At 67.5% G+C, this 56,259-nt stretch carries 51 protein-coding genes, 1 other RNA gene and 1 pseudogene (2 of these 53 running past the window's edge); 28 read left to right on the forward strand and 25 right to left on the reverse strand.

The window, feature by feature from the left end; translation table 11 throughout:
- The 11 genes from truA to IPM73_04645 form a co-directional block, all read left to right on the forward strand.
- A protein-coding gene (truA, locus tag IPM73_04595) for a tRNA pseudouridine(38-40) synthase TruA (protein MBK8917342.1) crosses the window boundary here: on the forward strand, nucleotides 1-326 show its final stretch. Its footprint begins 463 nt before the window's first position; 326 of the gene's 789 nt are visible here — the last part of the coding sequence; its start codon lies beyond the left edge, outside the window; the stop codon is at nucleotides 324-326.
- Nucleotides 323-958: a phosphoribosylanthranilate isomerase gene (locus IPM73_04600; GenBank protein ID MBK8917343.1), complete on the forward strand. Its 636-nt coding sequence runs from the start codon at nucleotides 323-325 to the stop codon at nucleotides 956-958. The genes truA and IPM73_04600 overlap by 4 nt, the downstream gene beginning before the upstream one ends.
- 129 nt (nucleotides 959-1,087) lie before the next feature.
- On the forward strand, nucleotides 1,088-2,293 hold the full coding sequence (gene trpB, locus IPM73_04605) for a tryptophan synthase subunit beta (protein MBK8917344.1): 1,206 nt from the start codon (nucleotides 1,088-1,090) through the stop codon (nucleotides 2,291-2,293).
- On the forward strand, nucleotides 2,293-3,099 hold the full coding sequence (locus IPM73_04610; protein MBK8917345.1) for a tryptophan synthase subunit alpha: 807 nt from the start codon (nucleotides 2,293-2,295) through the stop codon (nucleotides 3,097-3,099). Before trpB ends, IPM73_04610 begins: the two co-directional genes overlap by 1 nt.
- On the forward strand, nucleotides 3,096-3,965 hold the full coding sequence (locus tag IPM73_04615) for an acetyl-CoA carboxylase carboxyltransferase subunit beta (GenBank protein ID MBK8917346.1): 870 nt from the start codon (nucleotides 3,096-3,098) through the stop codon (nucleotides 3,963-3,965). Before IPM73_04610 ends, IPM73_04615 begins: the two co-directional genes overlap by 4 nt.
- A gap of 126 nt (nucleotides 3,966-4,091) precedes the next feature.
- On the forward strand, nucleotides 4,092-5,405 hold the full coding sequence (folC, locus tag IPM73_04620) for a bifunctional tetrahydrofolate synthase/dihydrofolate synthase (protein ID MBK8917347.1): 1,314 nt from the start codon (nucleotides 4,092-4,094) through the stop codon (nucleotides 5,403-5,405).
- Nucleotides 5,406-5,569: 164 nt separating this feature from the next.
- Nucleotides 5,570-6,283 (forward strand): SPOR domain-containing protein, encoded by a 714-nt coding sequence (locus IPM73_04625; GenBank protein ID MBK8917348.1) that lies wholly within the window; start codon nucleotides 5,570-5,572, stop codon nucleotides 6,281-6,283.
- A complete protein-coding gene (locus IPM73_04630; GenBank protein MBK8917349.1) occupies nucleotides 6,280-6,771 on the forward strand; it encodes a CvpA family protein in 492 nt (163 codons plus the stop codon). The genes IPM73_04625 and IPM73_04630 overlap by 4 nt, the downstream gene beginning before the upstream one ends.
- Nucleotides 6,772-6,781: 10 nt before the next feature.
- Nucleotides 6,782-8,323 carry an amidophosphoribosyltransferase gene (gene purF, locus IPM73_04635; GenBank protein MBK8917350.1) on the forward strand — a complete coding sequence of 514 codons (1,542 nt, stop codon included), beginning with the start codon at nucleotides 6,782-6,784 and terminating at the stop codon, nucleotides 8,321-8,323.
- Complete coding sequence (locus tag IPM73_04640; GenBank protein MBK8917351.1) at nucleotides 8,323-9,504, forward strand: O-succinylhomoserine sulfhydrylase; 1,182 nt, start codon at nucleotides 8,323-8,325, stop codon at nucleotides 9,502-9,504. Before purF ends, IPM73_04640 begins: the two co-directional genes overlap by 1 nt.
- Nucleotides 9,505-9,592: 88 nt before the next feature.
- A complete protein-coding gene (locus IPM73_04645) occupies nucleotides 9,593-10,870 on the forward strand; it encodes a DEAD/DEAH box helicase (GenBank protein ID MBK8917352.1) in 1,278 nt (425 codons plus the stop codon).
- Between the two features lie 71 nt (nucleotides 10,871-10,941).
- On the opposite strand, the gene IPM73_04650 is transcribed toward IPM73_04645, so the two are convergent.
- Nucleotides 10,942-11,151, reverse strand: coding sequence for a hypothetical protein (locus IPM73_04650; protein ID MBK8917353.1), 210 nt, complete (start codon nucleotides 11,149-11,151; stop codon nucleotides 10,942-10,944).
- 258 nt (nucleotides 11,152-11,409) lie between these two features.
- Between IPM73_04650 and IPM73_04655 the strand changes: the two genes are divergently transcribed.
- The 7 genes and pseudogenes from IPM73_04655 to ssb all read left to right on the forward strand — a co-directional run bounded on the left by IPM73_04655 (nucleotide 11,410) and on the right by ssb (nucleotide 18,611).
- Nucleotides 11,410-13,803, forward strand: a complete 2,394-nt coding sequence (locus tag IPM73_04655) for a hypothetical protein (protein MBK8917354.1) — start codon at nucleotides 11,410-11,412, stop codon at nucleotides 13,801-13,803.
- A 144-nt stretch (nucleotides 13,804-13,947) separates the two neighbouring features.
- On the forward strand, nucleotides 13,948-15,369 hold the full coding sequence (locus IPM73_04660; protein MBK8917355.1) for a hypothetical protein: 1,422 nt from the start codon (nucleotides 13,948-13,950) through the stop codon (nucleotides 15,367-15,369).
- Nucleotides 15,370-15,622: 253 nt separating this feature from the next.
- The gene (locus IPM73_04665; GenBank protein ID MBK8917356.1) at nucleotides 15,623-15,901 is read left to right on the forward strand and encodes a DUF2281 domain-containing protein; all 279 of its coding nucleotides are present in this window, start codon (nucleotides 15,623-15,625) and stop codon (nucleotides 15,899-15,901) included.
- A 23-nt stretch (nucleotides 15,902-15,924) separates the two neighbouring features.
- A pseudogene (locus IPM73_04670) lies at nucleotides 15,925-16,179 on the forward strand (type II toxin-antitoxin system RelE/ParE family toxin).
- A gap of 175 nt (nucleotides 16,180-16,354) precedes the next feature.
- Nucleotides 16,355-16,834, forward strand: a complete 480-nt coding sequence (locus IPM73_04675) for a hypothetical protein (GenBank protein MBK8917357.1) — start codon at nucleotides 16,355-16,357, stop codon at nucleotides 16,832-16,834.
- A 125-nt stretch (nucleotides 16,835-16,959) separates the two neighbouring features.
- A complete protein-coding gene (locus IPM73_04680; protein ID MBK8917358.1) occupies nucleotides 16,960-18,141 on the forward strand; it encodes an MFS transporter in 1,182 nt (393 codons plus the stop codon).
- A 14-nt stretch (nucleotides 18,142-18,155) separates the two neighbouring features.
- Complete coding sequence (gene ssb / locus IPM73_04685) at nucleotides 18,156-18,611, forward strand: single-stranded DNA-binding protein (GenBank protein MBK8917359.1); 456 nt, start codon at nucleotides 18,156-18,158, stop codon at nucleotides 18,609-18,611.
- 58 nt (nucleotides 18,612-18,669) lie between these two features.
- Here the strand turns inward: ssb and IPM73_04690 are convergent, their stop codons facing one another.
- Nucleotides 18,670-23,469, reverse strand: a complete 4,800-nt coding sequence (locus tag IPM73_04690) for a PAS domain S-box protein (protein ID MBK8917360.1) — start codon at nucleotides 23,467-23,469, stop codon at nucleotides 18,670-18,672.
- Between the two features lie 105 nt (nucleotides 23,470-23,574).
- Nucleotides 23,575-25,452: an FIST C-terminal domain-containing protein gene (locus IPM73_04695; GenBank protein ID MBK8917361.1), complete on the reverse strand. Its 1,878-nt coding sequence runs from the start codon at nucleotides 25,450-25,452 to the stop codon at nucleotides 23,575-23,577.
- Between the two features lie 396 nt (nucleotides 25,453-25,848).
- Here IPM73_04695 and IPM73_04700 point away from each other — a divergent pair, with 396 nt between their 5' ends.
- Both IPM73_04700 and IPM73_04705 read left to right on the forward strand, forming a co-directional pair.
- Nucleotides 25,849-26,697: an HDOD domain-containing protein gene (locus IPM73_04700; GenBank protein MBK8917362.1), complete on the forward strand. Its 849-nt coding sequence runs from the start codon at nucleotides 25,849-25,851 to the stop codon at nucleotides 26,695-26,697.
- Nucleotides 26,698-26,750: 53 nt separating this feature from the next.
- Complete coding sequence (locus IPM73_04705) at nucleotides 26,751-28,643, forward strand: potassium transporter Kup (GenBank protein MBK8917363.1); 1,893 nt, start codon at nucleotides 26,751-26,753, stop codon at nucleotides 28,641-28,643.
- 68 nt (nucleotides 28,644-28,711) lie between these two features.
- Here the strand turns inward: IPM73_04705 and IPM73_04710 are convergent, their stop codons facing one another.
- The 5 genes from IPM73_04710 to IPM73_04730 form a co-directional block, all read right to left on the reverse strand.
- Nucleotides 28,712-29,203, reverse strand: a complete 492-nt coding sequence (locus IPM73_04710) for an adenylyltransferase/cytidyltransferase family protein (GenBank protein MBK8917364.1) — start codon at nucleotides 29,201-29,203, stop codon at nucleotides 28,712-28,714.
- A 4-nt stretch (nucleotides 29,204-29,207) separates the two neighbouring features.
- Nucleotides 29,208-29,876: a BON domain-containing protein gene (locus tag IPM73_04715; protein ID MBK8917365.1), complete on the reverse strand. Its 669-nt coding sequence runs from the start codon at nucleotides 29,874-29,876 to the stop codon at nucleotides 29,208-29,210.
- Nucleotides 29,873-30,466 carry a phosphoheptose isomerase gene (locus IPM73_04720; protein ID MBK8917366.1) on the reverse strand — a complete coding sequence of 198 codons (594 nt, stop codon included), beginning with the start codon at nucleotides 30,464-30,466 and terminating at the stop codon, nucleotides 29,873-29,875. The genes IPM73_04715 and IPM73_04720 overlap by 4 nt, the downstream gene beginning before the upstream one ends.
- Nucleotides 30,467-30,560: 94 nt before the next feature.
- Nucleotides 30,561-30,968 carry an HIRAN domain-containing protein gene (locus tag IPM73_04725; protein ID MBK8917367.1) on the reverse strand — a complete coding sequence of 136 codons (408 nt, stop codon included), beginning with the start codon at nucleotides 30,966-30,968 and terminating at the stop codon, nucleotides 30,561-30,563.
- Nucleotides 30,969-30,994: 26 nt separating this feature from the next.
- Nucleotides 30,995-31,366, reverse strand: coding sequence for a YraN family protein (locus IPM73_04730; protein ID MBK8917368.1), 372 nt, complete (start codon nucleotides 31,364-31,366; stop codon nucleotides 30,995-30,997).
- Between the two features lie 8 nt (nucleotides 31,367-31,374).
- Between IPM73_04730 and rsmI the strand changes: the two genes are divergently transcribed.
- The gene (gene rsmI, locus IPM73_04735; GenBank protein MBK8917369.1) at nucleotides 31,375-32,223 is read left to right on the forward strand and encodes a 16S rRNA (cytidine(1402)-2'-O)-methyltransferase; all 849 of its coding nucleotides are present in this window, start codon (nucleotides 31,375-31,377) and stop codon (nucleotides 32,221-32,223) included.
- Here the strand turns inward: rsmI and IPM73_04740 are convergent.
- A complete protein-coding gene (locus tag IPM73_04740) occupies nucleotides 32,201-34,678 on the reverse strand; it encodes a PAS domain-containing protein (GenBank protein MBK8917370.1) in 2,478 nt (825 codons plus the stop codon). The two genes, rsmI and IPM73_04740, sit on opposite strands and share 23 nt — an antisense overlap.
- A complete protein-coding gene (locus IPM73_04745; GenBank protein MBK8917371.1) occupies nucleotides 34,675-35,790 on the reverse strand; it encodes an FIST C-terminal domain-containing protein in 1,116 nt (371 codons plus the stop codon). The genes IPM73_04740 and IPM73_04745 overlap by 4 nt, the downstream gene beginning before the upstream one ends.
- 202 nt (nucleotides 35,791-35,992) lie before the next feature.
- Between IPM73_04745 and pyrC the strand changes: the two genes are divergently transcribed.
- The 3 genes from pyrC to IPM73_04760 are packed head-to-tail and all read left to right on the forward strand — an operon-like array spanning nucleotide 35,993 to nucleotide 38,255.
- Nucleotides 35,993-37,024, forward strand: coding sequence for a dihydroorotase (pyrC, locus tag IPM73_04750; protein MBK8917372.1), 1,032 nt, complete (start codon nucleotides 35,993-35,995; stop codon nucleotides 37,022-37,024).
- Nucleotides 37,024-37,461, forward strand: coding sequence for a hypothetical protein (locus IPM73_04755; GenBank protein ID MBK8917373.1), 438 nt, complete (start codon nucleotides 37,024-37,026; stop codon nucleotides 37,459-37,461). Before pyrC ends, IPM73_04755 begins: the two co-directional genes overlap by 1 nt.
- The gene (locus tag IPM73_04760) at nucleotides 37,458-38,255 is read left to right on the forward strand and encodes a DUF3025 domain-containing protein (protein MBK8917374.1); all 798 of its coding nucleotides are present in this window, start codon (nucleotides 37,458-37,460) and stop codon (nucleotides 38,253-38,255) included. The genes IPM73_04755 and IPM73_04760 overlap by 4 nt, the downstream gene beginning before the upstream one ends.
- Before the next feature lie 439 nt (nucleotides 38,256-38,694).
- Here IPM73_04760 and IPM73_04765 read toward each other — a convergent pair whose 3' ends face one another.
- Together IPM73_04765 and IPM73_04770 are read right to left on the reverse strand one after the other, a co-directional pair.
- Nucleotides 38,695-41,154 carry a GNAT family N-acetyltransferase gene (locus tag IPM73_04765; GenBank protein ID MBK8917375.1) on the reverse strand — a complete coding sequence of 820 codons (2,460 nt, stop codon included), beginning with the start codon at nucleotides 41,152-41,154 and terminating at the stop codon, nucleotides 38,695-38,697.
- 13 nt (nucleotides 41,155-41,167) lie between these two features.
- The gene (locus IPM73_04770; GenBank protein ID MBK8917376.1) at nucleotides 41,168-42,025 is read right to left on the reverse strand and encodes a PAS domain-containing protein; all 858 of its coding nucleotides are present in this window, start codon (nucleotides 42,023-42,025) and stop codon (nucleotides 41,168-41,170) included.
- Nucleotides 42,026-42,104: 79 nt separating this feature from the next.
- On the opposite strand from IPM73_04770, the gene rnpB reads away from it, so the two are divergent.
- An RNA gene (gene rnpB, locus IPM73_04775) (RNase P RNA component class A) lies at nucleotides 42,105-42,540 on the forward strand.
- Between the two features lie 20 nt (nucleotides 42,541-42,560).
- Nucleotides 42,561-43,685, forward strand: coding sequence for a class I SAM-dependent methyltransferase (locus IPM73_04780; protein ID MBK8917377.1), 1,125 nt, complete (start codon nucleotides 42,561-42,563; stop codon nucleotides 43,683-43,685).
- A 5-nt stretch (nucleotides 43,686-43,690) separates the two neighbouring features.
- Here IPM73_04780 and IPM73_04785 read toward each other — a convergent pair whose 3' ends face one another.
- Both IPM73_04785 and IPM73_04790 read right to left on the reverse strand, forming a co-directional pair.
- Complete coding sequence (locus tag IPM73_04785) at nucleotides 43,691-44,977, reverse strand: chemotaxis protein (protein ID MBK8917378.1); 1,287 nt, start codon at nucleotides 44,975-44,977, stop codon at nucleotides 43,691-43,693.
- Nucleotides 44,952-45,470, reverse strand: a complete 519-nt coding sequence (locus IPM73_04790; GenBank protein MBK8917379.1) for a PAS domain-containing protein — start codon at nucleotides 45,468-45,470, stop codon at nucleotides 44,952-44,954. The genes IPM73_04785 and IPM73_04790 overlap by 26 nt, the downstream gene beginning before the upstream one ends.
- 173 nt (nucleotides 45,471-45,643) lie before the next feature.
- On the opposite strand from IPM73_04790, the gene IPM73_04795 reads away from it, so the two are divergent.
- Together IPM73_04795 and IPM73_04800 are read left to right on the forward strand one after the other, a co-directional pair.
- A complete protein-coding gene (locus tag IPM73_04795) occupies nucleotides 45,644-45,982 on the forward strand; it encodes a helix-turn-helix transcriptional regulator (protein MBK8917380.1) in 339 nt (112 codons plus the stop codon).
- Nucleotides 45,963-47,228, forward strand: coding sequence for a HipA domain-containing protein (locus IPM73_04800; GenBank protein ID MBK8917381.1), 1,266 nt, complete (start codon nucleotides 45,963-45,965; stop codon nucleotides 47,226-47,228). The genes IPM73_04795 and IPM73_04800 overlap by 20 nt, the downstream gene beginning before the upstream one ends.
- 91 nt (nucleotides 47,229-47,319) lie before the next feature.
- Here the strand turns inward: IPM73_04800 and cysN are convergent, their stop codons facing one another.
- From cysN to IPM73_04855, 11 genes are all read right to left on the reverse strand, one after another.
- Nucleotides 47,320-48,591: a sulfate adenylyltransferase subunit CysN gene (gene cysN / locus IPM73_04805; GenBank protein MBK8917382.1), complete on the reverse strand. Its 1,272-nt coding sequence runs from the start codon at nucleotides 48,589-48,591 to the stop codon at nucleotides 47,320-47,322.
- Nucleotides 48,591-49,529: a sulfate adenylyltransferase subunit CysD gene (gene cysD / locus IPM73_04810; GenBank protein MBK8917383.1), complete on the reverse strand. Its 939-nt coding sequence runs from the start codon at nucleotides 49,527-49,529 to the stop codon at nucleotides 48,591-48,593. Before cysD ends, cysN begins: the two co-directional genes overlap by 1 nt.
- Before the next feature lie 108 nt (nucleotides 49,530-49,637).
- The gene (locus IPM73_04815) at nucleotides 49,638-49,886 is read right to left on the reverse strand and encodes a hypothetical protein (GenBank protein ID MBK8917384.1); all 249 of its coding nucleotides are present in this window, start codon (nucleotides 49,884-49,886) and stop codon (nucleotides 49,638-49,640) included.
- A 147-nt stretch (nucleotides 49,887-50,033) separates the two neighbouring features.
- Entirely contained in the window at nucleotides 50,034-50,333 is a 300-nt protein-coding gene (locus IPM73_04820; GenBank protein ID MBK8917385.1) for a putative addiction module antidote protein, read from the reverse strand.
- A 5-nt stretch (nucleotides 50,334-50,338) separates the two neighbouring features.
- The gene (locus IPM73_04825; protein ID MBK8917386.1) at nucleotides 50,339-50,635 is read right to left on the reverse strand and encodes a type II toxin-antitoxin system RelE/ParE family toxin; all 297 of its coding nucleotides are present in this window, start codon (nucleotides 50,633-50,635) and stop codon (nucleotides 50,339-50,341) included.
- A 590-nt stretch (nucleotides 50,636-51,225) separates the two neighbouring features.
- Nucleotides 51,226-52,239, reverse strand: a complete 1,014-nt coding sequence (locus IPM73_04830) for an FHA domain-containing protein (GenBank protein ID MBK8917387.1) — start codon at nucleotides 52,237-52,239, stop codon at nucleotides 51,226-51,228.
- Nucleotides 52,240-52,438: 199 nt separating this feature from the next.
- Nucleotides 52,439-54,280: a DNA helicase RecQ gene (gene recQ / locus IPM73_04835; protein ID MBK8917388.1), complete on the reverse strand. Its 1,842-nt coding sequence runs from the start codon at nucleotides 54,278-54,280 to the stop codon at nucleotides 52,439-52,441.
- Nucleotides 54,241-54,975, reverse strand: a complete 735-nt coding sequence (locus IPM73_04840; GenBank protein MBK8917389.1) for a UDP-2,3-diacylglucosamine diphosphatase — start codon at nucleotides 54,973-54,975, stop codon at nucleotides 54,241-54,243. The genes recQ and IPM73_04840 overlap by 40 nt, the downstream gene beginning before the upstream one ends.
- A 78-nt stretch (nucleotides 54,976-55,053) precedes the next feature.
- A complete protein-coding gene (locus IPM73_04845; GenBank protein ID MBK8917390.1) occupies nucleotides 55,054-55,545 on the reverse strand; it encodes a peptidyl-prolyl cis-trans isomerase in 492 nt (163 codons plus the stop codon).
- Between the two features lie 12 nt (nucleotides 55,546-55,557).
- Nucleotides 55,558-56,127: a peptidyl-prolyl cis-trans isomerase gene (locus tag IPM73_04850; GenBank protein ID MBK8917391.1), complete on the reverse strand. Its 570-nt coding sequence runs from the start codon at nucleotides 56,125-56,127 to the stop codon at nucleotides 55,558-55,560.
- Nucleotides 56,127-56,259, reverse strand: the 3' portion of a protein-coding gene (locus tag IPM73_04855) for a L,D-transpeptidase family protein (protein MBK8917392.1). Its footprint extends 1,247 nt past the window's final position; only the last 133 of its 1,380 coding nucleotides appear in the window; the start codon falls outside the window, past its right edge; the stop codon is at nucleotides 56,127-56,129. Before IPM73_04855 ends, IPM73_04850 begins: the two co-directional genes overlap by 1 nt.

Consider the following 56,259-nt stretch of genomic DNA (forward strand, 5'->3'; position numbering starts at 1 on the left):
TCCGGGCCGCCGAATGCCAGGCCAGGTCACCGGTCAAGACCCTGTGGCGGGCTGAGGTGAGACAGTCGGGGGAGTGGTTCGTCTTCGATTTCGCCGCCAGCGCCTTCCTTCACCACATGGTGCGCAATCTCGTCGGCAGCCTGGTCCATATCGGAAAAGGCGCCCAGGCACCGGCGTGGACGGCCGAGTTGCTGACCCAGCGGGACCGCAAGCTGGCAGCACCGACCTTTTCTCCCGACGGCCTCTATTTTCGTGGGCCTCTCTACGAAGCCCACTGGGGACTGCCCGAGTCCGACGACGATTTCCTGCCAGGAGTTTCTCCATGACCCGTTGCGAGCGCACCCGTATCAAGATTTGCGGCCTCACTCGCGAAGAAGACGTCGATGCCGCCGTCGCGGCGGGCGCCGACGCCATCGGCTTCGTCTTCTATCCGCCCAGCCCGCGCTACGTCACGCCGCAGCGGGCGGCGGAACTGGCACGGCGCCTGCCGCCCTTCGTCGCTGCTGTGGGGCTCTTCGTGAACGCCGAGCCTTCTGCGCTTGAAGCCACCCTGGACGCCGTGCCCCTGCACGTTCTGCAATTCCATGGCGACGAAAGCGAGGCCGATTGCCAGCGCTACCGGCGCCCCTACCTCAAGGCGGCGCGGGTAACTGCCGACCTGGATTTGGTACAATGCGCGGCCCGTTTCCCGACGGCCCAGGCTCTGCTGCTGGACGCCTTCGTCGAGGGCTATGGGGGTGGGGGCAAAACCTTCGACTGGTCGCTGATACCGGCGCAATTGCCACTGCCCGTGGTCCTTTCCGGCGGGCTGGAGGCTTCCAACGTGGGCGAGGCGGTAAGGCGGGTACGTCCGGCGGCGGTGGATGTCTCCTCCGGCGTCGAGGTGGCCAAAGGCATCAAGGACGCGGCCAGGATCAGAGCCTTCATCGCCGCGGTTCGGGCTGCGGAAACGAATTAGGACTCAAGTCATGCGTAAACAACCGGGTGGCCTCACCCGCATCTTCTGGCGGCGCCATTCGGCCAAGCACACCTGAAACGGCAAGACTCTGCAGGCCCGCAGTTTCTTGACCCTTTCCGGAGATTTCCCATGTTGGCTACCCCCTATACCCTGCCTGACGCCACCGGCCATTTCGGCCCCTACGGCGGCGTCTTTGTCGCCGAGACCCTGATCGCCGCCCTGGACGAGCTGCGCGCCGCCTACGAACGCGCCCGCAACGACCCGGCCTTCATGGCCGAGTTCAACTACGAGCTCAAGCACTACGTCGGCCGCCCGTCCCCCATCTACCACGCCAAGCGGTGGTCGGAGATCCTCGGCGGCGCCCAGATCTACCTCAAGCGGGAAGACCTCAACCACACTGGCGCCCACAAGGTGAATAACTGCATCGGTCAGGCACTTCTCGCCCGGCGCATGGGCAAGCCGCGGGTCATCGCCGAGACCGGCGCCGGCCAGCACGGGGTGGCCACCGCCACCGTCGCCGCCCGCTACGGCATGGAGTGCGTGGTCTATATGGGCAGCGAGGACGTCAAGCGCCAGGCCGCCAACGTCTATCGCATGAAGCTCCTCGGCGCCACCGTGGTGCCCGTGGAATCCGGTTCCAAGACCTTGAAGGACGCCCTGAACGAAGCCATGCGCGACTGGGTCACCAACGTGCACGACACCTTCTACATCATCGGCACCGTCGCCGGTCCGCACCCCTACCCGATGATGGTGCGGGACTTCCAGGCCGTCATCGGCGAGGAATGTCTGACCCAGATGCCGGAGATGGTCGGCCGCCAGCCCGATGCGGTCATCGCCTGCGTGGGCGGCGGCTCCAACGCCATGGGCATCTTCTACCCCTATATCCCGGTCGACGGCGTCAAGCTGATCGGCGTCGAGGCAGCGGGGGAGGGGGTCGAGACGGGGCGGCATGCCGCTTCCCTCACCGCCGGCGTCCCCGGCGTGCTGCACGGCAACCGCACCTACCTGCTGCAGGACGAGAACGGCCAGATCATCGACACCCACTCCATCTCCGCCGGCCTTGACTATCCCGGCGTCGGTCCCGAGCATGCTTACCTCAAGGATTCCGGCCGTGCGGAATACGTGCCGGTGAGCGATGCCGAAGCGCTGCAAGCTTTCCACGACCTCTGCCGCCTGGAAGGCATCATCCCCGCCCTGGAGTCGTCCCACGCCCTGGCCTACGCCGCCAAGCTGGCGCCGACCCTGGCCAAGGACAAGATTCTGCTGGTCAACCTCTCCGGCCGGGGTGACAAGGACATGCACACCGTGGCCGAAAAATCCGGAATCCAGTTCTGATGTCGCGCATCCAGCCCACTTTCCAGCGCCTCGCGGCGCAAGGCCGCAAGGCCCTCATTCCCTTCATCACCGCCGGTGATCCCGACGCCGCCCTGACGCTGCCCCTCATGCACGCCCTGGTGGAAGCCGGCGCCGACGTCATCGAACTGGGCGTTCCCTTCTCCGATCCCATGGCCGACGGCCCCACCATCCAGCGGGCTTCCGAGCGCGCCCTGGCCAGGGGCATGACCCTGAAGAAGGTGCTGGAACTGGTGGTGGCCTTCCGTGCCACCGACAGCGCCACGCCCGTCGTTCTCATGGGCTACGCCAACCCCATCGAGGCCCTGGGCCTGGAGAAATTTGCCGAGGCCGCTGCCGCGGCGGGCGTCGATGGCGTGCTGGTGGTGGATTACCCGCCCGAGGAAGCCACGGCCTTCGGTGCCGCCATGAAGTCCCGGGGCATGGATCCCATCTTCCTCCTGGCGCCCACCTCCACCGACGCCCGCATCGCCCAGGCGGGCGAGGTGGCCAGCGGCTACGTCTATTACGTGTCCCTGGCCGGGGTGACCGGCGCCGGGCACCTCAACATCGATGCCGTCGCCCAGCGCATCCCCCAGATTCGCGAAAAGACCGGCCTGCCGGTAGGCGTCGGCTTCGGCATCCGCGATGCCGCCTCGGCCGGACGCATCGCCGCCTTCGCCGACGCCGTCGTGGTCGGCAGCCGCATCATCGAGGAAATCGAACAATCCACCCCGGAAACCGCCTGTGCCCGCGTCAAGGCGCTGGTGGCGGATATCCGCCGCGGTGTCGACGGAGCCCAAACATGAGCTGGCTGAACAAACTTCTTCCCCCCAAGATCAAGCACGAACAAGGGACCCAGCGGCGCAGCAATCTGCCCGAAGGGCTGTGGAGCAAGTGCCCCTCCTGTGAGGCGGTGCTCTACGCCACCGATCTGGAAAGCAATCTGCACGTCTGCCCCAAGTGCGGCCACCACAATCGTCTCAGCGCCCGCCAGCGCCTGGACATGCTCCTCGACGGCGAGGAGCGCTACGAAATCGGCGCCGAAGTGTTGCCGGTGGATAGCCTCAAGTTCAAGGACAGCAAGCGTTATCCCGCCCGCCTCAAGGAGGCTGCCGAAGCCAGCGAGGAATCCGATTCCCTGGTCGTCCAGCAGGGCAGCATCAAGGGCATCCGTGCCGTCGTGGCGGCCTTCGAATTCGATTTCATGGGGGGGTCCATGGGGTCGGTGCTCGGAGAGCGCTTCGTCCAGGGCGTGCAGATCGCTGCGGAGGGCGGCATGCCCTTCCTTTGCGTGACGGCGTCCGGCGGCGCCCGCATGCAGGAAGGGCTTTTCTCCCTCATGCAGATGGCCAAGACCACGGCAGCCCTCACCCGGCTGTCGGAAAAAGGGCTGCCCTTCATCTCCGTCCTCACCGACCCCACCATGGGCGGCGTTTCCGCCTCCTTCGCCTTCGTCGGCGACGTGGTCCTGGCTGAACCCAACGCCCTCATCGGCTTCGCCGGTCCGCGGGTCATCGAGCAGACGGTGCGGGAGAAACTGCCGGCAGGCTTCCAGCGGGCCGAATTCCTGCTGGAAAAGGGCGCCGTCGATGCCGTGATCGACCGGCGCGAGCTGCGCGACCGCATCGCCCAGATACTCGCCCTGCTCCTGAAACAGCCCGCCTCGGCATGACGGGCACGGGACGGGGACACAGCGCATGTTGAGGCGTACGGGCATGCTCCTTTTTCCCGCCCGCACCCTGCCTTCCGCCCTGGGGGCAGCGGCAGCCCACCGGGACGCAAGGCGTCCTCCCCGCTGATGCTCCTCACAGACTGGCTGGCCCATATCGAGGGCCTGCATCCCCGGGGCCAGGCCGGAATCGAGCTTGGCCTCGACCGCATCCGCCGCGTGAAGGACGCGCTCGGTCAGACGCAGCGCTGCCCGGTGATCGTCGTGGGCGGCACCAATGGCAAGGGTTCCACCTGCGCCTACCTGGAAAACATCCTCCTGCGCGGCGGCTACCGGGTGGGCTGCTATACCTCGCCCCATCTGCTGGCCTACAACGAGCGGGTGCGTCTTGCTGGCCGGCCCGTTGCCGACGACACCCTGTGCGAGGCCTTCGCCAAGGTCGAGGCCGCCCGGCGTGACAGTGGCGTCGCCCTCACCTATTTCGAATTCGGTACCCTGGCGGCCTGGGAGGTCTTCGCCGCGGCCGAAGTCGATGCGGCGATCCTCGAAGTCGGCCTGGGCGGGCGTCTCGACGCAGTCAATGTCTATGACGCCGACGCCGCCATCGTCACCGCCATCGACCTCGACCACACCGACTGGCTGGGGTCCGACCGGGAGGCCATCGGCTTCGAGAAGGCGGGCATCTACCGTCCGGGGCGCCCCGCCTTCTGTGCCGATCCCCGGCCGCCCCGCTCCCTCCTCGACCATGGCGCCAGCATCGGCGCCGACCTGCGCCTCATCGGTCGCGACTTCGGCTTCGAGCGGGACCTGGCCCTGGCCCAGGGGGGGGAGAGCCGTCTGCAATGGCGCTGGTGGTGTCGCTCCGGCGACAGGCTGCTCAAGCGCGCCCTGGCCTATCCGGGCCTGCGCGGACCGACTCAGCTCTACAACGCCGGCGTGGCCCTGGCCGCCCTGGAGGCCCTGGCCGACCGCCTGCCGGTCACCATGCAGGCCATCCGGCCGGGGCTCATGGAGACCGAGTTGCCGGGACGCTTCCAGGTAGTGCCAGGCAAACCGGCCATCGTGCTGGACGTGGGCCACAATCCCCAGGCGGTACGTGTCCTGGCCGACAACCTGGGCAGCATGGGCTTCTTCGATCGCAACCATGCGGTGGTCGGCATGCTGGCCGACAAGGACATTGCCGGGGCCCTGGCGCCCCTGCGCGGCAAGGTGGACGCCTGGTATGCCGCCAGTCTTGACGGTCCCCGGGGCACTCCGGCCGAGCATCTGGCTGAAATCATCGCCCGGGAGGGGCTGGGCGGGAAGGTCTCCTGCCACGCCTCGCCGGCCGAGGCCTTCGAGGCGGCCCGGGGAAGGGCGGGGGAAAGTGATAGAATCCTGGCCTTTGGATCGTTCTATACGGTGGCCGGTGCCCTGCAAGCCATGCGGAACCGGAGCGAGTAGTCAGTCAGATAGGTTCAGCTATGTTCGGCCCGCCCCGCATCCCCGCTCGCTTTGTCGCTCATCCTCGCCATAGCTGCGGCTATGGCTGCGATTCGCTTCGCGCGACCGGGGCGCGGCTGCGCGCCTCGACATCGACGCAAACCTGTCTGACCGACGACTAGCCCATGCAAGAAGCAGACCCCCAACTCCCCCTGAAGAAGCGGGCCCGCCGTCGCCTGGTTGGTGCCATTGCCTTCGTTACCCTGCTGGCGGTGTTTCTTCCCATGCTGATGGACCACGAACCACGCCAGCCCAGCCAGGACGTGGAAATCCGCATTCCTGGCCAGGACGAGAAGCCCTTCGCGCCCAAGTTCGCCGGCCCCGCCGACAAGGCCGCCCCGCCGGCAGCCGCACCGGTGGCGCGGCCGGCGGAAGCCCCCAAGGGGGTGGAAGTCGCCAAGCCCGTCGCTGTGCCGCCGGTGGAAAAGCCGGTGCCGGTGGCTGAGAAGCCGGCCGCGAAGCCCACCGAGAAGCCGGCCGAGAAACCCGTGGAAAAGCCGGCCGAGAAAGCGGGCGACAAGCCTTCAGGCAAACCCGCCGTAGCGGAAGCGCAAAGGGCGGCGGCCATCCTGGACGGCAAGCCCGTGGCTGCGGCGCCCGTGGCGGGGGGCGAGCAGGTGATTCTCATCGGCGCCTTCGCCAACGAAGGCAACGTCAAACAGATCAAGGCCAAGCTGGGCGAACTGGGCATCCGCGTCTATACCGAACCCCTGGATTCCCCCCAGGGCAAGAAGACCCGGGTGCGGGCCGGTCCCTTCCCGAACCGCGAGGCGGCGGAGAAGGCCCTGGAGAAAATGAAGCGCATCGGTGTTTCGGGAGTGGTGGCGGCCAAGCCATGACGCTGTTCGACTGGGTGGTCGTCGCGGTGGTCGCGGCGTCCCTGTTGCTGGGTTTATGGCGGGGTGTCGTGGGTGAGTTGATCGCCCTGGTGGCCTGGGTGCTCGCCCTCTACGCCGCCCTGGAATTCGGTGCGCCGGTGGGCCAGAGTATGGGGACGGTAATCGGCGACCCGACGCTGCGCGTCCTGGCAGGCTACGCGGCGGTCTTCGTCGGTGTATTGGTGGTCATGGCGCTGCTGCGTCTGGCGGTGCAGGGACTGGTCAAGACCCTGGGGCTGGGACTTTCCGACCGCCTGCTGGGCATGGTTTTCGGCGTCCTGCGCGGTGTGCTCGTCGTTCTGCTGGGGGTGGCGGTGGCCGGCATGACCCCGGCGCCGCGGCAGTCGTGGTGGCGCCAGGCGACCCTGGCGCCAGCGCTGGAAACGGCAGTCCTGGCCCTGAAGTCCTGGTTGCCGGCCGATGTGGCAAAAAGAATTCGATTTACCTAGGTAGAAGACTATGTGCGGGATACTCGGAGTCATGGCAACAACGCCGGTCAATCAGCTCCTCTACGACGGGCTGATGGTGCTGCAGCATCGCGGGCAGGACGCGGCGGGCATCGCCACGGCGGAGGGCAACACCTTCCACCTGCACAAGGGGCCGGGGCTGGTGCGCGACGTCTTCCGGACCCGCAACATGCGGGCGCTGCCCGGCAATTGGGGCATCGGCCACGTGCGCTACCCCACGGCGGGTTCCGCCTACAACTTCGCCGAGGCCCAGCCCTTCTACGTCAATTCGCCCTTCGGCATCGTGCTGGGGCACAACGGCAACCTGACCAACGCCGACCAGTTGAAGGAAGAGATGTTCCGTCTCGACCGCCGCCACATCAACACCAATTCCGATTCCGAGGTGCTGTTGAACGTCCTGGCCCACGAGCTGCAGGCTGCCGCCCACGGCTACGAACTGGACGTGGAAAGCATCTTCCAGGCGGTGGCCGGCGTCCATCGCCGCTGCCGCGGCGCCTACGCCGTGGTGGTCCTCATCGCCGGTTACGGCCTGCTGGCCTTCCGCGACCCCTACGGCATCCGGCCCCTGGTCTATGGCAAGAACGAGACCGAGGCCGGCACCGAATACCTGATCTCCTCCGAGTCCGTGGCCCTCGATACCCTGGGCTTTGAGATCGTGCGCGACATCGAACCTGGCGAGGCGGTGTTCATCGACCTCGACCACAGGCTGCAGAGCCGCCAGTGCGCCCAGCAGCCCACCTACTCGCCCTGCATCTTCGAGTACGTCTACCTGGCGCGGCCCGACTCGGTCATCGACGGTGTTTCGGTGTACGAGTCCCGCCTCAAGATGGGCGAATTCCTGGCCGAGAAGGTCAGGCGGACCATTGCGGTGGACGAGATCGACGTGGTCATCCCCATTCCCGATTCCAGCCGGCCGGCGGCCATGCAGCTCGCCCAGGCCCTGGGCATCCCCTACCGCGAAGGCTTCGTCAAGAACCGCTACGTGGGGCGTACCTTCATCATGCCCGGCCAGGCCATGCGCCGTAAGTCGGTGCGCCAGAAGCTCAATACCTGCGGCCAGGAGTTCAAGGGCAAGAAAGTGCTGCTGGTCGATGACTCCATCGTGCGCGGCACCACCAGCCGGGAAATCGTTGACATGGCCCGGGCGGCCGGTGCCCTGAAGGTTTACTTCGCCTCGGCGGCGCCGCCGGTGCGCTTTCCCAATGTCTACGGCATCGACATGCCGACCCGGGCCGAGCTCATCGCCACCGGCCGTACCGACGCCGGCATCGCGGCCGAAATCGGCGCCGACGCCCTCGTTTATCAGGACATCGAAGCCCTCAAGCAGTCGGTGACCGCCCTCAACCGGGACCTCACCGTCTTCGACGCCTCCTGCTTCGACGGCTGCTACATCACCGGCGACGTGGACGAGTATTACCTCGACGCCGTGGAAGGCCTGCGCGGCGGCGGCAAGGGGGCAAAGAGCGACGACGATGGCGACGGCAAGGCCTCGCAGCAACTCGTCCTGCAACTGGCTTCCGGAGGGCAGGACTGATGGCCGACACCCCCCAATACCGCCCGGAAACCCTGGCCGTCCGCGCCGGCCAGGAGCGCAGCCAGTTCGGCGAGCACGCCGAGGCCCTCTACCTGACCTCCAGCTTCGTCTTCAAGAGCGCCGCCGAAGCCGCCCGCCGCTTTTCCGGCGAGGAACCGGGCAACGTTTACGCGCGCTTCTCCAACCCCACGGTGACCATGTTCGAGGAGCGCCTCGCGGCCCTCGAAGGTGCCGAAGACTGTGTCGCCTTTTCGAGCGGCATGGCCGCCATCATGGCCACGGTCATGGCCCACCTCAAGGCTGGGGATCACATCGTCGCCTCCAGCGGCCTGTTCGGGGCCACGGTGCAGCTCTTCAGCGCCATCCTGTCGCGGGCCGGCATCACCACCAGCTTCGTGCCCCAGACCGACCCCGCCGCCTGGGAGGCCGCCATCCGCCCGGAGACGCGGCTCTTCTTCCTGGAAACGCCGTCCAATCCGCTCACCGAGATCGCCGACATCCGCCTGCTGGCGGAGATCGCGCACCGCAAGAACATCCTGGTGGCGGTGGATAACTGCTTCTGCACGCCCATCCTGCAGCAGCCCCTGCAACTGGGTGCCGACCTGGTGATCCACTCTGCCACCAAGTACATCGACGGCCAGGGTCGCGTCCTGGGCGGCGCCGTGTGCGGTCCCAAGGCCCTGACCGAGGAAGTGTTCAAGTATCTGCGTACCGCCGGACCGACCCTGTCCGCCTTCAACGCCTGGGTGCTGCTGAAGGGCCTGGAGACCTTGAAATTGCGCGTCGAGGCCCACGCCGCCAACGCGGCGCGCCTGGCGGCCTGGCTGGAAGCCCATCCCAAGGTGGCCCGGGTGTTCTACCCCGGCCTCGCCTCCCACCCCCAGCACGAATTGGCCAGACGCCAGCAGCGCACGGGCGGGGGCATCGTCTCCTTCGAGGTCAAGGGCGGCCGGGAAGCCGCGTGGAAGGTGGTGGATCACTGCCACCTCCTTTCCATCACCGCCAATCTGGGCGACACCAAGACCACCATCACCCATCCCGCCTCCACCACCCACGGCCGCATCAGCCCTGAAGCCCGGGCCGCCGCGGGCATCGGCGAAGGCCTGCTGCGCATCGCCGTCGGCCTCGAAGCGGTCGAAGACCTGCAGGCCGACCTGGAGCGCGGTCTCTCACTTCTCTGAGCCTGGGCTTCTGGTTCCACCCAAAAGCCGCGCCGCTCACTTTTCAATCCCCTGACGGGGTGCCCTGCGCGGCACCCCTGGAGTTTCCATGCATTTCAATCAACTTGGCCTCTCGGCCGAACTGCTGCGTGCCGTTGCCGAGCAGGGCTACGACACCCCGACCCCCATCCAGGCCCAGGCCATCCCCGCCGTACTGGCGGGGCGCGACCTGATGGCCACCGCCCAGACCGGGACCGGCAAGACCGCCGGCTTCACGCTGCCCATCCTGCAACTGCTCTCCGGGGGCGGCAACGACCGCCTCACCCGGCTGGCCAAGACGCCCCGCGTCCTGGTCCTGGTTCCCACCCGGGAACTGGCCCTGCAGGTCGAGGAAAGCGTGCGTACCTACGGCAAGCACCTGCCGGTCACCTCGACGGTGGTCTTCGGCGGTGTCGGCATCAATCCCCAGATTTCCGCCCTGCGCCGCGGCGTCGATATCGTCGTCGCCACCCCGGGGCGCCTGCTCGACCATGTGCAGCAGCGCACTATCCATCTCTCCGGCATCGAAATCCTCGTCCTCGACGAAGCCGACCGCATGCTGGACATGGGCTTTATCCGCGACATCAAGAAGATCATCGCCCTCCTGCCCAAGCGGCGGCAGAACCTGCTCTTCTCCGCTACCTTCTCGCCGGAAATCCGCGAACTGGCCGCCGGCCTCCTGCACGACCCGCAATCGGTGGACGTCGCCCCGCGCAACACGGCGGCCGAAACCGTCCGCCAGCGGGTGATCGAAGTGGATCGGGAGCAGAAGCGCGATCTCCTCCTGCACCTGTTCGAAACCCGGGGCTGGCACCAGGTGCTGGTCTTCACCCGCACCAAATACGGTGCCGACGCTCTGGCCCGCAGGCTCGACAAGGCCGGCATCAGCGCCGCCGCCATCCACGGCGACAAGACCCAGGGCGCCCGTACCCGGGCCCTGGGCGACTTCAAGGCCGGCAAGCTGGCCGCCCTGGTGGCCACCGACATCGCCGCCCGCGGTATCGATATCGACGCGCTGCCCTACGTGGTCAATTACGAGCTGCCCAACGTGGCCGAGGACTACGTGCACCGCATCGGCCGTACCGGCCGCGCCGGCCAGGAGGGGGAGGCCATCTCCCTCGTCTGCCACGACGAGCGGGGCAACCTGAAGGACATCGAAAAACTCATCCGCCGGGATCTGCCCCGGGAGTACGTGGCCGGCTTCGAACCCTCGCCCCACGCCCAACCCCGCCCGGCTCCTGCCGGCGCAGCCCCCGCGCCCGCGGGCCGCAAGCCCGCTCCCCGCGGCGATTCCCGCCGCCCGGCCGGCCAGGCCCCCCGCCATCGGAGCGGCAGCCGGCATCGCTAAGCCTCGCCCGCCCTGCGAGCCGGGGGAGACGGAAAGACGCTCGGGCCGACCCTCGGCCGGGCGGTGCCGCCTCAAGCCCCCCTGAGTTTGACCAGAACCTCTGCATCGCTCAGGGGCGCGCCGACCCAGACGATCACCTTCGACGCGCCGGCCCCCCGAGCGAGTTCCTGGAACAGGCGTTCTTCGACCTGGCTCAGACCGCCCTCCAGCGTTGCGAGGGGATGGATCACGGCGGGGGCGTATAAGGCAAGACCGCGGGTCTCGGCAACGAGGGTCGTCACCCCAAAAACCCCCGAAGCAAGGGGTTTCCCTGATTGAATACGTCTATCGCGCCCACGCGGCATATGCCATAGTCCGAGAACATTGCGGGTGGCATGAGTTCTGGCTCGGGGGAGATGGGAATGAAGGGGAGTCTGCGGCAAGGGGCAAGACTGGGATTTATTGGGGCAGTGCTGGCGAGCGCGGCCCTGGCGTCGGCGCAGGCTCCTTTGCAGGTATGCAATGCGGAAAACAGCCAGAGCTGCGTAGCCCATCTCTTCGTGAGCGATGCGGATCGCGAAGCGCGCAATTGTTTTCCCGCCCGCTATCTTGAACTGTGGCGGCGCGATCTGCCTCTGGATCGCTTCCTCAAGCGGGATGCCGTCGGGCGCTACCAGCAGGTCGATGCCGAAGCCTGTGGCATCCCGCGTGGTTTCCTGGATCCCTTGCAGCGGCGTACGGCATGCCTTGATCCAAAAAGTGACAAATGCAGCGATGGGCATCCGCCCTGGTTGGGCGTCGCCCTGGAAGGGGGAGGAACGAAATCCGCACCCTTCGCTCTGGGCGTTCTGGCTGGCCTGCAGCAGGCCGGGCTGTTGGACAAGGCTGAAATCGTGGCCTCGGTCTCCGGGGGAGGCTATGCGGCCCACTACTACTTCAGCCGCCTCATGGACGCCTGGGAGGCCCGACCGGTCCCGGCCTTGCCGGGTGCCGCCCCGGATCCCGCGGCGGTGGCTGACAATACCAGGGTGAGCGTTCGCAGCGAGCTCCCGGACAGCGGCCCCCAGGCGTGGTTTCGCGATTGCATTCCCCATAGCTACCACTGCGGTTTCGCCAAGGATCTGGTCAGCAAAAACGATCCTCGCTTGTGCCGCCCCGTCCAAGACGGTGATCCGTCCAAAAATCTGGGCAAGGACTACCAGTACTGGGAGCAGATCGTCCACTACACCGACCTGACCGCGCCTTTCGGTAGCTGGCGCCGGGTCAGTACCAGCGACTGGGCAGGAAGCATCGGTCACCTCGTGGGACTTTTTGGCCTCCAGATGCTGACCCTGCCGGCGCACCATCTGGCCCACACCCTCTTCAGTTGGCCGGAGAATTTCGCCCCCTCCCGGGAGGCGTACCGGGCCGGTATCGAGCGGGCCTACGGCCATACCACCACAAGCTGGCAGGCGGCGATGGCCCTGGCGCCGGAGTGGGTGCCACCGCCCGATCCCGCCGCGGCCGCGCTGACCTCTGCCGACCCCGCCTGGGACGATCCGGCCGAACCCTTGCGGCGGCGTGGCAGCCATACCCTGGAGCGGCTGGGCTACGCCTATCGTGACGCCCAGAACAACTGCCAGCGGGATGATGCGGGCCGCAAGGCCTGCGGCTTTCCCCTATGGATTTCGGGCACCGCCAATACTGCCGGTCGATCGCTCGAATCCTGGCTGGTGACGCCCGAGCGGGATTCCCTGCGCTTTCTGTTCGAGACTACCCCATTTTCCCAGGGGTCCGGCACCTTCGGCTGGGCGGACAGCCCCTACGGACCCTGGCTCATGCGGGATGCTGCCGGAGCTTCCGCGGCCTTTCTCGACGACGAGCAGAGGCGGTTCGGTACGCCGCCTTGGCGGACGCTTGTGAGCACCGGTCTACATCTTTTCAACCTCAATTGGGGCACCGACATCCCCAACTTCGCAGTGTCCGACGAGCGACGCGCGCTGTACCGATTCATGCCCTGGCCCCTGTATACCCTGCCCGTGTTCCAGGGGCGCGAGGCGCCCTACATCCACCTGACGGATGGCGGCAATAGCGACAACCTCGCCCTCATGAGCCTATTGCGGCGCGGGGTGAAGCACATCGTCGTGGCGGCCTCCACCGATGACGAACAGGGCGAATTCCCCTCCCTGTGCGAAGCGAAGAACCAACTCGAACTGGATGGCAGTTATCGTCTGCTGATGCCGGAATTGCAGGACTTCGACCGTGTATGTGCCCAACAGGTCGGGGTCTCCCAGGAAAAGACCTGGGGTGAGGAACGGGTCAAGGCCTATTTCTGCGAGCGGGCGGCTGGCAGCCCGACGGGCGCCGATTGCGACGCGCGTTGGCGAGATCGCAGCGCAGGAGCGGGCCTCGGTTACAACCTCTGGGATTGGCCCACCCCGGTTCTTCAAGGGTGTGTGGTCCGGGACGAAGAGGGGCAGGGCGCTTCCTGCGAGGGGGCGGGGAGCCGGCTGCTTTCACGGCTCTATGTCGTCAAGCCGGCCATAAACCTGAAGGTGGCGCAGCAGCAGGTAGAGCTCACGTCCGAAGGGACGCCGAATTCAAGCTGCGGCGGAAAACTCTGCACACACGAGCAGAGCCGCGTCCGCTCCTGTCCGGCACGTGACCCGGGAGACTTCATCGGCCCTCCGTTGAGTGGTGAAGAGGCTGCCATGGCGCTGCCCTGTACTGCCATGGCTTTCTTGAATGCGAATTATCGAGGCAATGGTGTGTACGGCGAATTCCCCCAGCACAACTTCCTTTTCATGACCCTCAATTCCAGCCACACCATGTATTCGGCGTACTACGACCTGGCGCGCCACTACACCCGGCAAATTGGCTTGCAGGGCGATTCCCTCACCGTTCCCCGGGGGCTGTGCCCGGAAACAGAAGGCTGTCGCATTCCGCTCGACGAGGGAAGGCGGAATTGTCCCTAAGGGCACGCATCATCGGCCTACTGAAGGCTGCGCGCAGCACCGGCGGGGAGCAGCCGGAAGATTCTTGCCCCGACAGAGTGCCGTGCCGAAGAATTCGTGAATCGGGCGCGGCACCTTCCGTAAGCCTCACAAAAGGAGTCTTCAATGTCGTTTCCCAAGCCTTACGCTCTTGTCTTCGCCACGGGGGCCAGCCTGCTGCCCGGTTTTTCCGCCGCCGAACCGGCCACCGCCACCGCCGCCGTCCTGGGTGGCCTGGGTGGCTTCTTCATCCAGCGTGCGCAAGGGCCGTCGACCAATGTCGGTTTGGCGAGTCATGGGTATGTGCAGTACGAAAATGCCAATGTTGCGGGTTGCAGCAAGATTCTGACCCGCAATGAGCCACTTGCGACGGGTCCGAAAGGGACGACCCAGGGCCAAAATCAGCCGAATACGGCAGTCGTCCAAAAAGACGACCCCGTCGCCGTCGCCCTGAAGCACGTCGTTCTCGGCACCGATCTGCACGTTCCTTTCCAGATTCCGGATCTGCTCTCCAATCGCATCCAGGTGGCTGTGGTTGCCAACGCCTTCGAAATGTGTGGCGCTGCCACTTGCGACGGGGGCTTCGACTTCCGCCCCAATGCCGACCTGGACGGCCGGGTGGTGTACTTTTCCAACGACGTGAAAAGGGATCAGCGCTCCCTGTCCTTCGGGGCCATGCCCATGTTCGGCCCCTTCCAGTACCAAGGAAATCCGGTGGGCTTCTCCCTGCATGTGGTCAAGCTCGCCAACGACCAGTCGGCCAATCTCAGTCCCTTGCTGACCACCCTGGCCGACTACGGCAAGCAGTCCGGCGCCGCCCTGACCCCCGAAGTGGGCGCCCTGTTGAACAGTATCGGCACCAATTTGCTCAAGGGTTTCGACGTGCGCCTCCTGCGCTACGACACCCTGCTCTACTCGGCTGGGGTGAGCGATGACCGCTCCCTGGGGATTCCAAAGTTCCGCTACGGCGATTACATCGTCGTACGCAAGGAAGATCGGGATCAGGAATTCGATTTTTCCAAGTACTGTTACGAGCCGAAAACCGGAAAGCTCTTCAATGGGGGGTGCTCCGAGGGTAAAGACTCTCCGACCTGCGCCGCGGGAACCGAAGCCACCGACGTCACCTACGGCGTCATCCAGGTTCTCAAGGCTGCAGCGCCAGCGCAAGCGAAGTATCAATTGTTCAAGGGTCTGCAAGCGGATGTGGCGCGGCTGGCGGCGGAACAGGGGCCGAACCTCACAGCCAAGTCAGTGACGGAAGTTGTCAGAGCCGGCAACTTCAAGGCCGACCTTGCCTTGGTGAGGGCGGTCAAGAGCATCACACATGGCAGCGACGATGAAGCGAAGGAGCGCTTGCTTGCCATCCTCAAGAAGTTGAAGGATTCGGAAGCTCATGGCGCTCAGAACGATAAAAACCCAGACAACTACGACGCCCGCCAGATTGCGGAACTGAAAAACGCTCTTGAGGTGAGGTGTACTGGGTTGGGTTGGAACGAGGACGCCCAGACTATCTACGGAAAGCTAGCCACCAACTGCCCCCAGAGGTGATTCTTCGGTGGCCGCTGGCCTTGGCGGTGGCCCCAACTGGTCCCCTAGATTGAGTCGCCCATCGACTGGCTCCCAGCGCCGGCATTGCGGGCCGCAACCCTGGGCTTTGTGTGGCAGGGATCTGCCCCGGCGTTCCGCCCGCAGAACATCGCCCCCATCCTGTTTGGGTGGGGGCGATTCCTGCAAGCGAGGCGCCTGGTGCCCTCCCGTATTACCATGCGCAGAATCCACCGAAGCACAGAAGGAGCGAACCATGTCCTTGGCTGAGACCATCTATCAACGCAGCCTGAACCTGCCCGATGCCGCGGCGCAGGAGGCCTTGGATTTCATTGAATTCCTCAATCAGCGCTATGGCCTTGCCAACGCATCTCAGGGGGCCGATGGCGATGCCGCGGACTACGAGACGTGGTTTGCGGCCCAGGTACAACTGGCGGTGAACGACCCGCGCGAGGGTATTCCTGCCGAGGCGGCCCGCGAGCACTTTGCCGCCCGTCGGGATGCCCTGCATCAGCGCACCCTGGGCAAGGGGTGACGCTCTTCTGGCATCCGCTGGCCATGGCGGATCGTGAACGCATCGTGGACTTCATCGCCCGCGACAAGCCCCTGGCGGCCATCGCCTAGGACGAGAGCTTCGATAATCACGCCCTGCGTATCGAGGCGAATCCGGCCCTGTACCGACCGGGTCGCATCGCGGGTACCCGTGAGGCCGTGGTCCATCCCAACTACGTGATGGTGTATCGCATCGAAGGGGAGGTGGTCACCATCCTGCGGGTCCTGCATAGCGCGCAACGCTGGCCGTCGGCGCAGTAGAGTCTCGTCCCTGGTGGGTCTGGTGAGCAGGATCGTTCCGCCGGATGTCTCGCTGCGTCGCGAGCCGATCAGACAAGGGTAGCGCGGTGTCTAACGCGGGGGCACCGCACCCATCCCCCCGTGCGCCCCCCTCCCCGGGTTAAAATGCCAGTCCCTGCCCCGCGAGACCATCACCATGACTTCCACCCGCAAGATTTCCATGACCGCTGCCGTCCTGGCCGGGGTTGCCCTGCCGCTTTGGCTGGTCTGGCGTGCCCGGGTGAGGCGCGCGAAGGCCGTCCAGACGAGCGCTGCGCTGCAGGGGGACGGAGTGAAGGTGGCGGGTGCAGGCAAGGCCAAGGCCCCCGCGCCGGTCCGCGCGGCGCCTTCGCCTCAGCCTTCTGCCGCGGCCGGCACGAGCAACGAGGCGACCGATCCCCTCTCCCGGGCGCGGGTGTTTGCCAGCTTCGGCCACCGGGTCCAGGCCGAGGCGGTGCTGGAAGGCGCCGTGGCGGCGGGGGAATTGAACCGCGAGGAAGTCGCGCTCTTCTGGGCGCGGCATGAGGTCGAAAGCGCCCGGCGGGCGGCGGCGCCCCTGGCCGCCAAGGTGCGCAAGGCGCGCCCGAAAACTGAGGCCGTAGCGACGAAAGCCGGGGGCAAGACCCAGGAAAGCTGATCCCCGCGGTCCTCTCTTCCGGCCCCCCCGTTGTTGCGGGAGTGGGCTGACCATCCGGACGCCGGGCGTCCTCTCCCTCCAACGATGAAAACCTTCTCCCCGTGGCCCTCCCCCCAGCCGAACGCATGACGCCCGCGGAACGCCGTGCCGGCGTTTCCCTGGCCTCCATCTTTGCCCTGCGCATGCTGGGGCTTTTCCTCATCCTGCCGGTGTTCTCGGTCCATGCCAAGACGCTGCCCGGGGGAGACGATCTCACCCTGGTGGGCCTGGCCCTGGGGGCCTACGGGCTTACCCAGGCGCTGTTCCAGATTCCCTACGGCATCGCTTCCGACCTCTTCGGGCGCAAGCGCGTCATCGCGCTCGGCTTGCTGCTCTTTGCCTTCGGAAGTTTCGTCGCGGCGGCGGCCCCCGATATTTACTGGGTGCTCATCGGCCGTGTCCTGCAGGGGGCCGGGGCCATTTCGGCCGCGGTGACTGCCCTGGCGGCGGATCTGACGCGGGAGGAGCACCGCACCAAGGTCATGGCCATGATCGGCTCGTCCATCGGCCTGGTTTTCGCCTTCTCGCTGGTGGGGGCGCCGCTGCTCTACGGGGTGATCGGCATGGCGGGACTCTTCGCCCTCACCGGTATCCTGGCCCTGGGCGCCATCGTCCTGCTCTACAAGGCAGTGCCCGAGCCCCCGCCGGTCAGCGGGCACGACAAGCTTCCCCTGCGCCGGGTGCTCCTGGATGCGGACCTCCTGCGCCTCAATTTCGGCATCTTCAGCCTGCATCTCATCCAGATGGCCATGTTCGTCGTCGTCCCCCATGCCCTGGTGCGAGGGGGAGGGCTGCCGGCGGCCGAGCACTGGAAGGTCTATCTGCCGGCGGTGCTGCTTTCGTTCGCCGTCATGGTGCCGGCGATCATTTCCGCGGAGCGGGGGGGCAAGATGCGGCCCATTTTCTGCGCTGCGGTCGCGCTGCTGGCCATCGTGCAACTGAGCTTGGCCGGCTTCGGCGAGGGGCTGTGGCCGGTGGCCATCGGCTTGCTGGCCTTCTTCGTCGCCTTCAACGTGCTGGAGGCGACGCTGCCGTCGCTGGTCTCGCGCACTGCGCCGCCGTCGGCCAAGGGCGCCGCCCTGGGGGTGTACAACACGACCCAGGCCCTGGGGCTCTTTTGCGGGGCTGCCCTGGGGGGCGCTCTCGCTCAGCATTTCGGAGATAATGCCGTTTTCGTCGTCTGCGCCGGGTTGGCCCTGGTCTGGCTGGGTGTGGCGGCTTCGATGAATTTTCCGCCCCGGCGCCGGCCGCAGGCGGTGCATACCTGAGGGGGAGTCCAAACATGGCATCGGTCAATAAGGCAATCATCATCGGCAACCTGGGCAAGGATCCGGAGGTGCGTTACACGGCCAGCGGGGAGGCGATGTGCAATATCACCGTCGCCACGACCGAAAGCTGGAAGGACAAGGCCAGCGGAGAGAAGAAGGAACTGACCGAATGGCACCGCATCTCCTTCTTCGGCAAGCTGGCGGAGATCGCCGGCCAGTATCTGAAGAAGGGGTCCCAGGTGTACGTGGAGGGCAGCATCCGGACCCGCAAGTGGACCGACAAGGAAGGGCAGGAGCGCTACACCACCGAAATCCGTGCCGACGAAATGAAAATGCTCGGCAGCCGCCAGGGCATGGGCGCCCCCATGCCGGACGCGGGGGGCGACAGCGGCGGCGACTACGCCCCGGCCCCGCGCAAGGACAAGCCCAAGCCCTCCTTCGACGACCTGGGTGACGATATTCCCTTCTGACCGGGATGGCGGGGGGCCGCCCCGCGGTGAGCCTCGGCATCCACGCCGAAGCGCGTGACTACCGGGTTCCGGCAGCCTGCCCTTGCAGTTGTCGGCGCACCTCTTGCAGCAGGGCTTCGCTTCGCGCGGCCAGGGCCTCTGCCTCCAGGAGCGCGGCCGGATCGCGCTGGCGGGCAAGCTGGTCGGTGCGGGCCGCGTGCTCCACGGCCTCGGTGAAGAGAAGGTTGCCGAAGACCCCTTTGAGCGTGTGGGCCTGGAAGGACAGGCCCTCGTAGTCTCGGGCCGCCGCGAGGCGGCGCAATTCGGCGCCGGCGCCGCGGTAGCTGCTCTCGAATTTTTCCAGCAGGCGGCGGACGAAATCGGCCTTGCCGCGGAAGCGGTTTTCCAGGCCCTGCCAGTCGATGGAGGCGGCGTCGACCGCCCGATCCGGGCCGCTGCCGGCCGGGGAGCGCTGCACGTCCCCTGTCGGCATGGCGCGGGCATCCTCAGGCGCTGCGGCGCTTCTTCCCGCCAGAAGGCGCAAGGTACTCACCAGCAGTTCCAGGTCAACGGGTTTGGTCAGGTGCTCGACCATGCCGGCGGCCAGACAGCGCTCCCTTTCTTCCGGCATGGCGTGGGCGGTGAGCCCCACCACCGGAAGCTCGGGGGCAATTTGCCGCAGGCGCTGGGCGAGGCCGTAGCCGTCGAGACGGGGCATCTGGATATCGGTGAGGACGACCTGGAAGGCCTTCGCCCCTTCGCGCTCGACGATCTCCAGGGCTGCCAGCCCGTCCTCGGCCAGGGTCAGCAGGACACCCTCGGCGATCAGCATTTCCTCCAGGACCAGGCGATTCACCTCGTTGTCTTCAGCTGCCAGGATGGAGACGCCCGGCAGGCGAGCCTGGGCGGCCTCCAGCGTGTGATCGCCACCGCCGGCCTCCAGGGCGGCAAAGACCTTCGCTGGGCGCAAGGGGCGCTCGACCACCGCACAACGGTCGCGCAAGACCGAGGGGAGTTCCTTGCCCCCCGGTGTGGTCGCGAGGACGACGGTCTGGTCACCCGTCGCCAGGACATCGAGCAGCAGGGAGGCCACGGCCGGATCGCTGGCCAGGGCGGCGTCCAGCAGCACCAGATCGGCCCCGCCACCCAGGGCGTCGGCTGCGGTGGCGGCCTGTACCCTGTGGCCGCGGGCAGCCAGCGCCGCGACGATGGCGGCATCCGGCGCGAAACCCACCAGGACGACCCGCAGGGGCGCGGCACGAGGGGCCTCGCCATCCGCGGCGAGGGGCAGGACGACCTCGAAGCGGCTGCCCTGGCCCGTGTCGCTGAGTACGTGTATGGCGCCCCCCATGAGGTGAACCAGGCTGTGGACGATGGACAGGCCCAGGCCGGTTCCCCCGAAGCGGCGGGTGGTCGAACCGTCGGCCTGCTCGAAGGGCTGGAAAAGGCGCCCGATTTCGTCCGAGGGGATGCCGATGCCGGTGTCGGTGACGGAAAGGAGGAGTTGCCCGTCGCGGGCGCTGGCCGCCAGGGTGATGCGGCCGCTGGGGGTGAACTTGACCGCATTGGACAGCAGATTGAGCAGCACCTGAGTGAGCCGCACGGTGTCGCCGACATAGCGCGGCGCCAGATCGGGGGCCACGAAAATTTCCAGTTGCAGGCCCTTGCCGTAGGCCAGGGGCGCGACGATGGCGGTGGCCCGGTCGATGACCTGACCCAGGTCGAAGGGGGCGTTTTCAAGCTTGAGCTTGCCCGCTTCGATCTTGCTGTAGTCGAGGATGTCATTGACCACGGTCAGCAGGGTCTGGCCGGAGTCGAGAATGCGGCGGAAACTGCCCGCGATCTGGCGTCCGCGGCTGTCGCGCAGGCCCACCTGGGCCAGTCCCAGGACGGCGTTCAGGGGGGTGCGGATTTCGTGGCTCATATTGGCCAGGAACTCGCTGCGCGCGGCGGCCAGCCGGCGGGCCTCGGCCAGAGCCGCTTCCCGCGCCGTTTCCAGGCGCCGGCGCTCGGTGATGTCGGTGGCCACGCCGATGACGGCAGGCTTGCCCTGGTAGTCGAAGGCGCGGCCCTGCACTTCGATCTCGAAGCAGCTGCCGTCCCTGCGCAGGGCCGTGAAGGTGTACTGGGCGATGCGCTCCCGCTTTTCGATACGCGCCTGGACGCGTTCGAGGACCTGCTTGCGGTTTTCGGGAGCGACCAGGTCCATGATGGCGATCTTGCCAATCATTGCGTCGGGATCGTCGTAGCCGAACAGGGTGGCAAAGGCGGGATTGACGTAGGCGAAGCGGCCCTCGCAGAGGATGTAGATACTCACCAGGGGCTGCTCGACCAAGCCGCGGAATTTTTCCTCGGATTGGGTAAGTTCGGCGGTGCGCTCGGCGACCATGCTTTCCAGCTTTTCCTGCTGCGCTTCCAGGCTCTTTCTGGCCAGGACCCGCTCCGTGATGTCGGTGGACTGGACGGTGATCCAGACGATGCGTCCGCTCCCATCCAGCACCGGTTGCACGATGAAGTCCTTGAAGCGTACTTCGCCGCTGCGCAAGGACGAGGTGATTTCGAAGCGGCTTGCCTGACCGGCGACGGCCGTCTCCACCGCTTCCCGGATACGGTTCCGCATGGCGGGGTCGTGGTCGTACCAGGGGCCTTCCCAGAAGGGACGGCCGACCAGATCATCCATGCGGGCACCCGCCGCGCCCAGGGCCGTGTCGTTGATGACGACGATGCGGCCCGCCGCGTCGAGGAGCCCCAGATTGAGGAACGGCGTGTTGAGCATGGCGCGGGCCTTCAACTCGCTCTCGCGCAGGGCCATTTCGGTCTGCACCCGCTGGGTCACGTCGTGCAGGCTGGCAACCACGCCCTCGATGCCGGCGGCGGTGCGGAAGGGTCGGTAGTCCGCCTCATAGAGCTTCTCTTCGCCGGCCAGGTTACGGCGGCTGGTGACGTAACGCACCGGCTGGCCCGCCAGGGCGCGCCGCAGGTAGGGTTCCACTTCGTTGAACAGGGTGGGCGGCAGAACCTCGGCCAGGGGCCGGCCGTGGATGTCCGCCGGGGTCATGCCGAACTGGGCGGCGTAGGCCGGGTTGGCGATGCCGTAACGGAGGCCGGGGTCGATGAAGGCCAGCAGATCCACCGAGGTGTCGAGGACTTCGCGGAAGCGGCGCAGGTCGAGTTCGGCTGCGATGCGCTGGCTCACGTCGGAGACGATGACGATGACGTGGGACTCGCCCCCGATGACCACGGAGCCGAGGCCGATTTCGACGTGGAATTCCCGGCCGTCCCGGCGCAGGGCCTTGAGGTGGCGCCCCTGGCCCATGATGCGGGGCGGGCTGTCGGGGGGAAAGCCTTCCCGCAGACTGCGGTGGGCGCGGCGCATCGGGGTCGGGATGAGGGTTTCCACCGCCTGGTCCAGGAGTTCCCCTGCGGCGTAGCCGAACATGCGCTCGGCTTCCGGGTTGAGGCGCACGATGCGCCCGTCGCTCGCCACCACCAGAATGCCCTCGGGCACCCGGTCCAGAATGAGGTTGGCACGGGACTCGCTGTCCCGCAGGGCATCCTCGATCGCCTTCAGGTGGCTGACGTCCTGGACCGTGCCCCGCAGGTGCGTCGGGCGTCCGTCGCGTTCCCGGGTGAATTTGCCGCGTATGTGCACCCAGCGGATTGCCCTGTCGGCGGGGCGGCAGATGGGGCAGGTGCGCTCCCAGGACGCACCATCCTGCAATCGGGCCGCGAGTTCGGCCGCCGCAGCCGGACGCTCGCCGGGGGGGCTCAGATCGTTCCAGGCGGCAAGGGTGCGCGGATAGGCGTGGTCGATGCCCAGGATTTCTTCCAGGACCGGCGAGGCGCTCCAGTGGTCGGCAGCGATGTCGTAGTCGTAGGAACCCACCAGGGCGATGCGCTGGGCTTCCTCCAGGTGGTCGCGGGCGGCCAGCAGATCCCGGGTCTGCTCCGCCACCTCGCCTTCCAGGTGCAGCATGTAGCGCTGCTCGCTGGCCAGGCGCTCCTGTGCGCGGCGACTGGCGCTGCGCAGTCGCTCGGCCGCCAGCCAGGCCGTGACCCAGAGCAGCAGAAGCCCCACGACGCCCAGCGTCACGTAGCGGCCCGCATCCGTGCGAGGGGCGGTGTCCGCCGCGGCGGCCACGACGCTCCAGTCGGTCCCCGTGACCGGCACGGAGGAGCCCGGGACGGGCACGATGGCGCCGCTCGGCGGCATGCCTTTGCTCAGGTCGAAGGGACGTTGCGCCGCGAGCAGGGGCCGTGCCGGATCGGCGCTGTGGGCCAGGTAGAGGCGATAGCCCTGGGGCTCGAACCACTCCAGGGGCGAGGCGAGCACACTCTCCGCGACGGCGACCCGCAGGGCGCCGGGCCCGGCGGTGAGGGCGACGGGGACGAGCAGCTCGTAGCGCGGCTGCTCTCCGGCGAGGCTGAGGAAGGCGCCGCCCTGGCCTGCGGCGATGAGTCGGCGGCTGCGGTCGCGGTGGTCGCTGTCCAGCGGCAGGCCGGCGTGGGCCAGGGGGCTGGCGTCGGCGTCCAGGAGTTCCAGGGAGAGTACTTCCGGCATGCGCCGTTGCAGGTCGGCGGTCAGGCTGGCGAGGCGGCGGGTCGTGGCCGGAAGTTCCGGGTCGAAACCGGCGGCGACCGACTGGCGCCGGATTTCCAGGCGCTGTTGGTCCAGGGTATGGACCAGGCGGTTGGCCGCCCCGCTGGTGGCATCGCGCACCGCCTGTAGGCGGGTTTCCCGGTCCCGCAACTGCCCGAGGTAGAGGGAGCCGACCAGGGCGAACGACAAGGCGAGCGCCACGGCATAAACAGCCAGACTCGTCAGGGTGGAACGGGTGATTTTCTGGTCGGCGGATTTGTCGACGGATTCCCCGGGCAATGGACTCTCCAAGGTACGCAGGTTCGACCGGCGCGCGCCCCGCCTCGTTCCATTTCTCGCCGCTACGGATGCGGCGAAGGAGGAAGGACGCGCGCTGCGGCCCGTTTATTCTGCGGCTTCGGCCAGCTTCTGCAACTGGGACAGTTGCGCCAGGGCAGATTCCATCGCCTCCAGCCCCCCGGCCAGACCTTCGAGATGGCCCAGGCTGGCGGTGACGTTGGCCCGCTCGATGGTGGCCTGCTCGCTCATGTGGCTGATCTGGGTGGCGGCGGACGAACTCTTGTCGGCCATGCCGTGCATGGCGGTCACCGTCTCGCCGGCCACCTCGCGGATGCGGGCGATGGTCGCCACGGCCTCGCGGATGCTGCCTGAGGTGGCTTCGGCCTGGCCCTTGGCGGATTGCGCCAGCTTGCGCACTTCGTCCGCCACCACGGCGAATCCGCGCCCCGCTTCGCCCGCCCGGGCGGCTTCGATGGCGGCATTGAGGGCCAGCAGGTTGGTCTGGTCGGCAATGGCGCTGATGCCGCCGGTGATGGTGCCGATGACCTTGGAAATGCGTTCCAGGTCGGAGAGGCCGCCTTCCAGACGGTCCTGGGCGGCCCGCGCCATGGCGACGGCGTCGCCGATGGAGGCGATGCTGCCCTGGGCCACGTTGAGGGTTTCAGCCTGGCGCACCGAGGCGTGCTCCAGTTGGGGCAGGGTGCCCAGGAGGGGCGAGATGGCGTGCTGATATTCGACCACCTTTTCCACCACCGCCGCCTGGATGCCGTGCAGGGCTTCCCAGCGATGCAGGGCGCGCAGGGCGTAGTGGCTGGAATAGGCGGCGTAGTGGATGGGGAAATTGGCCATGGGATTGCGTTCGGCGTCGTCGAAGAACACCAGGGCCGAAAGGGTCGGATTGATGGGGACGCCCAGGATTTCGCCGAAGGTGGAGAAGCCCGCCGCCGGGACGTCGCGGAAAAAGCCGGCCTGGGGCAGGCGGGCGGCGTTGTTCAGCCGGCGCAGGACGCAGTCGTTGAGCAGGACGCCGGCGGGAGGGCTCTTGTCGGCCAGGAAGGCTTCCCAGTCGCGCTGGGTGGAGGCGACGAAATCGGTGGCCTGCATGAGGAAAAGTTCGTCGCCGAATTCCAGATCGCAGAAGAAGGCGATGCGGTCAGGCTGGATCGCCGCGACGGAGCGGATGAAGTACTCGCTGCCCACCTTGACGGCGAAGGTCTTGCCTTCCAGATTGCGGCCGACGTCCTGGGGCGCGCAACGCAGGTAGGCAGCCAGGGCTTCGAGGACCGGCTGGGGGCGGCCGTCGGCTCCGAAGACCGAGGACACGGTGCGGGCCACCGGATCGGCCTCGGCCACCAGCCAGTGCTGGGCAGTGGGCTCGTAGTTCTGGGTCTTGAAGGGGGCGAAGGATTTTCCCGGCGCCAACTGGCAGAAGACCAGGACCGCCTTGCCCGTCTGCACCTGGCCCCGGGCGCGGATGTAGGTGCCGCTGAAATCGAGGCGTCCCCCCGCCGATCCTCCCACCGCAAGGCAGGGGAAACGCCCGGATTCGTACCAGGCGTGCATGAGGAAGCCCTCCGCGGCGGAAAGTCCGTCGCAGAAGACCAGGGCGAAACTGCGCCCCGGCGAGAGGGGGACTTCCACCCGCAAACGCTCCAGTTCGTTGCGCAGGGCGGTCACCCGGTTGCGGGCACTGCGTGCGCCTCCACCGCCCAGGTCGACCAGTTCGATCTGATGCCGCGCCACCAGGCTGTCGGGAATCCACAACCAGCTCCCCATGGTGCCGTCGGCGCTGCAATAGGCGGAGCTGCCGTCCTTGTGGCTGCACAGGGTTCCCGAGGAAGAGAGACAGACCACCGAACGCCCGGGGGCTTCCAGGCGCTGCCATTCGCCGCTCACCCGGGCGAAATCGGCCTGGGGTGGAATGAAGGCGAAGAGCAGTCCTCCGCCGTCGGGAACGTCGAGGGCCGCGAGATTCTGCGGCACGGTGTGGCAATCGAATGTGCCGCCGGCGACCCCGGGCTTCCGGGTCTGAGACGACGAAGCGCCGTTGCCGGCGCGGCCAAAGGAAAAGAGTCCCATGCCTTGTCTCCTGTTATGGGCGGGCCTGGTACGTGGCGACCCGCGCTCCCGGAAGTGTTCGCCAGGGCGCTTTCCGGGAATTGATTGTGGCCTCATTGTGGTCCGCAATCCTTGCAGGAACAAGGGTTTTCTCGCCTCGGCCCCCTCGAATAGCGGGTTTTCGTCGGGGCCCACGTGGGGGCAGCCGTTTTTCCGCGTGCATCCAGGTTCTCCCCCACGCCCCATCCGGGTAAAATCCGGGCAGCGCCTCTCTGCTGCCCTTGCGGCCGGCGCCCACCCCCCACCACCGTGAGCCGACCCATGTCGAATCCCCTGATCTTCAAGATTCTCGAAGACATCGCCAAGGACCTGTCCGGAAGCGAAGTAACCTTCCCCACCTTCCTGGACATCACCTTCCAGGTGCGCACGGCCTTGCAGAACCCCAACCTGAGCGTCGAACAACTGGCCAAGCTGGTGGGGGCCGAGCCGCTCATGAGCGCCAAGATCATCCGCATGGCCAATTCCGTGGCTCTCAATCCTTCGGGGCGTGAAATCGCCGACGTCAAGAGCGCCATCGTGCGGGTCGGCATGGAGGCCGTGCGTACCGTGTCCTTTGCCGTGGCCATGGAGCAGCTCCTCAAGTCGAAGCAGATGAAGACCTTCGAGGATCTCTCCCATCGCCTCTGGGAACATACGGCCCATGTGGCTGCCCTGTGCCGCGTCCTGGCACGCAAGCGGGCCCGCATCAACGGCGACGAGGCCATGTTCGCCGGGCTGGTGCACGACATCGGCGTGTTCTACCTGATGTCCCGGGCGGCCAATTTTCCCGAGTTCGCCGCCGACCGGGTCCAGGTCCATAGCCTCCTGGTGGGCTGGCACGACAACATCGGCCACGCCCTGCTGTCGGCCCTGGGCCAGCCGGAAAGCGTCTGCGTCGCGGTGCAGGAACACGAGACGGACCGCGAGGTGGCCGAGATCAAGACGCTCTCCGACGTGCTCTACGTGGCCAACAAGATCGCCAACCGCACCAGTACCTGGCGCGACGCGGAGATCGACGGCGAAATCGACACCTCGGTCCTCGACAGCATCTTCGATGCCGAGACCCTGGCGGAAATCATCGAGGAGTCGGAAGAAGAGGTGCAGTCCCTGAAAGCCGCCCTGGGCGGTTGAGTCCCGCCGCCGGCGCTGCCGGCGTTTGCGGGTGCGGGGAATACGGGGGATTCATGAGTCAACACGAAACGGCCGGCGACCTTGCCGGCAAGCGCCTCGCCGCCCTCGCCCTGGCGGCCCTGGGTGTGGTTTACGGCGATATCGGCACCAGTCCGCTCTACGCCATGAAGGAAGTCTTCGCCGGAAACCATCCGATTCCGGTGAGCGAGGCCAATCTCTTCGGCGCCCTGTCGCTTTTCTTCTGGGCGCTGATTCTGGTGGTGTCGGTCAAGTACGTCATGTTCATCATGCGGGCCGACAACCGGGGCGAGGGGGGCATCATGGCCCTCATCGCCCTGGCCCTGCGCGATGTCCAGGGCAAGCCGGGCCAGGCCAAGGCGGTGGCCATCGTGGGCATTCTGGGGGCGGCCATGTTCTACGGCGACGGCATGGTCACGCCGGCCATTTCCGTGCTCGCTGCGGTGGAGGGGCTCGAAGTGGCGGCCCCGGGGCTGCATGCCTACGTGATTCCGGTCACGCTCCTGGTGCTGTTCGCGCTCTTTTTCGTCCAGAAAAGCGGCACCGCCAAGATGGGCATCGCCTTCGGCCCCGTCATGCTCCTGTGGTTCGCCACCCTGGCCGTGCTGGGGTTGGTCAATATCGCGGCCAACCCGACCATCCTGCACGCCCTCAGCCCGGTCTATGGCGTGGAATTCCTCCTGGCCAACCAGGCCATGGCCCTGGTGGCCATGGGCAACGTGGTCCTGGCGGTCACCGGGGCGGAAGCGCTCTACGCCGACATGGGCCACTTCGGCCGCAAACCGATTTCCCGGGCCTGGTTCGCCTTCGTGTTGCCGGCCCTGGTGCTCAACTATTTCGGCCAGGGCGCTCTGATCCTGGGCGATGCGGAAGCGGCCAAGAATCCCTTCTACCTTTCGGCCCCCGAGTGGGCGCTCTATCCCCTCATCGGCCTCGCCACCCTGGCGACGGTGATCGCTTCCCAGGCCGTCATTTCGGGCGCCTTCTCGGTGACGCGCCAGGCCATGCAGCTCGGCTTCGTTCCCCGCCTGGAGGTGCAACACACCTCCGAGAAGCAGCAGGGTCAGATCTACCTGCCGGCGGTGAACTGGGGCCTCATGGTGGCGGTGATGATCCTCGTCCTGGGCTTCAAGTCCTCCAACAATCTGGCGGCCGCCTACGGCATCGCCGTCACCGGCGACATGGTCATCACCTCCCTGCTCGCCACCGTGGTCGTCGCCCGCACCTGGGGTTGGGGCTGGCCCCGCTCCATCGCGCTGTTTTCCTGCTTTCTGGCGGTGGAACTCGTGTTCCTGGCCGCCAACATCCTGAAGATTCCCGATGGCGGCTGGTTCCCCCTGGTGGCCGGCATAGGCGTCTTCGTCCTCATGACCACCTGGAAGCGCGGGCGCCAGCTTTTGTCGGATCGCCTCAAGGGCGAACGCCTGGAACTTGCCCCCTTCATCGAATCCCTCGCCATGTCCATGCCCACCCGGGTGCCCGGCACGGCGGTCTTCCTCAATGCCGACCCCAAGGGCGTTCCCCACGCCCTCCTGCATAACCTGATGCACAACAAGGTGCTGCACGAGCGGGTCGTGCTGCTTTCGGTCCAGTTCTACGACCTGCCCTACGTGCCGGAGATCGATCGCATCGAAGTCAGGAAAATGCGCGAGAACTTCTGGAGCGTCGTCGTCCAGTACGGTTTCATGGACGAACCCGACATTCCCGCCGCCATGGAGCGCTGCGCCGAGGCGGGCCTGGAGTGTTCGGCCCTGGATACCTCCTACTTCATCGGGCGCGAAACCCTTATCCCCAAGCTGGATTCCGACATGGCCTTCTGGCGCGAAAAGCTCTTCGTCGCCCTGTTCCGCAATGCGGGATCGGCCACCGCCTACTTCCGCATTCCCACCAACCGGGTGGTCGAACTGGGGACTCAGGTGGCTCTCTGAGCCTGCCCTCCGCAGGGGGGGCGCCGACGGTGACGCTGAACCGGAGCCGGGAGGCCGTGGCCCAGGCCCTAGAGGCGGCGGATTTTGTCCAGGAGCGCCGTGGTGGATGTCTGGTGCAGGAAGGGGATGGAATGCACCGTGCCCCCCCAGCCCCGGACTTCCGGGGCGCCCACGATGCGCTCCACGGGCCAGTCGCCGCCCTTGACCAGGACATCGGGACGGCAGGCGAGGATGGGCTCGATGGGGGTGTCGGCGTCGAACCAGGTGACCAGGGCGACGCATTGCAGGGCCGCCATGACGGCCAGGCGGTCGGCGAGACCGTTCACCGGCCGGTCCGGCCCCTTGCCCTGACGGCGCACCGAGTCGTCGCTGTTGAGGGCCACCACCAGGGAGGCTCCCAGGGCCGCCGCCTGGGCCAGGTAGGTCACGTGCCCCCGGTGCAGGATGTCGAAACAGCCGTTGGTGAAGACCAGGGGCCGCGGCAGGGCCGCGCAACGCTCGGCCAGGGCAGCCGGCGGGCATATCCTGGCCTCGAAGGCCGGTGCGGAATACCCCGGCACGTCTTCAGCGTGCCGCCGGCGCTTCCACCGGGGCCGGGGTCGCGGCGGGCTTGGCTTCCGAGCGGTTGGCGGCCGAGGAATCGAGGCGCTTCGTCTCGCTTTCCGCCACCACTTCCATCACATTGACCACCTTGCGCACGCCGGTCGTGGTCCGGGTGACCTGAACCGCCGCCTGGGCTTCCCGGTCATTGACCAGGCCCAGGAGGAAGACGACGCCGGCCTCGGTGACGACCTTGACGTGGTTGGCCGAGAACTGACCGGAATCGACGAAGCGGGCCTTGACCTTGGAAGTGATGTAGGTGTCATTGCTGCGGCCGGAAAGGGAAGACGAGGGGCCGACATAAAGTTCGTTCCACACGCCCTGCACGCCTTCCACCCCGCGCACCAGCTCGCCGATGCGGGCCTTGTTCTCCTCGCTGGGTGTTTCGCCGCTGATGAGCACCTTGCGGTTGAAGCTGGTGATGTTGATGTGGTTTTCCTTGCCGAATTTGTCGGAAATGCGGCTCAAGGCCTTCCACTCGATGGTCTCGTCGTCCGTCTGGGTGGCGATGGAGCGCCGGTCCAGGGCCGCCAGGACGCCGACCGTGACGCCGGTGGCCACGGCCGTGACGCAGCCCTGCAGGGCGGGAAGGGTGGCGGCGAGAAGTGCGGCGGAAAGGATGATTTTTTTCATTCTTCGACTCCGAGAAGAAGGCTGTCGATGCCGTCGCACAGACAGTGCACGATGAGAAGATGGGTTTCCTGGATGCGGGCGGTGCGTTCCGCCGGCACGCAGAGGTGGATGTCGTCGTCGCGCAGCAGGTCGGCGATCTGGCCGCCACCCCGGCCGGTGAGGGCGATGACGCGCATGTCGGCGTCGTGGGCGGCGGAGATGGCCTCGATGACGTTGCCGGAATTGCCCGAGGTGGAAATGGCCAGCAGCACGTCGCCGCCGTGGCCCAGGGCGCGGACCTGGCGGGAGAAGACCTGGTTGAAGGAGTAGTCGTTGGCGACGGCGGTGAGGATGGAGGTGTCGACGGTGAGGGCGATGGCCGCCAGTTCCTGCCGTTCGGCCTCGAAGCGCCCGACCAGCTCGGCGGCGAAGTGCTGGGCGTCGGCGGCGGAACCGCCGTTGCCGCAGGCCAGGATCTTGTTGCCGTTGACCAGGGCCGCCGTCATGATCTCGACCGCCGCGGCCACCGGTGCGGCCAGGGTCTCGACGGCATTCAACTTGGTATGGGCGCTGTCCTCGAAATGGCGGGCGACGCGGGCGATCAGATCCATGGTTCATTCCGCAAAAAAGTTGCCGGATTCTAGCATCGCGGTCCGGGAGGCGCTGTAACCAACGGTAAGGTGGGGAGTGGGGAGGAGTGGGGGGTCAGAGTTGGACGAGGATTTCGATTTCCACGCGCCGCCAGGGGTCCGGGTCGTCGCGCAGGGTGGCGATGCGGGCGACCAGGGGTTCGCCGCGGTCCAGCGCTGCGGCGACGACGCGATTGGCGGCCCGGGGCAGGTAGCCCAGCTTTCTTCCCCGCCACTCGACCCGGATGGCGCGTCGGTCGTGGCGGTTGTCCGGCTCCCGCACCAGGGTCAGCAGGTCGCCCACCCGCAGGCCTTCGCGCACCTCGTCCAGGGCGTGGTACTGGGCGCCGGCCAGGGGAGAACGCTGCACCAGGATGCGGACGGCTTCTGCCCCCAGGGCGGGAGCCAGCGCCCCGGAAATGAGCCCGAGGGCGGCGGCCAGCCGGCCGATTTTCAGACCGACCCGCAGGCCGCGGCGAAACATCGGGGAGTCCAGTGCGGGGCGAAGGCTCATTCGTCGGCGCTGAAGGCGTCGCGCATCCATTCCAGGCTCCGTCCGGCGGGATCGGCCAGGAGCACGCAATCGAAGCGGCAGGGACATTCCGGGCGCCCGGCCAGATAGTGCCGGGCGGCGAGGACGAGGCGGCGGCGCTTGGCGCCACCGATGCTGGCGGCAGCCCCGCCGAAATCCGCCCGGCTGCGCAGGCGGACCTCGACGAAGACCAGGGTGGTGCCGTCGCGGCAGATGAGGTCGATTTCGCCGCCGCGGATGCGGAAATTGCGTTCCAGCACGGAGAGACCCCGCGCTTCCAGGAAGCGGGCCGCCAGGGCCTCGGCTTCGCGGCCACGGAGGGTGGTGGTATCTTGGGGCTTTGCGGGCATGGATCGCGATGACGATTGAATCCGGTGCATTGTACGTGGTGGCGACGCCGGTAGGGAATCTGGCGGACCTCAGCCAGCGGGCCCGGGAGGTGCTCACCGGGGTGGCCTGGGTGGCGGCGGAAGATACCCGCCACAGCCAGCCCCTCCTGCGCCACCTGGGTTCCCGGGCGCGGCTCCTGGCCGCCCACGAACACAATGAGCGCGAGGCCGCGGCGCGCATCGTCGAGCTTCTGGCCGGTGGCGAGGCGGTGGCCCTGGTGAGCGACGCCGGCACCCCCGGGGTGTCCGACCCCGGGGCCCGCATCGTCGCGGCGGTGCGGTCCGCCGGCCATCGGGTCATCCCTCTGCCGGGGCCCTGTGCCGCCGTGGTGGCGCTTTCGGCCTCCGGGTTCGACGATGCCCACTTCCTCTTCTACGGCTTTCTGCCTCCCCGGGCGGCGCAGCGGCGGCAGGCCCTGCAGGCCCTGCGGGACCAGCCCTGGCCGGTGGTGTTCTACGAGGCGCCCCATCGGGTGCTGGAAACGGTCGGCGATCTGGCGGCCCTCTTCGGCGAGCGGCGCCTGCTCATCGGGCGGGAGTTGACCAAACTGTTCGAGACCATCGCCGTCCTGCCCCTGCCGCAGGCGGCGGCGTGGTTGCAGGCCGATCCCCATCGCCAGAAAGGCGAGTTCGTCCTGGCCGTATCCGCCGCCCCGGTTGCGGCGGACAACGGGGAAGGCGAGCGGGTGCTGCGCCTGTTGCTGGCCGATGGCCTGCCCTTGAGCCAGGCCGCCAAGCTCGCCGCAGCGATCAGTGGCGCCGGCCGCAAGGAGCTCTACGAAACGGCGCTGCGCCTCAAGGACGATCCAGCCACCTGAGCACGGTGCCGTAGAGATCGGCGGGTACCACGGGTTTGGTGAGGAAATCGTCCATGCCCGCTGCGCGGCAGCGCTCGCGGTCGCTTTCGAAGGCGTTGGCGGTGAGGGCCAGAATGGGCACCCGGGTGCCCCCCGGCAGGGCACGGACGCGGCGGGTCGCTTCCAGCCCGTCCAGGACGGGCATCTGGACGTCCATCAGGATCAGGTCGTAGGGGCTGCTCGCGGCGCAGGTGACGGCCTGGGCCCCGTCGGGCGCGAGGTCGACGCGGAGGCCGCAATCCTCCAGCATGAGGCGTACGATTTCCCGATTCACCGGTTCGTCTTCCACCACCAGGATGCGGCGACCGGGGAAATCCCGGCGCAGGCGGGATTCCGAGGCATCCGGCGCCCCTTCGGCCTCCCGGGGCTGGGCGCCCTTGGCCAGGCGTGCAGTAAACCAGAAGGTGCTGCCCCGGCCCGGCAGGCTATCCGCGCCCGCCTTGCCGCCCATCAGTTCGGCCAGCTTGCGGGTGATGGCCAGGCCCAGGCCGGTTCCGCCGTACTGGCGGGTGGTGGAGTTGTCGGCCTGCTCGAAGGCCGAGAAGAGACGCGGCAGGGCGTCCGCTGCAATGCCGATGCCCGTGTCCTGGACGGAAAAGCGCAGCAGGACGCCCTCCTCGTCTTCCCGCAGGGTGCGGACCTGGATGAGGATATTCCCGGTGGCAGTGAACTTGATCGCGTTGGCGACGTAATTGAGGAGCGCCTGGCGCAGGCGGGTTTCGTCGCCCAGCAAGGTCGCAGCGGGCACGTCCAGGCACGATTCCAGCGCCAGCCCCTTGCTGCGCGCCTCATTGCCCAGCACGTCGCGGACCGAGGCCACCAGGGCCGCCAGATCGACGGGGCTGGAGGAAAGTTCGAATCTTTCGGAATCGATGCGCGACAGGTCCAGGATGGCGTTGATGATGGCCAGAAGGTGATCGCTCGCCGCCATGAGCTTGGTCAGCTTGTCGGCCTGACGGGGCGTCAGGCCGTCGCGGCGGATCAGATGGGCCATGCCGTTGATGGCGTTCAGCGGGGTGCGAATTTCGTGGCTCATATTGGCCAGGAAGGCCCCCTTGGCCCGGGCTGAGGCTTCGGCGGCCGTGGTTGCGGCCTGGAGTTCCCGGGTGCGCTGCTCGACCAGATCCTCCAGGTGGTCGCGGTGACGGGCGAGCTCGTCGGCGATGCGCCGCTTTTCGGTGACGTCCTCATTCACGGCGAGATAGTGGGTGATGCGTCCGTCCGCCTGGCGGACCGGTGCGAGGCGGGCGTATTCGACGTACTCCTCGCCGTTCATGCGCCGGTTGATGAATTCCCCCTGCCAGGGCTCGCCGCGCAGCAGGGACGCCCACAGGGCCTCGAAGGTAGCGCTGGGGGTGCGGCCGGACTGGAGCAGGCGCGGGTTCTGCCCCAGGACCGCTTCGCGGGCGTAGCCGGTGGTGGTGACGAAGGCCGCGTTGACGTACTCGATGCGGGCTTCCAGGTCGGTGATGATGACGCTCCCCGGGCTTTGCTCCAGGGCCTGACTGAGGGTGCGCAGGGCCTGTTCGACGCGGCGCCGCTCGCTGATGTCGCGGGCGATGCCGAAGAGGCCGATGATCGCGCCGTCCCGGTTGCGCAGCGGGCCTTTGACGGTATGGAAAGCGCTTGCCGCGCCGTGGCCATTGACCGTCTCTTCCTCGAAGGTCATCAGGGTGCCCCGGGCGAGAACATCACGGTCCAGAGCGGTGATCGACCGGGCCGTCTCCGCGTCGAAAAGGGCGGCATCGTCGCACCCCAGGATGTCGGCCTGCTCCCGACCCATGACGCGGGCCGTGGCCTGGTTGGCCAGCAGATAGCGCCCTTCCATATCCTTGACGAAGATGGCGTCGGTGGTGCCCTCGACGATGGCCTCCAGCAGGCGCCGCGACTCGTCCAGTTCCCGGCTCTGCCGGTGCAGGCGGGCTTCCGACTCTTCCAGGCGGGCGAAGGCCAGGCTGCCCTGGATGGCGGTGGTCAGCTTTTCGAGGACGGCACGCAGTTGGGCCACGAAGCGGGGCGCCAGGGCCTGCGGGCGATTGGCGTGCAGGATCAGGATGCCCTGCGAGCCCAGGGGGCAGAGGGACCAGGTGCCCAGCGCGGCGTCCAGGGGCGGGGCAAGGAAATCGAGCAGCGGCGCGTCGGGACGGCCGCAGAGGTCTCGCGGGGCGCAGGCGAGGGGGTGGCCCGCAGGCAGGCGCTCCCGGGTCACCGAACGGCGGGGCAGGGCGTCCAGGAGGGCGAGTTCGCCGCTCTCGCCATCGCGCCACCAGACCGAGGCGGCGGCCAGGTTGCGCTGCCCGACCAGGGCGCGCAGAAACTCGCGGCAGGTCTCCCGGGCGTCCAGGTGGCGGCCGACGGTGAGAGAAAGCTCGTAGAGCGACAGCAGCTCCTGGGTGGTGTCCCGGGATTCGCTCATGACGGGGTGTGGGCGAGGGCGACGACGAAAGTCTTGTTGAAGAACTCGATGGGTTGGTGGCCGTCGGTGGCGATTTCGCCCAGGGCCAGGACGCCCTCCGGCCGGGTGGCGGTGAATTTGGCCAGTTCCTCGCCCACGGCCGCCAGTTCCTCGGGGAAGGCATCGCCCAGCATCAGGGCCCGCGAAAAGCAATCCGAAACCAGGCAGCGGGCGACATCGTCCGGCGCGGCGCAGGCCGCCACGGCCTCCCGGGCCGCGGCCACCAGGCTGTTGCGGTCACCATGCACCAGGTAGAGGAGGGTGTTTTCGCGCAAATCGGAAAGCAGGGCGATGCCCTGGTCGGCTTCGTCCACCCCCATGGGGTCACGGATGACGTCCTCACTGCCGTCGCGACCGATGCCCAGGGGATAGCCGGAATTGAGGTCGGGAAACACCGGGCGGCCGGTCAGGGCGGGGTTTTCGGCTTCCACCTGCTGGCGGTAGAAGCGGCCCGCAGGCTCCCAGTTGAGTTCGAGAAGCTTGCTGCCCCGGGTGCGCGAGGCGACGAAGGGGCCGCGCACCCGGCGCCAGCCGTGGCGCACCCGCACGGTGAAGCGTTCCGGCACTAGGATGGTGAGCCCCGCGTTGGCGAAGGCGCTCCCCGCCGCGAACAGGGTCGGCGCCGCCCGCAGGTCGTGGTAACCCGCTCCGGCGCCGAACTGCGGCAGGCCGTGGCCGTAGAGGTCGTAGAGCGCTTCGAGCAGGCCAGCGACATTGGGGCCCAGGCAATCCACCAGCACGACGGACGAAACCTCCCCGCTACCCTCCAGGGCGGGCGGAGGCTGGCGCCAGGTGACGCTGCCGGGGGCGAGATCGGCGATGGCCCAGCGGCTCTCGCCGGGCAGGGCGGTCACGATGGCCCCCGAGTGGCGCACCGCGCCCCCGTCGATGAGACCGGGGAAGAGGGCGCCGCAGGCCCGGAGGCCGGCGCTTTCCAGCGTCGCCGCGATGGTGGCCAGGGCTTCCCCATGGCAGTCGGCCAGGAGAACGAGCCACAAGGGCCGGGCGGCGGATTCGGGGCGGGCAGCGATCTGCCGCGCCAGGTCGTCGGGGGTCGAGAAATCGAGGTACATGCGCAAGGGCTGAAGTACGGGGCTGTCCAGTATTGCAAAGGCCCTCCGCGGAGTCAAAGCGCCGCGGCCATCGCCACGGCCTCCGCCACGGTCTTGCCCAGCGCCCGGCGGACGCCGGCACTTTCCCCTGCTTTGGGCTGCCGTCGGCGCGCCCGAATGGGCGGCGGGCGGCTAAAATGCCACTCTTCCTGGAAAAAACGCCATGCAGATCACCCTTATCCGCCCCGACGACTGGCACCTGCACCTGCGCGACGACGCCGCCCTGGCCGCCGTCGTCGGCCACACGGCCCGCCAGTTCGCCCGCGCCATCGTGATGCCCAACCTGCGGCCACCGGTGACCACCGTGGAGCAGGCCGCCGCCTATCGCTCCCGCATCCTGGCCGCCCTGCCGCCGGGTGCCGCCTTCGAACCCCTGATGACCCTCTACCTCACCGATCGCACCGACCCGGCCGAAATCCGGCGGGCCCGGGACTCGGGCTTCGTGCAGGCGGTGAAGTATTACCCGGCCGGGGCGACGACCAATTCCGATTCCGGCCTCACCGCGGTGGAAAAAGCCTACGCCGTCTTCGCCGCCATGGAAGAAGCCGATCTGCCCCTGCTGGTCCATGGCGAGGTCACCGACCCCCGCGTCGATCTCTTCGACCGGGAGAAGGTCTTCATCGACACCGTGCTGGCGCCCCTGGTCGCCCGCTTCCCCCGCTTGCGGGTGGTCATGGAGCACATCACCACGCGGGAGGCGGCGGAGTTCGTCGCGGCCGCGGGCGCCAAGGTCGCGGCGACCCTCACCGCCCACCACCTGCTCTACAACCGCAACGCCATTTTCCAGGGGGGGGTTCGCCCCCACTGGTATTGCCTGCCGGTGCTCAAGCGGGAGACCCACCGGGAAGCCCTGGTGGCGGCGGCCACTTCGGGTCATCCCCGCTTCTTTCTGGGGACCGATTCGGCACCCCACGCCCGCCTCGCCAAGGAGGCGGCCTGCGGCTGCGCCGGGTGCTACACCGCCTACGGCGCCCTGGAACTCTACGCCGAGGCCTTCGAGGCCGCCGGCGCCCTGGATCGCCTGGAGGCCTTCGCCAGCTTCCATGGCCCGGACTGGTACGGCCTGCCACGCAATAGCGGCAGCGTCACCCTGGTGCGGGAAGACAACCCCGTGCCGGCCGGCTTCACCTACGCCGGGGGCGATACCCTGGTCCCCCTGCGGGCCGGCGAAACCCTGAAGTGGAGGATGCTGTGATGCAAGCTGGAAAATCCACCCTCGCCGCGCTCTGCGCGGTCCTCCTCCTGACCGGCTGCATCAATGACGGCGCCACCTACCAGATCGACGCCACCGGCCAGCACAACCTCAGCCTGGTACGGGAGCAGACCTATCTGTGGGACAAGAAGGTCAAGTTCTACCTGGTGGTGGCCCGCATGCCCACCTGCATGCGGCGCCACCTGATCGGCGAGTTCTTCCCCAAGACCAAGGTCGAAATCTTCCGGGTGCCTTCGGGGGCTTATGTCGTGCGGGCGGGAAAAATCATGTACGCCACGGAAACCCAGACCTGCGAGGGCTTTGCCCCCATCCGGGACGAGCCCGAGGAGGGCATCGGCGAACTGGTTGGCACCTTCTCCGAAAAGGCCGGCACGCCCGTTTTCGAAGCCGCCGAGCCGGAAGCGGCCAAGTCCCGGTGAAGGAAGCGGCGGCTGCCGCCGCAGCGCCGCTCCTCCTGCTGCCGCGTCCCGACCTTGGCGGCGCTGCGCAGTGCCCCGACCTCCCCACCCTGGCCGCGGCTCTTGCTGCCGCGGGCGTCCGCAACCAGGTCGGCCAACCGCTGCGCCTCGTTCCGCCCGCTCCGGGTGGCCCCGGGTACGAGGAAAACATCGGGACGACGGGGGCGGTGGAAACCCGTGCGGGAAATTGGCACGACGCCTGCAACGCCCTGGCCTGGCTGGCCTTTCCCCGGGCCAAGGCGGCCCTCAACGCGGCCCACCGGGCGGCCCGGCTCCCCGGCGAACGGGGCCCGCGCCGCGACGCCCTGACCCACCTGGACGAATGCGGAATCGTCGTCCTCGCCGAGGAAGAAGCCCTCCTCGACCTGGTGCGCGGCTTTCGCTGGCAGGAGCTGTTCTGGCAGCGGCGCACCGCCGTGGAAACCCGCATGCGCTTCCTGGTTCTCGGGCACGCGACCGCCGATCAACTGCGGGCGCCCTTTCGCGGGCTGACCGCCAAGGCCGTCCTCTATCGTGTTCCTTCGGGCCTCGCGGCGCTTCCCCCGTCAAAGTTGTTCGAGGAAGCGGACCGGCGGCTGGCAGACGATCTGCGGCACGGCTTTCCGGCCCGGCCGCGGGAACTGCACCCGCTGCCCCTCCTGGGAATCCCGGGACTCGTGGCCGCCAATGGCGACCCTGCCTATTACGAAGACTCTTTCCAGTTTCCGGCTGGGAGAAGGGGATGCTTTTTCTCTGGAGGCAGGCGGGATTGCTGAACCGCTGCTTTCCGCCCTGAGGGCGGGTGACTTTTTCTTGCTTCGCCAAGAAAAAGTCACCAAAAAGAAGGCGACCCCAAGGTCGACGCCGGGCGTTGCCCGGTCCCTTGCGCGACTCGGGCATCCGGGCGGGTCGCTAAACTCGCCCCCTTTGGGGGCTCAGACAACGCGACCCAAAGGCCCCCGGAAGCCCTGCGTTGCTCAGCGTCTTCCATGGGGGGAAGGGCGTCCGGGCTCATAGGCCGGGTAGCTTGCTTCGTCTGTATAGACCGGAGACATGGGTGACAGGTGTTCGGGGACATGGTTGACACTTCTACGCAAACGTTTTGCGCGGAAGAACCGAAGCCCTGGATGACCCAAGACACCATGAACGTCGCAATGACCGAGGCGGTGCGCTCAGCACGAGCCACTCATGGAAAGCGCTGGTACGCGGGGGACTTTACCGTTCGCCGAGCTTGCGGCTCAGCTTTGCCACCTCGGGATCGTCCCCCGGACCGACCGTGAACCCCAGGGAAGCCATGAGCCGGTGCATGGCGGGGTTGTCGCGCAGCACTTCCCCGCTCATGGTGCGCAGGCCCCGCTGGCGGGCGACGTCCTGCAGGCTGGTCATGAGCAGGCTGCCGACGCCGCGGCCCGCCACCCGGTCGGCGACGACGATGCCGAATTCGCAGGCATGGCTGTCGGGCAGGACGGTGTAGCTCGCTTCGCCGATGATGGCTTCCGGCCCTTCCGCCCGGCGTTCGGTGGCCACCAGGACCATTTCCCGGTCGTAGTCGATCTGGGTGTGGCGGATCAGTTGTTGCCGGGGGAGTTCCTTCAGGCCGCCGAAGAAGCGGGTGTAGCGGGAGCGTTCGTCCAGGCCGCGGACGAACTCCTGAAAGGCGTCGGCATCCTCGGGCCGGATCGGCCGAATGCGGAATTGCGATCCATCCTTGCCCTGCACCGTCTTTTCCAGCGAGAGGGGGTAGGGGCAGATGGCCATGTGTCCGTAGCGCCAGGTGTCTCCGCTCCAGGGGCGCAGGGCGGCGCCGAGCTTGGCGGGCAGGGCGGTCTCGCCCAGGACGACGGGGAGTTCGAGACTGGAGAGGGTGGGCAGCTCACAGGCCATTTCCGACACACGCAGGAGGATGTCGGCCAATTGGCGACTGCGGGCGCTGCGCCCTTCCTGGTCGCCCAGGATCGGATCCAGGGCGGGGGAGGCCAACAATTCCCGGGCCAGGCGACCGTTGAGGGGGGGGAGGGCGCGGGGGGCGAGGCTGCGGGAGAGGGGCGATCCGTCGTCCAGACTGAGCACCGGCCCCCACAGGGGGTCGGTCTCCAGGCGCACGAACAGACGCGGCGTGAGGGCGCCCTCGGCGGCACCGGCTTCCGCCTCGGCCAGGGGGGGCAGGTGGAAGGCTTCCGCCACGGCCCGGGCTTCGGCTTCGGTAAGGCTGTCGCGGCCCGACTGCAGCGCGAAGTCGATCACCACCTTGGCCGCTCCCGCGGCGGGGGGCTGGCGGTGGGAGACCGATGCGGGAGTTTCCAGCAGGAGTGCCTGGTTACGCACGAAATCGGCCATGAAGGCAAAGGCCGCCACGGCGCTCTCCGGCGTGCGGAAGGCGGGGATGCCGGCCCGGGTGAGGAGGGCGCGGGATTCGCTCACCGAGGATTCCCCCATCAGCGCCACCAGGATGGGTTTGGCGGCTTCGCGCTGGGCGGCGGCGATGCGCCTCGCGGTTTCCGCCGGATCGTCGAGGCCGTTGGGGGCGATCACGACCAGCACGCCATCCACGCCGGGGTCGGCCAGACAAAGCTCCAGGGCCGTGGCGAAACGCCCCGCATCGGCGTCGATGAGCACATCCACCGGGTTGGCCTGGGACCAGGAGATGGGCAGCCCCATGGCCAGGCGAGCCTTGGTGGCGGGGACGAAGCGGGCCAGTTGCAGCCCCTGGTCCGCCACCGCGTCGGCGGCCAGCACGGCGGGGCCGCCACCGTTGGAGATGATGGCGAGCCGGTTGCCGGCCGGCCGCTGGGGGCTGGCCAGGGCACGGGCGGCGGTGAACAGGTCGCCCACCGAGCGCACGCGCAGGACGCCGGCCCGGCGCAGGGCGGCATCGAAACTGGCGTCGGCGCTGCCGGTGGATTGAGAATGGCTGCGGGCCAGCGCGGCGGTGGCCGGGCTGCGGCCCGCCTTGACCGCCACCACCGGCTTGCTGCGGGCTGCGGCCCGCAGGGCGCTCAGGAAGCGCCGGCTGGAGCGGACCCCTTCCAGGTAGAGGAGGATGGCTTCCGTGCCCGGGTCGGTGGCCAGGAAATCGAGGATTTCCGGCAGGTCCACATCGCCCCCGTGGCCCGGGCCAAAGACGGCGGAAAGGGCGAAGTCGTTGCTGAAGGCCCAGTCGAGAACGTTGAGGCAGACCCCCGCCGACTGGGAGACGAAGGCCAGGTTGCCCGCCGGAATGCGGCGGTAGAACAGGGTGGCGTTGAGCCCCAGGGAAGGGCGGATGAAGCCGAGGGCCCGAGGCCCCATGATGCGCACGCCGCAGCGGCGGGCCGTCTGCATGAGGCTGTCCTGCACCAGGGCGCCGAACTCGCCGGCTTCGGCGAAACCGGCGCTGTGGACGACGGCGTAGCGGATGCGCTTCCTGCCGCACTGCTCGATGATGCCGCCCACGCCATCGGCGGGGGTGACCACCAGGGCCAGATCGATGCGCGCGTCGATGGCATCGAGGCTGGGGTGGCAGGCATGGCCGCGGATTTCGCGATGTTTGGGATTGACCAGGTAGACCTCGCCCCCATAGCCGCCTTCGAGCAGGTTGCGGGTGAGGGCGCCGCCCAGGGAACGGTCGTCGGGGCTGGCCCCGAAAAGGACCACGGCGGCCGGGGCGACCAGCCCGGCCAGGGGGGAGCGGTTCATTGCGGCGGGAAAGTCAGCGAGGGGAGTTCAGGTCTACGAGCAGGGTTTCGACGGCGCCGGCCAACTGGCCCTTCAAGTCGTGCAGGGGGGCGGCCATGAAATGCAGGTGGGTGCCCCCTTCGCCGAAGTCGGGAAAGAAGTCGCGCACCTCGAAGGCACCGGGAACCAGGGCGGAGGGCCGGGCGCGCTCGCCGTAGTGGCGGGCGACGGCGTCGGCGTCGGCGCCCTGGGCCACCAGCTCGGCCAGGACGACCTTGCGCGATTCGTGGCGGCTGTAGAAGGCGCACCAGGCGTCCTGGCGGCCCAGGGTCTCGCTGGCCGGGACGCCGGTCAGGGCTTCGCAGGCCTTGTTCCAGTGGGTGACGCGGCCTTCGCGGTCGAGGACGAAGGTGGCGACGGGGCTGCTGGCGACGATTTCGGCCAGGCGCCGCTCGCCCTCCCGCTGGGCGTCTTCCGCCGCCTTGCGCAGGGTGATGTCCTGCAGGGTCTCGATGCAGCCGATGGTCTTGCCTTCGGCGTCCTTCAGGGGCGCGGCGTTGAACGAGACCCAGCGGCCGGATTCGCCGAAGGCGGGAAAGAAATCCTCGGCTTCGTAGGCGCCGGGAATGAGCGCCGAGGCGCGGTACTTGCCGGCGTAGAACTTCTCCAGCAGCCCGGCGGCGGCGCCATCGAGGACCAGGTCGGCCATGACCGGCCGGTGGGCACGGTAGAAGGCGCGCCACTGGTGATGGGTGCCGATGACTTCCTTGGCCGGAATCCCCGTGAGCTGGGCGAGGGCGCGGTTCCAGTGAACCACCTTGTGCTTCGCGTCGATGACAAAGGAAGGGATAGGACTGCCGTCCAGAATCAGCGCGGTATCAAGGGAATTCATGGTCTCCTCCGTTGGCGGCAACTATAGCAGGCCGGGAATGCGGCGGGGAGGTCCGGCGCGGGGTTTATAATGGCGGCGGAAAGTCGGCCAGGCAATCGCCGGGCGGGCGGAGGCGACTTCGCTGCCGGGAGGAAAGTCCGGGCTCCACAGGGCAGGATGCCAGCTAACGGCTGGGCGCTATAAGCCGCAAGGCGAAGGCGACGGAAAGTGCAACAGAGAATAGACCGCCCAAGCCGGGGGAAACCCCGGACGGCAAGGGTGAAACGGTGGCCGGGCGCAAGTCCGGGCGGCGGGGTGAAAGCCTCGTCGGGGTAAGAGCCCACCGCGCCGGCGGTAACGCTCGGCGGCATGGAAAACCCCATCCGGAGCAAGGCCAAATAGGGAAGCATGGGCGTGGCCCGCGCTGCTTCCGGGTAGGCTGCTTGAGCCTGTCGGCAACGGCAGGCCTAGAGGAATGATTGCCACGGCATCGCAAGGTGCCGCTACAGAACCCGGCTTATCGGCCGGCTTTCCAAACGAATTCAGGAGACGGGGCATGGCCGCGGCGTGGGTGGAGTGGGACGAAGGCGGCACGCAGCACCGGGCCCGCTGGCGCTCGGCGGCGGGCCATCCGGCGCCGCGCCGGATAGTCGTCGCCGACGACAGTCTGCGGGCGGACGAGGCCTATGCCCTGGTTTCCCAGGGCACGGCGCTGCTCTGGCGGGGAGATTTCCACAATGCCCGTCAGTTGCTCCAGGCCCTGGCACGGCGCATGGACCGGCGGCGGCCCAAGGCGGGTGCGACCCTCAGCGAGACCTTTCATCTGCATCGCCAGGCTCAGGCTCAGCGGTCCCGCACCCTGGGGCTCCTGCTGCTTCCCCTCGACGGCGCCTACAGCGTCCCCCTGCGCCGTGCGCCGGAGCTGCGGGCGGCCTGCGAGGAAGTCCTGGGAGCGGCCGACGGCGAGGCCGGGCTCATATCCCTGCGAGAATTGCAGGGTCTGGTGGGGGCCCACGAATGGCGCAAGAAGGGGGTGCCGGTCCCGGCCCTGGGCGGGCGCATCCATCCCTGGTACGGGGTTTTTTCTCCGGTGCGGGGCGAGTACCTGGACCTGGTTGGCGAAGCCCCTCTGCCTGCCACCCGGCTGGCCTTCGACATCGGCACCGGCACCGGCGTCCTGGCGGCGCTGCTCGCCTGGCGCGGGGTGGAAAGGGTGGTGGCCACCGACTGTGCGGCGAGCGCCCTGGCCTGTGCCCGGGAAAACGTCGAACGCCTGGGTCTGGCGGGGCAGGTCGACGTGGTCGAGGCCGACCTCTTCCCGCCGGGGCGCGCGCCCCTGGTGGTGTGCAACCCGCCCTGGGTGCCGGGCAAGCCCGCTACCGCCATCGAAGCCGCCATCTATGACCCGGAGAGCCGCATGTTGAAGGGTTTTCTCGCCGGGGTCGCGGCTCATCTGGAGCCGGGGGGCGAGGCCTGGCTCATTCTTTCCGATCTGGCCGAGCACCTCGGCCTGCGCCAGCGGGAGGATGTGCTGGCGGCCATCACAGCCGGCGGGCTGGCGGTGATCGGACGTCTCGACATCCGCCCCCGCCACGGCAAGGCGGCCGACCCGGACGATCCGCTCCATGCCGCCCGCTCCCGGGAGACGACTTCCCTCTGGCGGCTGGTCGCCCGGGGGTAGGGGCTTCACTTCATCTGGGCTTCGATATTGGCGAAGAGCCGCTCGTAGATCTGGATCAGGTCGTCGCGGTCGGCGCTGCCCTTGACCCAGCGCTTCGACGAGGCGATGGCCACGGCGCGCTTCTCCTCGTCGGTGAGACTGTCGATCACCAGGGGCTCGCCGTGCAGGATGGCGTTGGCGTCGGCCCGGGCCTTCTGGGCCATGGCGACCAGGCCCATCGAGCGTCCCATGGTGCCGGCGCCGTCGAGGATGGCGTTGTTGAGCGCCGTGATGCGGGAGGCGGATCGGGCGGATTCGCCCAATTGATGACCGAACTCGTCGGCGGTGCTGCGGGCGTCGGCCACTGCGGCGCTGAGCCCGCCGATCTGCTCGCATACGGTTTCCAGGGCGGTCGTCATGGCCGTGATGGCGACGGCGATTTCCTCGGCCGACCGCTGCGACTGGTCGGCCAGCTTGCGCACTTCGTCGGCCACCACCGCAAAACCCCGCCCGGCCTCGCCGGCCCGGGCCGCTTCGATGGCGGCGTTGAGGGCGAGCAGATTGGTCTGTTTGGCGATGCCATCGATGTGGCTGGTCAGATGGCGGATGGCGTCCGCCTTGCGGGTGAGGTCGCCCAGGGAGTCGACGCTGCTCTGGCTGGAACTGTGGGCATTGCCCAGGGCGCCCGCCATGCGTTCGGCGGAAAGGGCCATGGCCCCGGCGGACTGGGCGAAGGTATCCGCCATGGCCCCGGACTGCCCCGCGTCGTCGCCCACCCGCCGCAGGCTTGCGCCCACATGCTCGATGGCGCGCGAGAGCCCGCTCTCGGAACGAAGGAAGATGCGCGACAGGAGCGCGTCCCGGGCGACGGACTCCCGCGCTGCCTCCAGCGAGTCGAGCAGCGCCTGCATGCGTTCCAGAACCTCGGCGAAGGCCCCGTGCAGGCCCGTGGTCTGCAGGCGCCGCCAGGAGCGGTCGTGGGACGAAGCCTCCAGTCCCCCCAGGATTTCGCGGAAGGCGGTCTCGGTCTGATCGAGCGCGGAATTCAGATTCACCCGGATCGACTCCAGGGTGGCATCGTCGAAACGCTTGGGCAGGCGACCGACGAGCCGGCCCTGGCCGACTTCGTCAAGCAGGGTGCGGGTTTCGGCCAGGGATGCCTTTCCCCCCTCGCGCCGCAAGAGCAGGGCGGCGAGGGCCGGAACGAGGAGCGCCAGGGCCGCCCAGGGCGACCAGAAGGCGGCCCCGGCGCCGGCCGCGATGAGGCCCGCCGCGAGCCAGCGGGGATCAAAGCGAGAAGACGAGTTGTTCATAGCTCACCCCCGACTGATTGAGCAGGCCCACCAGGACTGCCGTGCCCGCGTCTATGGCATCCCGGGCGCCGGCGCTTCTCTCGGCCTCCAGCATGCGGCGATAGACGGGTTCTATGGCCTCCACCGCCGCCCGCTTGGGGCAGCGGCGCACCGAGGTATAGCCCAGGATGACCCCCTGGGGCCCGAAATCCGGTGCAATGTGGGTAAAGACCCAGTAGTGGCCGCCATCCTTGGACATGTTCTTCACGTAGGCGAAGAATTCGCCGCCCGCCTGGATGGTGTCCCAGGCCAGTTTGAAGGCCGCCCGTGGCATGTCGGGATGGCGGATGATGTTGTGCTGGGAGCCGAGAAGCTCGGCTTCGGTGTAACCCGAAAATTCGATGAAGATCGGGTTGCAATAGGTGATGATGCCCTTGGGGCTGGTCTTGGACACGATGAAATCGTTTTCCCGCATCACCCGTTCTTTGCCGGTTGGCGTGATGTTCCGCTTCATGGATGCTCCCCCGCTCGGAGTGTCCGGCCATTCTAGCGCATACGCCAAAAGTATTACGCCCCCAATTGCGGGGCGTGGGGAGAAAATCTGCCTGGGTGGGTCGAAATTTGACCCCCACTTGGCCGTGCACGATGATAAAGTGGTGGTTAATACTATTAAACACCAGTTTATTGATGACCCGTTCCACCAACAGCAATCACGCCCTGCCGCAGGAATCCCGTGCTGCCCTGCAGAACCTGGGGTTGCGTCTGCGGGTGCAGCGCCTGGCCCGGAACATGACGCTGGAGCAGATGGCCGAGCGCCTGCTGTGCTCCCCGACGACCTGCCGCGCCCTGGAAAGCGGCAAGCCAACGGTGAATCTCGGCCTCCTGGTGCATGCGCTGTGGCTGTTCGGCAAGACGGACGAACTCGACAAACTCTTCCCGCTGGAAATCGGCATGCTCGGTCACAAGCGCAGCCAGCGGGCGCGCCCGGCGAGCAAGGGCATCGGCGATGACGAACGGGATTTCTGAAAGCCTCCTCTACGTCGGCCTGCATTTGCCCGAGGAAGGGGCAAGGGCGCCGGTGACGGCGGCCGTGCTCAAACTGGAACGGAACGATCATCAGGAAAGCGGCCATTTCGCCTACGGCCTCGGCTACCTGGAGCGGCCCGGGGCGATGGCCCTGAATCCCCTGCACCTGCCACTGCAACGCGAGACCTTCCGCTTGGCGCCGCGCCTGTTGCGCGAAGGTGGCGCCTTGCCGCTGACCCTGCGCGATGCGCTGCCCGACGCCTGGGGACAGCGCGTACTGGCCCATGCGCTGGGCGGGCGCCTGCCCAGCCCCCGCGAACAACTCCTGCTGACCAACGAAGATCGCGTCGGCGCCATGATCTTTTCCCCAAGCCGCGAGATGCCACCGCCGGCCGATCTGCCCCATGACGATCTGGCGCAACTGGCCGAGGCGGTCCGTCGCCTGCAATACGACATGGACATCCCGAAGCCGCTCAAGCGCCTGCTGCTGCGCGGCGGCAGCCTGGGCGGCGCGCGGCCGAAGGCGTCGTTTACCCACGCAGGCGCCCTGTGGCTGGCCAAGTTTCCCGCCGCCGGCGACCTGCTGGACGTGCAGGTGCTGGAAGCCTTCGCCCTCGGGTTGGCGGCAAACTGCGGCATCCGCGTGCCGCAATTCATGCTCATGCCCATCGAACGCGGCGAAACCGCCTTCCTGTCGCGCCGCTTCGACCGCAGCGGCGAAAATGCAGGACAGCGCCAGCATTTTCTCTCGGCCGCTGCCTTGCTCGATGTGCCCTACGATTCCAGCGCCGGCAGCTACATCGACTTCGCCCGCGTCATCCGCCGCCTGAGCGCGCAGCCCAAGGTCGATCTGGAGGAACTGTTCCGGCGCATGGTCTTCAACCTGCTGATCGACAACAGCGACGACCACCTCAAGAACCACGGCATGCTCTGCGTCGGCGGCGACCGCTACGTTCTGTCTCCGGCCTTCGACGTCGTTCCACAACTGAGCAACCTCGGTTACCAGATGCTTTCCATCGACGGCTCGACCCAGGAATCCAGTCTGGAACTGGCCATCGAGGCGGCGCCGCACTTCGATTTTACAAAGGACGAAGCCCGCGCCATCGCCCGTGCCATGGCCGCTGTGGTGTATGGGCCGTGGGGGCTACAGTCGTTGAGTCTTCCCGCTGCGCCGGAGGTTTTGCGGCAGCGCTTGCAGGCCTGTTTCCAGCGGCAGAAGGCGATCATCCGCGCTGCTGTCTTGTGAGCCCCCTGATTGGGGCTCCAAGAAAAACGCCTTCGGTTCTCGGAGGCGTTTTTCGTTCTGGCCGACCGTTCCTGGCGGTCGGAGATTCGACCTACAGGATCATCCCCGCGCCGACCGTATTGTTGTTGCTTTCGTCGATGACGATGAAGGCGCCGGTGCCGCGGTTTTCCTGGTAGGGGTCGACAAACAGCGGCTGGGCCAGCTTGAAACTCACCTCGGCGATGTCGTTCATGGCCAGCTTTTCGGCGGGCAGGTTTTCCAGGGTATTCACGTCGAGGCGGTGGTCGATGCCGGTCAGCTTGGCCTTGGAATCCCGCGTGGTGTGGCGGATCAGGTAGGTGCGGGCGCGGTCCAGCGGGCTCTCCGACAGCCAGCAGACGGTGGCGCGGATTTCCTTCACGGCGGCCGGCACTTCGTCGGACTTGACGATCATGTCGCCGCGGGAGGTGTCGATTTCGTCGGCCAGGAGCAGGGTGACCGACTGCTCGGTGATCGCTTCGGGAATATCGACGCCGCCGATCTGGATGGCCTTCACCGTGGAACTCAGGCCGTTGGGCAACACGGTGACCGCGTCGCCGACCTTGATGGTGCCCGATTCCACCCGGCCCATGAAGCCGCGATAGTCGTGCAGGTCCGGGTTGGCCGAATCCTGCGGGCGGCAGACGTACTGCACCGGGAAGCGGAACTGCTCGGTGTGTTCGGTGTGGGCGGCCGGGGCGGCTTCGAGGATCTCGAGCAGGGTCGGGCCCTCGTACCAGTTCAGGCTGTCGCCGCGGTCGACGATCATGTCGCCGTTCAAGGCCGACAGGGGCAGGAAACGGATGTCCTCGATGCCGACCTTGGCGGCGAATTCCAGGTAGTCGGCCTTGATCTTCTCGTAGACCTCCTGCGAGTAATCGACCAGATCCATCTTGTTGATGGCGACGACCAGATGCGGGATGCCGACCAGGGCAGCCAGCTTGGAGTGGCGGCGGGTCTGGGTCAGCACGCCCTTGCGCGCGTCGATCAGGATGATCGCCAGGTTGGCGGTGGATGCGGCGGTGACCATATTGCGGGTGTACTGCTCGTGGCCCGGGGCGTCGGCGATGATGTACTTGCGCGTGCCGGTGGAGAAATAGCGGTAGGCCACGTCGATGGTGATGCCCTGTTCGCGCTCGGCCTGCAAGCCGTCGGTGAGGAGCGAGAGGTCGACGGCGCCCATGCCGCGCTTCTGCGAAGTGCGCTCGATGGCGGAAAGGGTATCGGCCAGGATGGTCTTGGTATCGAACAGGAGCCGCCCGATGAGGGTGCTCTTGCCATCGTCGACGCTGCCGCAGGTCAGGAAGCGCAGCAGGCCGTGATCTTCAATGGGGTGGGCGCTCATCAGAAGTAACCCTCCTTCTTGCGTTGTTCCATGGAGGCTTCGCTGGTCTGGTCGTCCAGACGGGTGGCGCCGCGCTCGGTGATGGTGGTGGTGGCGGTTTCCAGCACGATCTTCTCGACGCTGTCGGCATCGGACTCCACCGGAGCGGTGCAGGAAATGTCGCCGACGGTGCGGAAGCGCACCCGCAGATCGACGATTTCTTCACCGGCCTTCGGCAGGTTGGTCAGTTCTCCGCTCATCAGGGGCACATTGACCGGCACGATGGCGCCCTGGCGCAAGACCACCGGGCGGGTGTGGGCGAAGTAGATCGAAGGCAGTTCCAGGCCTTCGCGCTCGATGTACTGCCAGACGTCCATCTCGGTCCAATTGGAAATGGGGAAGGCGCGGATGTTCTCGCCCTTGTGGCTGCGGGCGTTGTAGAGGTTCCACAATTCCGGGCGCTGGTTCTTCGGGTCCCATTGGCCGAACTCGTCGCGGAAGCTCATGATGCGCTCCTTGGCGCGGGCCTTTTCCTCGTCCCGGCGGGCGCCCCCGATGCAGCAGTCGAAGCCGAATTCCTCGATGGCTTCCAGCAGCGTCACCGACTGATGCTTGTTGCGCGACTCGCCCTCATGCTTCAGCACCACCGTGCCGCGCTGCATGGAGTCTTCCACGGAGCGGACGATCAGGCGCTCACCCAATTCCGCGGCGCGCTGGTCGCGGAACTGCACCACTTCCCGGTAATTGTGGCCGGTGTCGATATGCATCAGCGGGAAGGGAAACTTGCCGGGGCGGAAGGCCTTTTCGGCAATGCGCAACATGCAGATCGAATCTTTGCCGCCGGAGAAGAGCAAAACGGGGTTGGAACACTGGCCGGCCACTTCGCGCATGATGTGGATGGCTTCGGCTTCCAGCCAATCCAGATGGCTGAGTGTGGCACGGGAGGGGGTTTGGGTCATTGCGGAAAATCCAGGGAATTGCCGGGAAAAACGAACGGCCCGTATTGTAGCAAGGCCTTAATGCACGATTAAGAACGTGTGCGCATCTTGTTATTCCACAATCGAATATCACATGCCCACAAAGGGCCGAGTCAGGTCGCGGATTCTGCGCGAGCCCCCTTCGTATTCGGCCCAATAGATGACATCGCGGTAGTCGGTTCTTGCGCTGGCCAGGGCATCGAGCAGACGCTCCCGGTTCCCTTTGGCCAGGTGAATGATGCAGCGCAGGACCCGCAGCCGCTCCGGCCCCTCGTATTGGGCGAGCAGGGCGAGCAGCGGGGCCGGCGACGGGTGGGGAAAATCCGCCGCAATCCTCATCAAGACGTCCGGGGGGAGCGAATGGCTTTCAGGAGTCATGGCGGGGTGGAAGGCGCCCCCTTGTCGAACCGCCCCTTGCGCATGCACGGGATAGGGGGGGTGGGGGCCGGGGGAGAGAAACCCCCGGCTTGCCGATTGGGCGCCTTGTTACGTGTGGCTTGCCTGGGCATGAAGTTTCAAACCGAGAGCGCCAACGACCTTGAGAATGGTGTCGAAGCCGGGGCTACGTTCGCCGGAAAGCGCCTTATAGAGGCTTTCGCGAGAGAGCCCTGCATCGCGAGCGACTTGGGCCATGCCTTTGGCGCGGGCGATATCGCCAAGGGCCTTTGCGACAAAGGCGGCATCTCCATTGGCCTCTTCGAGGCACGCTTCGAGATATGCGGCCATCTCTTCCGGGGTGCGGAGATGTTCCGAAACGTCATAGCGAGTGGTAGAGGTCTTGGCCATAGCGGCTACTCCGAAAGGTTTCGAGCGAGACGTAAAGCAGCCTTGATGTCCTTGGCCTGAGTGCTCTTGTCGCCACCGGCCAGAAGCAAGATCAGCTCACGCCCTCTCTGCTTGAAATACACCCGGTAACCGGGACCATAGTTGATACGCAACTCGGAGACCCCTTCGCCCACGGGCTCGACGTCACCCGGATTTCCCGCCGCGAGACGCTCGATTCTGGCTTGCACCCGTGCACGAGCCTGGATGTCGCGCAATGCGTCGAGCCATTGAGCGAAGACGTCGGTCTTCCGCATTTCGATCATGGGGAGAGCGTAGCCATGCGGCTACACATTGTCAATCTCCGCAACGGTGCTGAAAGGTGCCCAGCGACGGCACCCCAACACCGATCTCATGCGCCACGTCGTCCAATGTCGCGCTCTCCGGCGGCAACAACTTCGCCACCGCTCTATCCTTGAATTCCTGTCCGTATCGAGCCAATTCGTTCTTCCATCATCACCCCCGGTCGTCAATTCTATCGGGGCGACAACTATTCTGACGCGGCGGGCGGCGGGCGGCGGGCGGCGGGCGGCGGGCGGCGGGCGGCGGGCGGCGGGCGGCGGGCGGCGGGCGGCGGGCGCGGAACTATGGGGGTGGTGGGCCGTTCGTCCACGATCAGTTCTACGGTGGTGAGGCGGCGGCTGCCCGTTTCGTCGAGGCGGTAGTGCACGCAGACGAGCCCGGTGCCGAAACGATCCAAGTGTCGCTTGGTGCCGGCGGCCCCGGGGGCGAGGCGCTTGATGACCTGGCTGCCCGCCAGGGGCGCGGGGGCATGGAGCGGCAGGGAATCGGGCCTGGCTTGCGGCCCCCCCGGGGCAAGCGCCCTCCCGGGGGGAAGGCGCTGCGGGGGGCTGGGTCAGCCGAGGCTGATGCGGAATTTCATTTGGCCGTGCTTGCCCAGGACGACGAGGTCGCCTTCCTTGAGTTCCAGTTCCTGCACCGGGGCGCCCAGGTTGTCGTTGAGATAGGTGCCGTTGGTGGATTGCATGTCGCGCAGGATGAGGCGGCCCTGGACGGGGCCGATCCAGGCGTGGCGGTTGGAGATCTGGCTGTCGGGGACGACCACGTCGGCTTCCTGGGAGCGGCCGACGACGATGCCCTTGCCGACGGGAAAGCTCATGCCCTGGACGACGCCGACGATGCACACGATCTTGGCGTGGTCGAGGGCGCCGAAGCGCACCGTCGATTCTTCCCGGACGGGGGCGGCAGGCAGGGCGCCGGGGAGGGGGGGCGGTGCCGCAGGCGCGGCGGGCAGGGGGGGCGGCGCGGCGGGGGCTGCGGCGGGGGGGGGCGGGGGTGGGGCGAAGACCGGGGCTGGCGGCGGGGGGGGCGCCGGTGCAGGGGCGACGGGGTAGGCCGGGGGTGAGGCCTGGGGCCAGGCGCCGGCCGCGGGCGGGGGGCTGCCCCAGGCGGCGGGGGCGGGGTTGGCGGCAAAGGCCGCCAGGGCGCGGCGGAAGCCGGAAACCTTCATCCAGTGGAGAATCCAGCACACCAGGCCGGCGAGGCCGAAGAGCAGGCCGATGAAGGGAATGACGGCCAGCAGGCTGAGGATGAAACCGGCCAGACCCAGGGCGAGGCCGCCGTCGCCGAAGACTTCGGTCTGCCGCGCTTCGCCTTCCTTCTTGAGGGACATGGAAAGCAGGACGATGGCGGCGATGAGGGCGATGAAGCCGAGGTAGGGCACCAGGCCCAGCCAGACCAGGGCGGTGGGCACCGGGGGGCGGAAGGCCGGCTGGATGGCGTCGAAGCAGCGGTGCAGGTTGAGGATGTAGAGGGCGAGGACGGCGTAGATGGCGATGAACATCACCAGGGCGAAGAGCCCGAGCAGTCCGAATCCCAGGAGGGCGCCCGCGGCGGCTTGGTCTCCCATGGTCTTTTTCTTTCCGCAGGTTGAGGAGCGGACATTCTGGCGGAAAGCGATTCGGGTGGCAAACCCGCGCCAGCAGGGTACGCAGCATTCCCGGGTGGAGGGCGCCCGGGGCAGAAGCCGCCCGGGTGGGCCTGCGGCGGGGAGGTCTTTTGCGGCGCAGGCGAGGCGCTGCGGGGGCGCCGGTGGCCGCGGGCCGGTCTCAGGCCGCAGCGATGACTTGCAGGAGGCGCTCGCCGTAGCGTTCCAGCTTGGCGGCGCCGATGCCGGGGATGGCGCAAAGCTGCCCCAGGCTGGTGGGGCGCAGGGCGGCCAGTTCGCGCAGGCTGCGGTCGTGCAGGATGACGTAGGCGGGCACGCCCTGTTCCCGGGCGGTGTCGCTGCGCCAGGCGCGCAGGGTTTCGAACAGGGGGGCGTCGGCGGCGGGTAGCGCGGTGGCAGCGGGGGCGCTGCGCGCCGGGTTCGGGGCGCGGCTACGGCGGGCGGGCCGGCGCAGGGCCACCGTTTGTTCGCCCCGCAGGACGGGGCGGGCGGCTTCGGTCAATTGCAGGGCGCCGTGTTCGCTGAGGTCGACGCGCAGCAGGCCGGCGGCGGCCAGTTGGCGGAAAACGCTCTTCCAGAGGGCGTCGTCCAGGTCGGCGCCGACGCCGAAGGTGGGCAGGGCGTCGTGGCGCCACTGGCGGGTCTTGTCGCTGGCCTTGCCGCGCAGGACGTCGATCAGATGGCCGACGCCAAAACGCTGCCCGGTGCGGAAGACGGCGGAAAGTGCCTTCTGGGCGGCCACGGTGCCGTCCCAGAGTTCCGGCGGGTCAAGGCAGACATCGCAGTTGCCGCAGGGTTCGGCAGCTTCGCCGAAGTAGTCGAGCAGCACCTGGCGGCGGCAGCGGGGGGCTTCGCAGTAGCCCAGCAGGGCGGTGAGGCGCTGGGTCTCCAGGCGTTTCTGCTCGTCGCCGGCGCCGGATTCGGCAATGCGCGCCTGTTGCAGGGCCACGTCCTGCAGGCCGTAGGTCATCCAGGCTTCGGCGGGCTCGCCGTCGCGGCCGGCGCGGCCGGTTTCCTGGTAGTAGGCCTCGACGCTCTTGGGCAGATCGAGGTGGGCGACGAAGCGCACGTCGGGCTTGTCGATGCCCATGCCGAAGGCGATGGTGGCGACCATGACCAGACCTTCCTCGCGCAGGAAGCGGCGCTGGTTGGCGGCCCGCTCCGCATGGGGCAGGCCGGCGTGGTAGGGCAGGGCAGGGTAGCCCTGGGTACAGAGCCAGGAGGCAGTTTCTTCCACCTTCTTGCGCGAGAGGCAGTAGACGATGCCGGCCTGGCCCTGGCGGCCGGAGAGAAAACCCTGGAGCTGCTTTCTGGGGGTGTCCTTCTCCACCACGGTGTAGCGGATATTGGGCCGGTCGAAGCTGGAGACGAAGACGCGGGCGTCGTCGAGGCCCAGGCGGGTGAGCATTTCGCCCCGCGTGGCGGCGTCCGCCGTGGCGGTGAGGGCGATGCGGGGGACCGCCGGGTAGCGCTGGTGCAGGGCCGAGAGTTGCAGGTACTCCGGGCGGAAGTCGTGGCCCCACTGGGAGACGCAGTGGGCCTCGTCGATGGCGAAGAGGGCGAGCTTGCCGGCTTCGTAGAGGGCGTCGAGCATGGCCAGGCTGCGGTCCAGCAGCAGGCGTTCCGGGGCGATGTAGACCAGGTCGAGGCCGCCGCTGAAGAGGGCCTGTTCGACGGCCTGGGCCTCGCCCCAGCCGAGGGTGGAATTGAGGCAGGCTGCCTTGACGCCAACCTGGGTGAGGGCGTCCACCTGGTCCTGCATGAGGGCGATGAGGGGCGAGACGACGACGGCGCAGCCGGGGCGCAGCAGGGCGGGGATCTGGTAGCAGAGGCTCTTGCCGCCGCCAGTGGGCATGAGCACCAGGGCGTCGCCGCCGCCGGCCACATGGCCGATGATTTCGGCCTGGCTACCGCGGAAGGCGGGGTAGCCGAAGACCTGTTGCAGGACATCGAGGGGGGACTTCACGGGAGGGCGTGGCGGGTCAGGCGCTCGCCATTCCAGGCCAGAACCTCGCCGCGCTCCTCGTGCCAGTCGGCCAGCACCCAGCGCTCGATGTGGATACCATCCACCATGTGGTCATGGGTGGCGGCGTGGTGGGTATGGCCGTGGATGAAGGTGGCGTAGCCGTGCAGGCGCAGGAAATCGTCGGTTTCGCCGGGATTGAGGTCCATGAGGTAGGCAGAGCCGGATTGCGATTTCGCCTGCTTGCCGGCCTCGCTCCTTTCCCGCAGGTGGGCGGCGATGGCGCGGCGCTCGGCCAGGGGTTTGGCGAGGAAGTCGGCCTGCCACTGCGGGTCGCGCACCTGGCGGCGGAAGGCCATGTAGTCGGCGTCGTCGCTGCACAGGGCGTCACCGTGGGAGAGGACGAATTGCCACTCCGGGGTGGACAGCACGTAGGGGTCGGGCAGCAGGCTGAGGCCGGCCGCCGCGGCGAACGCCCCGCCCAGCAGGAAATCCCGGTTGCCGTGCTGGAGGGCGATGGCCAGGCCGCTATCGGAGGCCCCGCGCAGGGCGGAGACGATGGCCGCGTTGTGGGGTTCGCTCAGGTCGTCGTCGCCGATCCAGGCGTCGAACAGATCGCCCAGGATGTAGAGGCCCTCCGCCTGCCGCGCCGGACCGGCGAGAAAGTCCAGCAACAAACGCGTCGCCCCGGGAGACCGGGGCGACAGGTGGAGGTCGGAGATGAAAAAGAGCATGCGTGAAAGGTGAAATTTGAAACGTGAAATGTGGGGGAATCCGCGGCGCAGGCGCCTTTACGTTTCACCTTTCACGTTTCACACGATCTCGGCCTTCTCGATGACCACGTCCTCCAGCGGCACGTCCTGGTGGAAGCCCTTGCTGCCGGTGCGCACGCCGCGGATGGCGTCGACGATGTCGAGGCCTTCGCTGACTTCGCCGAAGACGCAGTAGCCCCAGCCCTGGCCCATGGGGGCCTTGAAGTCGAGGAAGTCGTTATCGACCACGTTGATGAAGAACTGGGCGGTGGCGGAGTGGGGGTCGTTGGTGCGGGCCATGGCGACGGTGCCGCGCTTGTTCTTCAAACCATTGGCGGCCTCGTTGTCGATGGGGGCCTTGGTGTCCTTCTGCTTCATGCCGGGGGCGAAACCGCCGCCCTGGATCATGAAGTTCTTGATGACGCGGTGGAAGACGGTGCCGTCGTAATGGCCATCCCTGACGTAGGCGAGGAAGTTCTCGACCGTCTTGGGGGCTTTCTCGGTGTCGAGCTTGAGGGTGAAGGCGCCGAGGTTGGTGGTGAATTTGACCATGGGGAGGGTTCCTTATTTGTCGCTGAGAATCTTGGCGGTCTTGATGACCACGGGGGTTTGCGGGACGTTCTGGTAATCCCCGTGGTTGCCGGTGGGGACGGCGGCGATGGTGTCGACCACTTCCATGCCTTCGGTGACCTTGCCGAAGACCGCATAGCCGTAGCCGCCCTGGTTGGGGGCGCGGAAATCGAGGAAGGCGTTGCGCTTGAGGTTGATGAAGAACTGGACGCGGGCCGAGTGGGGATCCATGGTGCGGGCCATGGCCAGGGTGCCGCGGCTGTTGTAGAGGCCGTTGTCGGCTTCGTTCTGGAGCGCCGGGGTGAGGACTTTCTTCTCTTCCATGGCGGAATTGAAGCCGCCGCCCTGGATCATGAAGTTCTCGATGACGCGGTGGAAGATGGTGCCGTCGTAGAAGCCGTGCTTAACGTTGTAGAGAAACATTTCCACCGTCTTCGGGGCCTTGTCCGGGTACAACTCGATGAGGATGCGGCCCTTGTTGGTCTGCATTTCGACGGTGGGCAGGGCCCAGGCCGTGGCGGCGAACACCAGGCCGGCGGCGAGGGTGGCGAGGGACTTCAACATCAGGCGGCTCCTTCGTAAATGATCTTCCAGCGGCCTTCCTCACGGATCCAGTACTGCCGCTTCTTCATGACATTGCTCAGATTGTTGCTGCGGTAGTCCTGGTCGAAGGTGACGACCACGACTTCTTCCTTG

The sequence above is a fragment of the Betaproteobacteria bacterium genome (assembly GCA_016720065.1).
Lineage (GTDB): Bacteria > Pseudomonadota > Gammaproteobacteria > Burkholderiales > Rhodocyclaceae > SSSZ01.

Coding starts and splice junctions, on each gene's coding strand:
- IPM73_04610 (MBK8917345.1), top strand. CDS start 2,293: ATGTCGCGCATCCAGCCCACTTTCCAGCGCCTCGCGGCGCAAGGCCGC.
- purF (MBK8917350.1), top strand. CDS start 6,782: ATGTGCGGGATACTCGGAGTCATGGCAACAACGCCGGTCAATCAGCTC.
- IPM73_04785 (MBK8917378.1), bottom strand. CDS start 44,977: ATGAACAACTCGTCTTCTCGCTTTGATCCCCGCTGGCTCGCGGCGGGC.
- IPM73_04630 (MBK8917349.1), top strand. CDS start 6,280: ATGACGCTGTTCGACTGGGTGGTCGTCGCGGTGGTCGCGGCGTCCCTG.
- IPM73_04780 (MBK8917377.1), top strand. CDS start 42,561: ATGGCCGCGGCGTGGGTGGAGTGGGACGAAGGCGGCACGCAGCACCGG.
- cysD (MBK8917383.1), bottom strand. CDS start 49,529: ATGACCCAAACCCCCTCCCGTGCCACACTCAGCCATCTGGATTGGCTG.
- rsmI (MBK8917369.1), top strand. CDS start 31,375: ATGACGATTGAATCCGGTGCATTGTACGTGGTGGCGACGCCGGTAGGG.
- IPM73_04795 (MBK8917380.1), top strand. CDS start 45,644: ATGACCCGTTCCACCAACAGCAATCACGCCCTGCCGCAGGAATCCCGT.
- IPM73_04790 (MBK8917379.1), bottom strand. CDS start 45,470: ATGAAGCGGAACATCACGCCAACCGGCAAAGAACGGGTGATGCGGGAA.
- IPM73_04745 (MBK8917371.1), bottom strand. CDS start 35,790: ATGTACCTCGATTTCTCGACCCCCGACGACCTGGCGCGGCAGATCGCT.
- IPM73_04680 (MBK8917358.1), top strand. CDS start 16,960: ATGACGCCCGCGGAACGCCGTGCCGGCGTTTCCCTGGCCTCCATCTTT.
- trpB (MBK8917344.1), top strand. CDS start 1,088: ATGTTGGCTACCCCCTATACCCTGCCTGACGCCACCGGCCATTTCGGC.
- IPM73_04815 (MBK8917384.1), bottom strand. CDS start 49,886: ATGAGGATTGCGGCGGATTTTCCCCACCCGTCGCCGGCCCCGCTGCTC.
- IPM73_04675 (MBK8917357.1), top strand. CDS start 16,355: ATGACTTCCACCCGCAAGATTTCCATGACCGCTGCCGTCCTGGCCGGG.
- IPM73_04770 (MBK8917376.1), bottom strand. CDS start 42,025: ATGAATTCCCTTGATACCGCGCTGATTCTGGACGGCAGTCCTATCCCT.
- IPM73_04700 (MBK8917362.1), top strand. CDS start 25,849: ATGTCGAATCCCCTGATCTTCAAGATTCTCGAAGACATCGCCAAGGAC.
- IPM73_04725 (MBK8917367.1), bottom strand. CDS start 30,968: ATGTTTCGCCGCGGCCTGCGGGTCGGTCTGAAAATCGGCCGGCTGGCC.
- cysN (MBK8917382.1), bottom strand. CDS start 48,591: ATGAGCGCCCACCCCATTGAAGATCACGGCCTGCTGCGCTTCCTGACC.
- IPM73_04645 (MBK8917352.1), top strand. CDS start 9,593: ATGCATTTCAATCAACTTGGCCTCTCGGCCGAACTGCTGCGTGCCGTT.
- IPM73_04625 (MBK8917348.1), top strand. CDS start 5,570: ATGCAAGAAGCAGACCCCCAACTCCCCCTGAAGAAGCGGGCCCGCCGT.
- IPM73_04740 (MBK8917370.1), bottom strand. CDS start 34,678: ATGAGCGAATCCCGGGACACCACCCAGGAGCTGCTGTCGCTCTACGAG.
- IPM73_04820 (MBK8917385.1), bottom strand. CDS start 50,333: ATGGCCAAGACCTCTACCACTCGCTATGACGTTTCGGAACATCTCCGC.
- IPM73_04765 (MBK8917375.1), bottom strand. CDS start 41,154: ATGAACCGCTCCCCCCTGGCCGGGCTGGTCGCCCCGGCCGCCGTGGTC.
- IPM73_04665 (MBK8917356.1), top strand. CDS start 15,623: ATGTCCTTGGCTGAGACCATCTATCAACGCAGCCTGAACCTGCCCGAT.
- IPM73_04660 (MBK8917355.1), top strand. CDS start 13,948: ATGTCGTTTCCCAAGCCTTACGCTCTTGTCTTCGCCACGGGGGCCAGC.
- IPM73_04600 (MBK8917343.1), top strand. CDS start 323: ATGACCCGTTGCGAGCGCACCCGTATCAAGATTTGCGGCCTCACTCGC.
- IPM73_04615 (MBK8917346.1), top strand. CDS start 3,096: ATGAGCTGGCTGAACAAACTTCTTCCCCCCAAGATCAAGCACGAACAA.
- IPM73_04730 (MBK8917368.1), bottom strand. CDS start 31,366: ATGCCCGCAAAGCCCCAAGATACCACCACCCTCCGTGGCCGCGAAGCC.
- IPM73_04840 (MBK8917389.1), bottom strand. CDS start 54,975: ATGCTCTTTTTCATCTCCGACCTCCACCTGTCGCCCCGGTCTCCCGGG.
- folC (MBK8917347.1), top strand. CDS start 4,092: ATGCTCCTCACAGACTGGCTGGCCCATATCGAGGGCCTGCATCCCCGG.
- ssb (MBK8917359.1), top strand. CDS start 18,156: ATGGCATCGGTCAATAAGGCAATCATCATCGGCAACCTGGGCAAGGAT.
- IPM73_04830 (MBK8917387.1), bottom strand. CDS start 52,239: ATGGGAGACCAAGCCGCCGCGGGCGCCCTCCTGGGATTCGGACTGCTC.
- IPM73_04825 (MBK8917386.1), bottom strand. CDS start 50,635: ATGATCGAAATGCGGAAGACCGACGTCTTCGCTCAATGGCTCGACGCA.
- IPM73_04755 (MBK8917373.1), top strand. CDS start 37,024: ATGCAAGCTGGAAAATCCACCCTCGCCGCGCTCTGCGCGGTCCTCCTC.
- IPM73_04705 (MBK8917363.1), top strand. CDS start 26,751: ATGAGTCAACACGAAACGGCCGGCGACCTTGCCGGCAAGCGCCTCGCC.
- pyrC (MBK8917372.1), top strand. CDS start 35,993: ATGCAGATCACCCTTATCCGCCCCGACGACTGGCACCTGCACCTGCGC.
- IPM73_04800 (MBK8917381.1), top strand. CDS start 45,963: ATGACGAACGGGATTTCTGAAAGCCTCCTCTACGTCGGCCTGCATTTG.
- IPM73_04850 (MBK8917391.1), bottom strand. CDS start 56,127: ATGTTGAAGTCCCTCGCCACCCTCGCCGCCGGCCTGGTGTTCGCCGCC.
- IPM73_04640 (MBK8917351.1), top strand. CDS start 8,323: ATGGCCGACACCCCCCAATACCGCCCGGAAACCCTGGCCGTCCGCGCC.
- IPM73_04715 (MBK8917365.1), bottom strand. CDS start 29,876: ATGAAAAAAATCATCCTTTCCGCCGCACTTCTCGCCGCCACCCTTCCC.
- IPM73_04845 (MBK8917390.1), bottom strand. CDS start 55,545: ATGGTCAAATTCACCACCAACCTCGGCGCCTTCACCCTCAAGCTCGAC.
- IPM73_04720 (MBK8917366.1), bottom strand. CDS start 30,466: ATGGATCTGATCGCCCGCGTCGCCCGCCATTTCGAGGACAGCGCCCAT.